Source organism: Streptomyces viridifaciens, assembly GCF_001888885.2.
Taxonomy (GTDB): domain Bacteria; phylum Actinomycetota; class Actinomycetes; order Streptomycetales; family Streptomycetaceae; genus Kitasatospora; species Kitasatospora aureofaciens.
The window spans coordinates 7516854-7574524 of the sequence record NZ_CP090841.1; the positions used below are offsets into that span (position 1 = coordinate 7516854).

General features: G+C 72.5%; 40 protein-coding genes (1 of these 40 only partly in view). 22 read left to right on the forward strand and 18 right to left on the reverse strand.

Annotation, left to right across the window (positions count from 1 at the left end; translation table 11 throughout):
* From BOQ63_RS40850 to BOQ63_RS40865, 4 genes are all read left to right on the forward strand, one after another.
* On the forward strand, nt 1-2713 hold the 3' portion of the coding sequence (locus BOQ63_RS40850) for a glycoside hydrolase family 3 protein (RefSeq protein ID WP_072655996.1). Its footprint begins 146 nt before the window's first position; the window shows 2713 of its 2859 coding nt (coding positions 147-2859); its start codon lies beyond the left edge, outside the window; it ends in the stop codon at nt 2711-2713.
* Between the two features lie 145 nt (nt 2714-2858).
* A complete protein-coding gene (locus BOQ63_RS40855; RefSeq protein WP_072655997.1) occupies nt 2859-3842 on the forward strand; it encodes an acetylxylan esterase in 984 nt (327 codons plus the stop codon).
* Nucleotides 3843-3969: 127 nt separating this feature from the next.
* Nucleotides 3970-6252, forward strand: a complete 2283-nt coding sequence (gene yicI / locus BOQ63_RS40860; RefSeq protein ID WP_030279282.1) for an alpha-xylosidase — start codon at nt 3970-3972, stop codon at nt 6250-6252.
* Nucleotides 6253-6365: 113 nt separating this feature from the next.
* Nucleotides 6366-8348, forward strand: coding sequence for a glycoside hydrolase family 31 protein (locus BOQ63_RS40865; RefSeq protein WP_072655998.1), 1983 nt, complete (start codon nt 6366-6368; stop codon nt 8346-8348).
* A gap of 78 nt (nt 8349-8426) precedes the next feature.
* Here BOQ63_RS40865 and BOQ63_RS40870 read toward each other — a convergent pair whose 3' ends face one another.
* A complete protein-coding gene (locus BOQ63_RS40870; RefSeq protein ID WP_030550371.1) occupies nt 8427-11279 on the reverse strand; it encodes a glycoside hydrolase family 2 TIM barrel-domain containing protein in 2853 nt (950 codons plus the stop codon).
* A 217-nt stretch (nt 11280-11496) separates the two neighbouring features.
* Nucleotides 11497-12669: a xylose isomerase gene (gene xylA, locus BOQ63_RS40875; protein WP_072655999.1), complete on the reverse strand. Its 1173-nt coding sequence runs from the start codon at nt 12667-12669 to the stop codon at nt 11497-11499.
* A gap of 98 nt (nt 12670-12767) precedes the next feature.
* Here xylA and xylB point away from each other — a divergent pair, with 98 nt between their 5' ends.
* Together xylB and BOQ63_RS40885 are read left to right on the forward strand one after the other, a co-directional pair.
* Entirely contained in the window at nt 12768-14198 is a 1431-nt protein-coding gene (gene xylB / locus BOQ63_RS40880; RefSeq protein ID WP_030279290.1) for a xylulokinase, read from the forward strand.
* Between the two features lie 75 nt (nt 14199-14273).
* Entirely contained in the window at nt 14274-15431 is a 1158-nt protein-coding gene (locus BOQ63_RS40885) for an ROK family protein (RefSeq protein ID WP_078656283.1), read from the forward strand.
* Here the strand turns inward: BOQ63_RS40885 and BOQ63_RS40890 are convergent, their stop codons facing one another.
* The 7 genes from BOQ63_RS40890 to BOQ63_RS40920 form a co-directional block, all read right to left on the reverse strand.
* Nucleotides 15432-17465 carry an alpha-amylase family protein gene (locus BOQ63_RS40890; RefSeq protein ID WP_079183980.1) on the reverse strand — a complete coding sequence of 678 codons (2034 nt, stop codon included), beginning with the start codon at nt 17463-17465 and terminating at the stop codon, nt 15432-15434.
* A 388-nt stretch (nt 17466-17853) separates the two neighbouring features.
* Nucleotides 17854-20265 (reverse strand): SpoIIE family protein phosphatase, encoded by a 2412-nt coding sequence (locus BOQ63_RS40895; protein ID WP_030279295.1) that lies wholly within the window; start codon nt 20263-20265, stop codon nt 17854-17856.
* A 167-nt stretch (nt 20266-20432) separates the two neighbouring features.
* Nucleotides 20433-21353: an NADP-dependent oxidoreductase gene (locus BOQ63_RS40900; RefSeq protein WP_030279297.1), complete on the reverse strand. Its 921-nt coding sequence runs from the start codon at nt 21351-21353 to the stop codon at nt 20433-20435.
* Nucleotides 21354-21618: 265 nt separating this feature from the next.
* The gene (locus BOQ63_RS40905) at nt 21619-23040 is read right to left on the reverse strand and encodes a non-reducing end alpha-L-arabinofuranosidase family hydrolase (RefSeq protein ID WP_046385776.1); all 1422 of its coding nucleotides are present in this window, start codon (nt 23038-23040) and stop codon (nt 21619-21621) included.
* 96 nt (nt 23041-23136) lie between these two features.
* On the reverse strand, nt 23137-24294 hold the full coding sequence (locus tag BOQ63_RS40910; protein ID WP_072656004.1) for a glycoside hydrolase family 11 protein: 1158 nt from the start codon (nt 24292-24294) through the stop codon (nt 23137-23139).
* Nucleotides 24295-24731: 437 nt separating this feature from the next.
* On the reverse strand, nt 24732-25736 hold the full coding sequence (locus BOQ63_RS40915; protein WP_454131658.1) for a LacI family DNA-binding transcriptional regulator: 1005 nt from the start codon (nt 25734-25736) through the stop codon (nt 24732-24734).
* Between the two features lie 121 nt (nt 25737-25857).
* Nucleotides 25858-27321, reverse strand: coding sequence for a glycoside hydrolase family 1 protein (locus BOQ63_RS40920; RefSeq protein ID WP_072656006.1), 1464 nt, complete (start codon nt 27319-27321; stop codon nt 25858-25860).
* A 213-nt stretch (nt 27322-27534) separates the two neighbouring features.
* On the opposite strand from BOQ63_RS40920, the gene BOQ63_RS40925 reads away from it, so the two are divergent.
* Nucleotides 27535-28758: an RNA-guided endonuclease InsQ/TnpB family protein gene (locus BOQ63_RS40925; protein WP_072656007.1), complete on the forward strand. Its 1224-nt coding sequence runs from the start codon at nt 27535-27537 to the stop codon at nt 28756-28758.
* A 48-nt stretch (nt 28759-28806) separates the two neighbouring features.
* Here the strand turns inward: BOQ63_RS40925 and BOQ63_RS40930 are convergent, their stop codons facing one another.
* The 3 genes from BOQ63_RS40930 to BOQ63_RS40940 all read right to left on the reverse strand — a co-directional run bounded on the left by BOQ63_RS40930 (nt 28807) and on the right by BOQ63_RS40940 (nt 32099).
* A complete protein-coding gene (locus tag BOQ63_RS40930) occupies nt 28807-29667 on the reverse strand; it encodes a carbohydrate ABC transporter permease (protein ID WP_072656008.1) in 861 nt (286 codons plus the stop codon).
* 5 nt (nt 29668-29672) lie between these two features.
* Complete coding sequence (locus BOQ63_RS40935; RefSeq protein ID WP_072656009.1) at nt 29673-30656, reverse strand: carbohydrate ABC transporter permease; 984 nt, start codon at nt 30654-30656, stop codon at nt 29673-29675.
* 84 nt (nt 30657-30740) lie between these two features.
* Nucleotides 30741-32099 (reverse strand): ABC transporter substrate-binding protein, encoded by a 1359-nt coding sequence (locus tag BOQ63_RS40940; protein WP_078867067.1) that lies wholly within the window; start codon nt 32097-32099, stop codon nt 30741-30743.
* Between the two features lie 281 nt (nt 32100-32380).
* Between BOQ63_RS40940 and BOQ63_RS40945 the strand changes: the two genes are divergently transcribed.
* Nucleotides 32381-33415 (forward strand): LacI family DNA-binding transcriptional regulator, encoded by a 1035-nt coding sequence (locus BOQ63_RS40945; protein WP_030550395.1) that lies wholly within the window; start codon nt 32381-32383, stop codon nt 33413-33415.
* 19 nt (nt 33416-33434) lie between these two features.
* On the opposite strand, the gene BOQ63_RS40950 is transcribed toward BOQ63_RS40945, so the two are convergent.
* Nucleotides 33435-34949, reverse strand: a complete 1515-nt coding sequence (locus BOQ63_RS40950; RefSeq protein WP_079183981.1) for a cellulase family glycosylhydrolase — start codon at nt 34947-34949, stop codon at nt 33435-33437.
* Nucleotides 34950-35005: 56 nt separating this feature from the next.
* Nucleotides 35006-37027: a glycoside hydrolase family 6 protein gene (locus tag BOQ63_RS40955; protein WP_079183982.1), complete on the reverse strand. Its 2022-nt coding sequence runs from the start codon at nt 37025-37027 to the stop codon at nt 35006-35008.
* Between the two features lie 475 nt (nt 37028-37502).
* Here BOQ63_RS40955 and BOQ63_RS40960 point away from each other — a divergent pair, with 475 nt between their 5' ends.
* Nucleotides 37503-38975 (forward strand): endo-1,4-beta-xylanase, encoded by a 1473-nt coding sequence (locus BOQ63_RS40960; RefSeq protein WP_072656010.1) that lies wholly within the window; start codon nt 37503-37505, stop codon nt 38973-38975.
* A 153-nt stretch (nt 38976-39128) separates the two neighbouring features.
* Here the strand turns inward: BOQ63_RS40960 and BOQ63_RS40965 are convergent, their stop codons facing one another.
* Nucleotides 39129-40160, reverse strand: a complete 1032-nt coding sequence (locus BOQ63_RS40965; protein WP_234355213.1) for a LacI family DNA-binding transcriptional regulator — start codon at nt 40158-40160, stop codon at nt 39129-39131.
* A gap of 208 nt (nt 40161-40368) precedes the next feature.
* Here BOQ63_RS40965 and BOQ63_RS40970 point away from each other — a divergent pair, with 208 nt between their 5' ends.
* From BOQ63_RS40970 to BOQ63_RS40985, 4 genes are all read left to right on the forward strand, one after another.
* Nucleotides 40369-41661: an ABC transporter substrate-binding protein gene (locus BOQ63_RS40970; protein ID WP_072656011.1), complete on the forward strand. Its 1293-nt coding sequence runs from the start codon at nt 40369-40371 to the stop codon at nt 41659-41661.
* A complete protein-coding gene (locus BOQ63_RS40975) occupies nt 41658-42554 on the forward strand; it encodes a carbohydrate ABC transporter permease (protein WP_030550402.1) in 897 nt (298 codons plus the stop codon). The genes BOQ63_RS40970 and BOQ63_RS40975 overlap by 4 nt, the downstream gene beginning before the upstream one ends.
* A complete protein-coding gene (locus BOQ63_RS40980; protein WP_072656012.1) occupies nt 42554-43372 on the forward strand; it encodes a carbohydrate ABC transporter permease in 819 nt (272 codons plus the stop codon). The genes BOQ63_RS40975 and BOQ63_RS40980 overlap by 1 nt, the downstream gene beginning before the upstream one ends.
* A gap of 86 nt (nt 43373-43458) precedes the next feature.
* Nucleotides 43459-45762: a beta-xylosidase/alpha-l-arabinosidase gene (locus BOQ63_RS40985; protein ID WP_094742852.1), complete on the forward strand. Its 2304-nt coding sequence runs from the start codon at nt 43459-43461 to the stop codon at nt 45760-45762.
* Nucleotides 45763-45791: 29 nt separating this feature from the next.
* Here BOQ63_RS40985 and BOQ63_RS40990 read toward each other — a convergent pair whose 3' ends face one another.
* Nucleotides 45792-46757, reverse strand: a complete 966-nt coding sequence (locus BOQ63_RS40990; protein ID WP_107488606.1) for an extracellular catalytic domain type 1 short-chain-length polyhydroxyalkanoate depolymerase — start codon at nt 46755-46757, stop codon at nt 45792-45794.
* 211 nt (nt 46758-46968) lie between these two features.
* Here BOQ63_RS40990 and BOQ63_RS40995 point away from each other — a divergent pair, with 211 nt between their 5' ends.
* From BOQ63_RS40995 to BOQ63_RS41005, 3 genes are all read left to right on the forward strand, one after another.
* Entirely contained in the window at nt 46969-47520 is a 552-nt protein-coding gene (locus tag BOQ63_RS40995) for a hypothetical protein (RefSeq protein WP_030279338.1), read from the forward strand.
* Between the two features lie 316 nt (nt 47521-47836).
* Entirely contained in the window at nt 47837-48598 is a 762-nt protein-coding gene (locus BOQ63_RS41000; RefSeq protein ID WP_046385610.1) for a FadR/GntR family transcriptional regulator, read from the forward strand.
* A gap of 143 nt (nt 48599-48741) precedes the next feature.
* Nucleotides 48742-48870 (forward strand): hypothetical protein, encoded by a 129-nt coding sequence (locus BOQ63_RS41005; RefSeq protein WP_318277480.1) that lies wholly within the window; start codon nt 48742-48744, stop codon nt 48868-48870.
* 76 nt (nt 48871-48946) lie between these two features.
* On the opposite strand, the gene BOQ63_RS41010 is transcribed toward BOQ63_RS41005, so the two are convergent.
* The gene (locus tag BOQ63_RS41010; RefSeq protein ID WP_072656015.1) at nt 48947-51085 is read right to left on the reverse strand and encodes an alpha-galactosidase; all 2139 of its coding nucleotides are present in this window, start codon (nt 51083-51085) and stop codon (nt 48947-48949) included.
* A gap of 262 nt (nt 51086-51347) precedes the next feature.
* On the opposite strand from BOQ63_RS41010, the gene BOQ63_RS41015 reads away from it, so the two are divergent.
* Both BOQ63_RS41015 and BOQ63_RS41020 read left to right on the forward strand, forming a co-directional pair.
* Nucleotides 51348-51749, forward strand: coding sequence for a nuclear transport factor 2 family protein (locus BOQ63_RS41015; RefSeq protein ID WP_030279344.1), 402 nt, complete (start codon nt 51348-51350; stop codon nt 51747-51749).
* Nucleotides 51746-52540, forward strand: a complete 795-nt coding sequence (locus BOQ63_RS41020) for an SGNH/GDSL hydrolase family protein (protein WP_072656016.1) — start codon at nt 51746-51748, stop codon at nt 52538-52540. The genes BOQ63_RS41015 and BOQ63_RS41020 overlap by 4 nt, the downstream gene beginning before the upstream one ends.
* Before the next feature lie 19 nt (nt 52541-52559).
* Here the strand turns inward: BOQ63_RS41020 and BOQ63_RS41025 are convergent, their stop codons facing one another.
* On the reverse strand, nt 52560-53141 hold the full coding sequence (locus tag BOQ63_RS41025) for a PadR family transcriptional regulator (RefSeq protein ID WP_072656017.1): 582 nt from the start codon (nt 53139-53141) through the stop codon (nt 52560-52562).
* A 264-nt stretch (nt 53142-53405) separates the two neighbouring features.
* On the opposite strand from BOQ63_RS41025, the gene BOQ63_RS41030 reads away from it, so the two are divergent.
* The 4 genes from BOQ63_RS41030 to BOQ63_RS41045 all read left to right on the forward strand — a co-directional run bounded on the left by BOQ63_RS41030 (nt 53406) and on the right by BOQ63_RS41045 (nt 57446).
* On the forward strand, nt 53406-54470 hold the full coding sequence (locus BOQ63_RS41030) for an ABC transporter ATP-binding protein (RefSeq protein ID WP_046385608.1): 1065 nt from the start codon (nt 53406-53408) through the stop codon (nt 54468-54470).
* Between the two features lie 64 nt (nt 54471-54534).
* Complete coding sequence (locus BOQ63_RS41035) at nt 54535-55737, forward strand: ABC transporter substrate-binding protein (protein WP_072656018.1); 1203 nt, start codon at nt 54535-54537, stop codon at nt 55735-55737.
* Nucleotides 55737-56621 carry an ABC transporter permease gene (locus tag BOQ63_RS41040; protein ID WP_030279355.1) on the forward strand — a complete coding sequence of 295 codons (885 nt, stop codon included), beginning with the start codon at nt 55737-55739 and terminating at the stop codon, nt 56619-56621. The genes BOQ63_RS41035 and BOQ63_RS41040 overlap by 1 nt, the downstream gene beginning before the upstream one ends.
* 12 nt (nt 56622-56633) lie before the next feature.
* Entirely contained in the window at nt 56634-57446 is an 813-nt protein-coding gene (locus tag BOQ63_RS41045) for an ABC transporter permease (protein WP_030279358.1), read from the forward strand.
* Nucleotides 57447-57671 lie beyond the last annotated feature (225 nt).

Sequence of the window (57671 nt, forward strand, 5' to 3'; positions counted from 1 at the left end):
GCGCCTGGGCGTAGCCCCGTTCCGCACCGGTAGCGAGGGCCTGCACGGCGTCTCCTGGCTCGGCGTGGCGACGGTCTTCCCGCAGGCCGTCGGCCTCGGCGCCAGCTGGGACGAGGAGCTGGTGCGCGGCGTCGCCGGGGCGGTCTCGACCGAGCTGCGGGCCTTCCACCACCACCGCCCACCGGCGGTCGGCACCCGCGAGGAGCGCGGACCCAACTCCCTCCAGGCCTGGGCCCCCGTGCTCAACCTGCTGCGCGACCCGCGCTGGGGACGCAACGAGGAGGGCTACTCCGAGGACCCGGTGCACACCGCGCGGGTCGGCGAGGCGTTCTGCCGCGGCCTCTCCGGCGACCACCCGACCTACCTGCGGGCCGCCCCGGTGCTCAAGCACTTCCTCGCCTACAACAACGAGGACGACCGCTGCACCACCTCCTCCGGACTGCGCCCGCGTGTCCTCCAGGAGTACGACCTCGCCGCCTTCCGCCCCGTCGTCGCCTCCGGCGCCGCGACCGGCGCGATGGCCGCGTACAACCTGGTCAACGGCCGCCCCTGCCACGTGAGTCCGCTGATCGAGACGGAGCTGCGCCGCTGGGCGAAGCCGACCGGCCACGAGCTGTTCGTGGTCAGCGACGCCGAGGCCCCCTCCAACCTGGTCGACCCGGAGCACTACTTCGACGACCACGCCGAGTCCCACGCCGCCGCGCTCAAGGCCGGCATCGACAACTTCACCGACCACGGCGAGGACAGCGGGACCCCGATCGGCCGACTGCGCGAGGCGCTGGAACGCGGCCTGATCGACGAGGCCGACGTGGACCGCGCCGTCCGCCGCCAGCTCGAAGTGCGTTTGCGCCTCGGCGAGTTCGACCCCGAGCTGGACCCGTACGCGGGCATCGGCCCCGAGGTCGTCGACAGCCCCGAGCACCGCGCCCTGGCCCGGAGGGCCGCGGCAGAGTCGACCGTCCTGCTCAAGAACGACGGCCTGCTGCCGCTCGACCCGGTCCGCGCGCGCCGGATCGCCGTGATCGGCCCGCTCGCCGACACCCTCTTCGAGGACTGGTACAGCGGCACCCTGCCCTACCGGGTGGGCATCGCCACCGGGCTGGCCGAGGCCCTCGGCGCCCACGGCGGCGAGGTCGTCACGGTGGAGGGCTCCAACCGCATCACCCTGCGCTCGCGCACCACCGGCGAACTGCTGGGCAAGTCCGCCTTCGACGTGACCGACTGGGGCGGCGGCGCCTCCACCCTGCGCGAAGTCGACACCGGCCGCTACCTCGCCCTCCAGGACGACGACGCCCTTGCCGCGGGCCAGGACGTCATCAAGAGCTGGTTCGTCAAGGAGACCTTCCGGATCGAACCCGACGGCCCCGACACCGTGCTGCTCCGCTCGGTGTTCACCGGTCGCTACGCCGCCGTGGATCCGAGCGACGGCCGGGTGGCGGTCACCGCCGAGAGCGCGGAGGACGCCGAACGCTGGCAGCGCGAGCTGGTCCGCGACGGCGCAGCCGAGGCCCGGGCGGCCGCCGCGACGGCGGACGTCGCGGTCGTCGTCCTCGGCAACCACCCGCTGATCAACGGCCGCGAGACCGAGGACCGCGCCGACATCGACCTGCCCGAGGGGCAGGAGGAGCTGCTGCGCGCCGTCGCGACCGTCCGCCCGGACACCGCCCTGGTCGTGATGAGCAGCTACCCGTACGCCCTCGACTGGGCCGACGAGCACCTGCCCGCCGTGGTGTGGACCTCCCACGGCGGTCAGGAAACGGGGAACGCGCTGGCCGACGTCCTGCTCGGCGGGGCCGAGCCCGCCGGCCGCCTGCCGCAGACCTGGTACCGGGGCGACGACCCGCTGCCCGCCCCGCTCGACTACGACATCATCAAGGCCGGCTGGACCTACCAGTACCACCGTTCCGCCCCGCTCTACTCCTTCGGCCACGGGCTGAGCTACACCGACTTCACGTACCGCGACCTGAGCCTGTCGCAGCCGTCGATCGCCCAGGACGGCTCGGTCCGGGCCACCGTGACCCTGGAGAACAGCGGGACGCGGTCCGGCAGCGAGGTGGTACAGGTCTACGTCCGTGCCCTGGAGGCCCGCTACGAAGCGCCCCGGCTGCGCCTGGCGGACTTCCGCAAGGTCCGGCTGGATCCGGGTGAGAGCCGCGAGCTGACCTTCGTACTGCCGGCCGAGCAGCTCGCCCACTGGTCCGTCGCCACCGGCGGCTTCACCGTCGAGCCCGGCGGCTACGAGGTGGTCGTCGCCCGTGGCGCCGACCACCCCGTGCTCACCGCGCCGCTCACCGTGACCGGGTCGCCCGCCGCGCCGCGAGCGGGCGTCGAACACCGGATCCCGGCCGTCGACTTCGACGACTACGAGGACGTCACCGTCGTCGACGCCACCCGCTCCGACGGCGATGCCGTCACGCCCGCCGATCCCGCACAGCCCGCGTCGCTCCTCTTCCGCGAGGTCGACCTCTGCGGTGCCCGCACCATCGAGGTCGAGACCGCCCGGGAGGGCGCCGGCACCGGTGGGGCGCGGCTGGAAGTCCGGTCGGGCGACCGGGTGCTGGCCGAGATCGACGTGCCCGTGACCGGCGACCGCTACGCCTGGACCAGCACCACCGCCGGGCTCGCCGTCCCGCTCGACGGCGTGCACGACCTGAGCCTGACCCTGCACGGCGACTTCCGGCTGGCCGCCTTCCGCTTCGGCACGGCCGACTGATGCCTGCCGCCCCACGCGTCCGCGCCCGCGTCCGCGCCCGCCTCCGTCCGAGCCCGCGGCCACCCACCGCCCGGAGGCGGCCCGCACGTCACTGCTCACGCCCCACCACCCCACCCCGAACCCGCGACACCCGGAGGAAGCCCCCGTGCCGCTCACCGACTTCGGAGCCGACGAACTCGGCGACTACCAGCCCGAATCGACCATCCCGCAGGACTTCGACGAGTTCTGGCAGCGCACCCTCGCCGAGGCCCGCTCGCACGGCGGGGCGGTCAAGGCCGAACGCGTCACCGCGCAGCACGGGCTGCGCACCGTCGAGGTCGACGACGTACGGTTTCCCGGCTGGAACGGCGAACCGGTGGCCGCCTGGCTGCTGCGTCCGCGCGGCGCGGCGGGCCCGCTGCCGGTCGTCGTCACCTACCTGGGCTACTCCGGCGGCCGGGGCCTGCCCACCGAGCACCTGTTCTGGTCCGCCGCCGGCTACGCCCAGCTCGTCGTGGACAGCCGGGGGCAGGGGCACGACACCCCGGACCCGGCCACGGGCGACGGTACCCAGTGGGTCGGGGGCTTCATGACCCGCGGCATCGACTCCCCGGAGACCTACTACTACCGCCGGCTGATGACCGACTGCGTGCGCGCCGTGGACGCCGTCGCGGAGTTCCCCGGTCTCGACACCGACCGGATCGTCGTCGCCGGGGTCAGCCAGGGCGGCGGACTGGCCCTCGCCGCCGCCGGGCTCAGCGGGGACCGGGTGGCCGCGGTGATGCCCGACGTCCCCTTCCTGTGCCACTACCGCGAGGGCGCGCAGACCGCCCTGGACGGGCCGTACCAGGAGCTCGTCAACTACCTGCGCTGGCACAGCCGGCACCGGGTGCGGCCGGCCTTCGCCACCCTCGACTACTTCGACGGCGTCAACTTCGCCCGGCGGGCCACCGCACCGGCCCTGTTCAGCGTCGGCCTGATGGACCCGGTCTGCCCGCCCCGGACGGTCTACGCGGCCTTCAACCACTACGCGGGCGAGGACCGCACCATGACCGTCTGGCCCTTCGCCGACCACGCCGGCGGCTGCGGCTCCAACCCGCCCGTCCAGCTGTCCTGGCTGCGCGGGCGCGGGCTGGCGCCGCAGCCGTGACCGAGTGCCCGCCCACCGAGACACCCCGCGTCGACCACGACACCCCGACCCGAACCCCCGAGGACAGTCACCACTGGTACCGGGGCCTGATCACCGCGCACCGTGCGCGGACGGAGGAATCCGCCAGATGAAGTTCACCGACGGCTACTGGCTGATGCGCCCGGGTGTCACCGCGCGCTACGCCACCGAGGTCGCCGACGTCCGCACCGGCGAGGACCGGATGACCCTGTACGCGCCCGTCAGACACGTGCGCGGCCGCGGTGACACGCTCAACAGCCCACTGCTGACCGTGGAGTGCTGGTCCCCGGCCGAGGGGGTGATCGGGGTGCGCGCCACCCACCACGCCGGCTCGGTGCGGCGCGGACCGGAGTTCGCACTGCCCGGAGCCGAGGCGGGCAGCGGAAAGGTGCGCCGGGACGGCGACGTGGTGGAACTGGCCTCGGGCGAGCTGACGCTGCGGGTGGACACCTCCGAGCCCTGGCAACTGGAGTTCACCGCCGGCGGGCGGGTGCTCACCACGGTGGGCGAGCGTGGCACCGGCTTCGTCACCGACGCCGACGGCCGTCACCACATGCTCGGACAGCTCGCCCTCGGCGTCGGCGAACTGGTCTACGGCCTGGGGGAGCGGTTCACCCCGTTCGTCCGCAACGGCCAGGTGGTGGACATCTGGCAGGCGGACGGCGGCACCAGCAGCGAGCAGGCGTACAAGAACGTCCCGTTCCACCTGACCAACCGGGGCTACGGCGTCTTCGTCAACCACCCCGGCAAGGTCAGCTACGAGATCGGCTCCGAAGCCGTCGGCCAGGTGCAGTTCAGCGTCGAGGACCAGTCGCTGGAGTACTTCGTCGTCCACGGCCCCACCCCCAAGCAGGTCCTGGAGCGCTACACCGCCCTCACCGGCCGCCCCGCGCTGCCCCCGGCCTGGGCCCTCGGCCTGTGGCTCACCACCTCCTTCACCACCGACTACGACGAGGCCACCGTCAACCGCTTCGTCGGCGGGATGGCCGAGCGCGGAATCCCGCTCAGCGTCTTCCACCTGGACTGCTTCTGGATGCGCGAGTACCAGTGGTGCGACTTCGTGTGGGACCCGGACACCTTCCCCGACCCGACCGGGATGCTGGCCCGGCTCAAGGAGCAGGGCCTGCGCATCTCCGCCTGGATCAACCCGTACATCGCGCAGAAGTCGGCGCTGTTCGACGAGGGCGTGCGGGAGGGCCACCTGGTGCGCCGCCCGGACGGCACCGTCTGGCAGTGGGACCTGTGGCAGCCCGGGATGGCCCTGGTGGACTTCACCAACCCGGCCGCCCGCACCTGGTACACCGACAAGCTGCGCGCCCTGCTGGACATCGGGGTGGACTGCTTCAAGACCGACTTCGGCGAGCGCATCCCCACCGACGTGGTCTGGCACGACGGCTCCGACCCGGAGCGGATGCACAACCACTACACCCAGTTGTACAACCGGACGGTGTTCGAACTGCTCCGGGAGGTGCGAGGGGAGGGGGAGGCGCTGCTGTTCGCCCGCTCCGCCACCGCGGGCGGCCAGCAGTACCCCGTGCACTGGGGCGGCGACTGCGAATCGCACTTCAACGCCATGGCGGAGTCGCTGCGCGGCGGCCTGTCCCTCGGTCTGTCCGGCTTCGGCTTCTGGAGCCACGACATCGGCGGCTTCGAGGGCACCCCGACACCCGCCGTCTTCAAGCGCTGGACCCAGTTCGGCCTGCTCTCCTCGCACAGCCGGCTGCACGGCAGCAAGTCCTACCGGGTCCCGTGGGAGTTCGGAGCGGAGGCCGTCGAGGTCACCCGGGAGTTCACCCTGCTCAAGCACCGCCTCGCGCCCTACCTCCAGCGCGCGGCCCAGCAGGCGCACGCCAGCGGCCTCCCGGTGATGCGCGCGATGGTGCTGGAATTCCCGGACGACCCGGCCGCCGCCGCACTCGACCGGCAGTACCTGCTCGGCGACGACCTGCTCGTCGCCCCGGTATTCACGGAGGACGGCACGGTCGAGTACTACGTGCCGGAGGGCGCCTGGACCAACTTCCTGACCGGCGCACAGGTCACCGGGCCGCGCTGGGTGCGCGAACAGCACGGCTTCCACACCCTGCCGCTGCTCGCCCGCCCCGACTCCGTCGTCCCGCTCGGTGCGGACGACCAGCGCCCGGTCTCCGCCTGGGCGGAGGGCGTCGAACTGCGCGTCCACGCGTTCGCCGACGGCGCCGAGCGCACCGTCGTGATCCCGCGCTCCGACGGGCCCGGCGAGACCGCCCGCTTCCACGTGCGCCGCACCGGCGACCGCCTCACGGTGGCCACCGACAGCCCGCACCCCTGGCAGCTGCGCATCGGCGGTCCGGACGGTGCCCTGCACGTCAGCCGGGCCGGCACCCCTGAGGCCGAGCTGCCCTACCCGGCCTGAGGCCGGCCCCGTGCGCGGGGCCCCGCACGTCGCCACATGGGCGTGCGGCGCCCCGCCCCCGCGGGCAACGGCCCACTCCCACCTGCCCGTTGAGACGAACAGAGGAAGGTCCCTTGTCCTACAGCATTCGCGCGGGCGCTCTGGAACGCCACACCGCCGCCGAGATCCTCCGCATCGAGCCCTGGGGACCGGACGCCGTCCGGGTGCGCGCCTCCTCCGGGACCATCGACCCCACCGCCCCCGGCGCGCTGGAGAACCCTGCGCCCTGCCCGCACGCCGAACCGTCAGTCTCGGACGACGGCCGCGCCCGCCTGGTCAACGGCCGCATCGCCGTCGAAGCCTCGGCGGACGGCCGGCTGAGGTTCCACCACGCCGCGTCGGGCCGCGAGCTCCTCGCCGAGCGGAGCCCGCACGCCCACCACGGCGCCGTTCGCGTCCACGCGGCGGACGGCCGGACGGAACAGTCCTTCCAGGCCTACGACGGGGAACGGCTGCACGGCCTGGGGCAGCACCTGCACGGACGCCTGGACCAGAAGGGCTGTGTGATCGACCTCGTCCAGGCCAACACCGTGGTGGCCGTCCCCTTCCTGCATTCCTCGCGCGGCTACGGGCTGCTGTGGAACAACCCCGCCACGGGCCGTGTCGAACTGGGCGCCGACGCCACCCGGTGGACGGCCGACGGCGGCGGGCGCATCGACTACTGGATCACCGCGGGCGACACCCCGGCCCAGATCCTGGACTCCTACACCCGGGCCACCGGCCGCCCGCCCCTCCTCCCCGAGTGGGCCTCCGGCTTCTGGCAGTCGAAGCTCCGCTACCGCACCCAGGACGAACTCCTCGCGGTGGCACGGGAGTACAAGAAGCGTGGACTGCCGCTGTCCGGCATCGTCTGCGACTTCTTCCACTGGCCGAGGATGGGCGACTGGCGTTTCGAGAAGAACGAGTGGCCCGATCCCGCCGCCATGACCAACGAGCTGTCGGACCTCGGGGTGAAGCTCGCCGTCTCGGTGTGGCCCACCGTCGAGCACGGCAGTGACGCGTACGACGGGATGCGCTCGGCCGGGCACCTGGTCCGGGACGCGGGCGGCGGTCTGCTGAGCTTCCCGTGGCCGTCCCGGTACAGCGGCGAGGCACGGATCCACCCGATGGCGTACTACGACGCCACCCATCCCGGAGCCCGCGCCGCGCTGTGGCAGCGGCTGAACGACAACTACCGCTCTGCGGGCGTGGCGTGCTTCTGGCTGGACGCCTGCGAGCCCGACGTGCCCCCGGGCATCGCCGAGCGCGCCGTCTACGCGGCCGGGCCCGCCGCCGAGGCCGCGAACCTCTACCCGCTGGAGCACATCCGCGGGGTGGCCGAGGGGCTGCGCGCGGCGGGCGAGGACCGGCCGCTGTCGCTGGTCCGCTCCGCGTGGGCGGGCAGCCAGCGGTACGGGGCCCTGCTGTGGTCCGGCGACATCCCCACCACCTTCGACTCCCTCGGGCGCCAGATCCGGGCCGGGCTGAACGTCGCGATGAGCGGCATCCCCTGGTGGAACACCGACATCGGCGGCTTCTTCGGCGGCGACCCGGACGACCCCGCGTACCGTGAACTGCTGATCCGGTGGTTCCAGTACGGCACCTTCAGCCCCGTCATGCGTCTGCACGGCGACCGGGAGCCCAACTTTCCCGCCTTCTCCGCCGACATGACCGGCGGGCCGAACGAGGTCTGGTCGTACGGGGAGCAGGCGTACCCGATCCTCCGCGACCACCTGCTGCTGCGCGAACGCCTGCGCCCGTACCTTCGGCGGCTGTCCGAGGACGCCCACCGCACCGGTGCCCCGCCGATGCGCCCGCTGTTCTTCGACTTCCCCGAGGACGAACGCGCGTGGGAGGTCGACGACCAGTTCCTACTCGGCCCCGATCTGCTGGTGGCACCCGTGTACGAGGCCGGCGCCCGGGCCCGCCGGGTGTACCTGCCGGCCGGTGCCCGCTGGCTCGAGCCGGTCACCGGACGCGCGCTGGAGGGGGGAAGCGCGCTCGACGCGGAGGCCCCGCTGGAACGCCTTCCGGTCTTCGTGCGGGAAGGGGCCGACGTCGCGGACCTGTTCGGCTGACTCCCCACACGGCCGGCGTGACCGGCGTGACCGGCCGGTCACGCCGGCCGCGCCGGGTGGTTCGCAGGGGGGCGCCGGTCAGCGGAGCTGCGAGAGGACGAAGGCGAACTCGGCTCCTTCGGCCCGCAGCTGGTACCGGGGCAGCGGGCCGGGCCCGCAGGAGGCGGTGCCGATGCCGTGCAGGGCGTGGTCCAGGTTCACCCACACGGCGTCACCGGGCGTGAGGTCGGTGAGGTGGGCGGCCGCGTCCAGTCGCTCGGTGGTCCAGCGGCGGGCGGTGAAGTAGAAGGCCGGGTCGCCCTCGATGCGCAGGCCGCCAATCTCGGCCCAGCGGACGTCGGCCCGTGCGCCGTTCTCCTGCGGGCGCACGTAGGGGGTCTGCAGTTCGTCGACCGTGGACTCGTAGCGGCCGAGCCTGGCGGCGGCCCTGGTGTCCGGGTACCCCTCGTGGGGGCCGGCACCGAACCAGCGCACCTCGTCCGCCGCGGCGAGCGCGAGCCGCACGCCGAGGCGGGGCAGCGGCACGGGCCATTCGCCGTCGGGCCGCACCGACACGGTCAGCCGCAGGCGGTCGCCGTCGCTGGTCCAGCGGTAGTCCGTGTCGAGGCCGAACTCCCGGGCGGCCGGGGCCACCCGGGTCCGCACGGTGAGCGTGTTCTCGCCGAGTTCCACCGCGTCCAGCCGGTGCCGCATGCGGTGCAGACCGGCGTTTCGCCACAGCGCGGCGGTTCGGGTGCCGGTCAGCCAGTCGGTGCCCTCGTCGTTGTCGGTGGGCGCCCGCCACACGTCCAGTCGCAGGCCGCTGACCTCGACGGTGCCGATGGACCCGAGCGCGCCGGTACGGGGGTCGAAGCGGGCCGGGCCGAGGGTGATCGCGCCGTCGCCCGAGACGGGGCCGACGGCCGGGCGGAGGACCGGCCGCGTCCGTTCGGTCACCGGGAACTGGCCCCACGCGACCTCGTGGCCCCTGGGAGCCCACGCGGTGTCGGCCGCCAGCACCGCCCGGACCGTCCACCGGGTCTCACCGTCCTCGGGGCCGGCGGGCCGCGGCGGCAGCTTCACCACCGCCGATTCGGCGGGCGCGAGCCGAGGCACGACCAGCGGGCCGGTCTCGACCGTCTCGCCGTCCACCTGGTACGACCACTCGAAGGCCAGTGCGGCGAGGTCGGCGAAGTCGTACCGGTTGGTGACCGTCACGGTGCCGTCGGCGCCGTCCCCGTGGATGCGGACGGGCTCGATGACCTTCTTGTACTCCAGCAGACCGGGGGACGGCCTGCGGTCCGGGAAGACCAGGCCGTCGCAGACGAAGTTGCCGTCGTGCAGTTCCTCGCCGAAGTCTCCGCCGTAGGCGTAGCCGAGTCCGGGGTGGGCGATGCCGTGGTCGATCCACTCCCAGACGAACCCGCCCTGCAGCCGGTCGTAGGTCTCGAACAGCCGCTGGTACTCGGCGAGTCCGCCGGGGCCGTTGCCCATGGCGTGGCCGTACTCGCAGAGGATGAACGGCAGCCGGCGGCGCTTGTGGGTGCCGCCGTCCAGTTCCCGGCCGATCCGCTCGACCTCGGCGTGTCCGGCGTACATCCGTGAGTACATGTCGGTGTCGCGGCTGTTCGGGTCGCCCTCGTAGTGCACGAGGCGGGAGGGGTCGCGGTGGTGGATCCACTCGGCCATCGCGGTGAGGCCCCGTCCGGTGCCGGCCTCGTTGCCCAGCGACCAGATGACGACCGAGGGGTGGTTCTTGTCGCGTTCGACCGTGCGGGCGGCGCGGTCGAGCAGGGCGGGGGTCCAGCGGTCGTCGTCGACGGGGTTGTCGCGCCAGTCCTGTTCGGTGAAGCCGTGGGTCTCCAGGTCGCACTCGTCGATGACCCACAGGCCGTACTCGTCGCACAGGTCTAGGAAGGCCGGGTGGGGCGGGTAGTGCGCGGTGCGGACGGCGTTGATGTTGTGCTGCTTCATCAGCAGGACGTCCCGGCGCATGGTCTCCGGGTCGAGGGCACGCCCCGTCCCGGGGTGCCACTCGTGGCGGTTGACGCCCTTGAAGAGCACCGCTGTGCCGTTGACCCTGATCAGCCCGTCGGCCAGCTCCACGGTGCGGAAGCCGATCCGTAGCGGGACGCGCTCGCCGGCGGTGACCAGCTCGCCGTCGTACAGCGTCGGCACCTCGGCGGACCACGGCCGCACCGGCACCGTGACGGTGGCTCCCGTCGCGACGTCGATGCCCAGGGCCGGCACGGACACCCGTCCGGCGGTGTCGGACTCGACGCGGAGGGTGCCCTGGCCCGTGCGGTGGTCGAAGGAGGCGTGCACGAAGAAGTCGCCCGCGCAGCCTTCCGGGCGGTGCCGCAGGGTGACGTCGCGGAAGATGCCGGGGAGCCACCACTGGTCCTGGTCCTCCAGGTAGGAGCCCGCCGACCACTGGTGGACGCGTACCGCGAGCACGTTGCCGCTCGGCTCGAGCAGGTGGCCGACGGCGAACTCGTGCGGCAGGCGGGAGCCCTTGAACTCGCCGAGCCGGGTGCCGTTGAGCCAGACGCGGGCGCAGGACTCGACACCGTCGAAGCGCAGCACCGCGCCGCCGTCGTCCGGCCAGTCCTCGGGCAGGTCGAAGCGGTACAGGTGGTCGCCGGTCGGGTTCTCCGTCGGCACGCGTGGCGGGTCGACCGGGAAGGGGTACAGGTGGTTGGTGTACGCGGGCCGGCCGAAGGCGCCGTCGCCCTGGAGGACCCAGTGCCCCGGGACGGTCACCTCCGCCCAGTCGGCAGCGTCGAATCCGGGCTCGGCGAAGGACTCGTCCCGGGCGTCGGCCGTCGGCGAGACCCGCAGGAGCCAACTGCCGTTCAGCGACAGGCTCGTGGCGCTCGACGAGGCGTACCAGGCGCGGGGCGTCATGGTTCCTCGGCCCGGGGAGTGGTCCTCGAAGTAGTCGTTCGTCATCCCTTTGGCGCTCCCTGTGTGATCAGTGGTGACAGGAGAGGTGGACGGTCGGGTCGCCATGGACTGCTTCACCTCCCGGCGGGCCGGAAAACCGAACCGGGGCGCAGCGGTGGTCCCTCGGTTCCCCGTCGGGCGGTCACGACGACCACCGTAGCTCCCGGCCGCCGTGGAGGCCGGGTCGTGCCGCCTGCACGACCCGGCCGGGCTCCGGCACCGGTCAGCGGGCGCCGAGGAGGTGTTCGAGGGCGAGCTGGTCCAGCTGCTCGAAGGCCATGCCGCGGCCGGCTGCGGCGTCCACGTCGAACTCCTCGAAGGCGGAGCGGTCCGCCAGCAGCCCGGCGACGCCGTCATCGGCCGTCGGGAGGGCGAGTTCGGGCAGCCGGGAGGCGGCGAGCGCGGCCCGGACCTCGGGGTCGGCCCGGAAGGCGCGGGAGCGCTCGGCGAGCAGCAGGTAGTTGCGCATGCAGCCGGCCGCCGAGGCCCAGACGCCGTCGGCGTCCTCGGTGCGCGGCGGCTTGAAGTCGAAGTGCCGCGGGCCGTCGTAGCCGGCCGACTCCAGCAGGTCGACCAGCCAGAAGGCCTGCCGCAGGTCGCCCGCGCCGAAGCGCAGGTCCTGGTCGTACTTGATGCCGGACTGGCCGTTGAGGTCGATGTGGAACAGCTTGTCGTGCCACAGGGCCTGCGCGATGCCGTGCGGGAAGTTGAGGCCGGCCATCTGCTCGTGGCCGACCTCCGGGTTGAGGCCGACCCGCTCGGGACGCTCCAACTCGTTGATGAACGCCAGGGCGTGGCCGACGGTGGGCAGCAGGATGTCGCCGCGCGGCTCGTTGGGCTTGGGCTCGATCGCGAAGCGCAGGTCGTAGCCCTGCTGCTCCACGTACTCGCCCAGCAGGTCGAAGGCCTCCTTGAGCCGGTCGAGCGCGGTCCGCACGTCCTTGGCCGCGCCGGACTCGGCGCCCTCGCGCCCGCCCCAGGCGACGTAGACCGAGGCGCCGAGTTCGACGGCCAGGTCGATGTTGCGGATGGTCTTGCGCAGCGCGTAGCGCCGTACGTCGCGGTCGTTGGCGGTGAAGGCGCCGTCCTTGAAGACCGGGTGGGTGAACAGGTTGGTGGTCGCCATCGGGACCTTCAGCCCGGCGGCGTCCAGCGCGGCGCGGAAGCGCTTGACGGTCTCCTCGCGGGTGGCGTCGCCCGCGCCGAAGGGGATCAGGTCGTCGTCGTGGAAGGTGACGCCGTAGGCGCCGAGTTCGCCCAGACGCTGAACGGTCTCGACCGGGTCGAGGGCGGGGCGGGTCGCGTCGCCGAAGGGGTCGCGCCCCTGCCAACCCACGGTCCACAGGCCGAAGGTGAACTTGTGCGCGGGGGTGGGGGCGAGCGGGTCGCTGGACATGGAGCGGCTCCGGATCAGTGCCAGGGGGTGTTTGTCAGGACTCTCAACAAATTAGTATGCCGGAACGTCGGAAGGAACCCCCCGCACCGGAGGAACGCATGGCTGAGCAGCGTGTCGTGATCGGCCTCGACAGCTCGACGCAGTCCACCAAGGCCCTCGCCGTCGACATCGACACCGGCACCGTTCTGGGCCAGGGCCGTGCCCCGCACACCGTCAGCACGGGCACCGGCCGCGAGAGCGATCCCGAGCAGTGGTGGCAGGCGCTCGGCGAGGCCGCGGCGGCGACGGGCTGGGCGGACCGTGCGGCCGCCGTCTCGGTCGCCGGCCAGCAACACGGCCTGGTCGCCCTCGACACGAGCGGGGCGCCGGTCCGCCCGGCGCTGCTCTGGAACGACGTCCGGTCCGCGCCCCAGGCCGCCGGGCTGTCGGCCGCGATCGGAGCGGCGGAGCTCGCCCGCCGCACCGGCAGCGTCCCCACCGCCGCCTTCACCGCCGCCAAGTGGGCCTGGCTGCGCGCCGTCGAGCCCGCCGCCGCCGAGCGGGCCGCCGCCGTCCGCCTCCCGCACGACTTCCTGACCGAGCGGCTGACCGGAGAGGCGGTCACCGACCGGGGTGACGCCTCGGGAACCGGCTGGTGGGGGCCGGACGGCTACGACCACGACCTCCTCGCCCACATCGGACTCGACCCGGGCCTGCTGCCCCGGGTCCTCGCGCCGGGCGAGCGGGCCGGCGTCGTCCGCCCGGGCACGCCGCTGCGAGCGGGCGTGCCGGTGGCGACCGGCACCGGCGACAACATGGCCGCGGCCCTCGGGCTCGGGCTGCTCCCCGGGCAGCCGGTACTCAGCCTCGGCACCTCCGGCACCGTCTACGCCGTGGGCCACGACAGGCCCGCCGACCCGACCGGCACCGTCGCGGGCTTCGCCGACGCCCTCGGCCGCTGGCTGCCGCTCGCCTGCACGCTCAACTGCACCCTCGCCGTCGACCGCTTCGCCGTTCTCCTCGGACGCGGCCGGGACGAGGTCGAGGAGGGCGGCACGGCCGTCGTCCTGCCCTACCTGGACGGCGAGCGCACACCGGACCTCCCGGGCGCCTCAGGCCTGGTCCACGGCCTGCGCCACGACACCACTCCGGGGCAACTGCTGCAGGCCGCCTACGACGGCGCCGCCCACGCCCTGCTCGCCGCCCTGGACGGTGTGCTGCGCGCGGGCGGCGCGGATCCGGCGGGCGACGAACCGCTGCTGCTGATCGGCGGCGGCGCCCGCGGGCTCGCCTGGCAGCGGACCGTGCTGCGGCTCTCCGGCCGGGCCGTCCAGGTGCCCGACGCGCAGGAACTGGTCGCGCTCGGCGCCGCCGCCCAGGCCGCCGCACTGCTCACCGGCGAGCCGGCCGACGCGGTGGCGCGCCGCTGGCGGACGGCCCACGGCCCGGTTCTGGAGCCGGTGGAGAAGGACGAGGCCGCGCTCACGAGGATCGGCGATACCCTGCGTCGGGCCGGGGCCTTGCAGGGAGCCCCGGCCGAGGACCGGTAGGAGGGGCGGCACGTGGCGGTGGTCGGCAGGGCGGCGAGCAGGAGCGCGGCGAACGGGCCCGCGTCGCTACAGGACATGCGGCGGCAGAACCTGGCGGTCGTCCTCGCCGCGGTGGCCGCGCACAGCCCGCTCTCCCGCGCGGACGTCTCCGGTCGGGTCGGTCTGACCAGGGCGGCGGTCTCCTCGCTCGTCGACGAGCTGATCGGCCGCGGAGCCGTGACCGAGGCGGCGGCCACCGCCAGCGGACGGGTCGGCAGACCCGGACGGGCACTGACGGTGAGCGGCGAAGGCCCGGCGGGCCTCGGCCTGGAGATCGGAGTCGGCCACCTCGGGGCGTGCGTCGCGGACCTGCGCGGCGAGCCGCGGCTGTGGCGCCGGGTGGAACGGGCCAACGCGGGCCGGCCCCCCGGGACGGTACTGGCGGAACTCGCCGCGCTGGCCGCCGAGGCCGAGGCCGAGGCCGCGGCCCTCGGCCTGCGCGTCGAGGGCCGGGTCCTGGCCGTGCCCGGCGTGGTGCCGAACGAACCCCGCGGACTGGTCGAGCGCGCGCCCAACCTCGGCTGGCACACCGTCGGGATCGCCGACCACTGGCCCGAGCCGGAGACCGCGCCCGAGCCGGAGAACGAGGCCAACCTCGGGGCGCTGGCCGAGTACTGGAACGCCGGAACCCCGGTGGAGACCTTCGTGCACGTCTCCGCCGGGGCCGGGATCGGCGCCGCCCTGGTCATCGACGGGCGACTGTTCCGGGGCGCCCGCGGCTTCGCCGGCGAACTCGGCCACGTCCCCGTGCACCCGGAGGGCCCCGAGTGCGCCTGCGGCGCCCGGGGCTGCCTGGAGCAGTACGCGGGCGAGGCGGCCGTGCTGCGCGAGGCCGGTCTCGCGCAGCACGGCCCGGGAGACCCGGTCGCCCTGCTGGCCGAGCGGGCAGCCGACGGACACGCGCCCACCCTGGCGGCCCTCGACCGGGCGGGCCGTGCCCTCGGTCTCGCCCTCACGTCCGCCGTCGACCTCATCGACCCGGACGGCCTCGTCCTCGGCGGCGCCTACGCCGAGCTCGCCGACTGGCTGCTGCCGTCCGTGTGCGCCGAGCTGGCCGCCCGGGTCACCGTGCGGCCCTGGGCCGCGGAGGCGCTGCGCCCCTCCGCGCTCGGGCGACGCGGGCCCCTGCTGGGCGCGGCGCTGACGACGATCCGCCGCATCATGGCGGACCCGACCCTGCTTCCCGCCGGGTGATCAGGAGCCCGTACCGGACGGCCCGTCCGGGAGGTCGTGCTCGACCACGACCATCGCGTGCCCGTCCGCTGCCGTGACCCGTACGTGGACGTACTCGCCGTCGTGCTCCCAGGGGAGTTCCCGCCCGGCGGGCTGGAGCCGCACCGAGTGCGGCACGGCGGCGACCCGGACGGCGACGGGCACGTCGACCAGCGGGAACGGGTCGTGCACCAGGTCCAGTTCCGGGGTCTCCCGGGACGGGACGAAGCTGGTCAGGTGCACCACGGTGCCGGTGCCGGTCCGCACGACGGTGGTCTCCAGGTGGACCGGCCCGCCCGCACGGACCAGCGGGTCCGGCAGGAGCCGGTCCAGCGCGGCGCCGAGCAGTCGGCGGTACGCCTCCAGACCGTGGTCGTGGAAGGCCTCCAGCAACGACACGGTCACCGCGGCCACCCCGTCGCCGACGGCGACCGCCACCTCCTCGGTCGGGTCGGCCGGGGGAGTGTAGGAGTGCCCGCAGAAGCGGTCCCAGGAGCGCGGGAAGTAGGGCGCGACGACCCGGGCCAGCACCTCGGCGCCGGGCAGCGCGCGGGCGGTCAGCCGGGAGCCGTGGCTGATCACCGGGAAGTCCTCCGGGACGCCGGGGACACCCCGGCAGGCGAGGAAGACCTCGCCGTCCGGGGCCGGGGCCAGACCCTCCACCGGCAGATTGGGTAGGACGGGCTCCGTGCCGTTCCTGAGCAGGGCGGCCCCGACCAGCAGCACGGCGCCACCGGCCCGGCGGTACGCGCCCAGGCGCTCGGCCAGGCCGTCGTCGACAGGGGTGGTTTCCGGCACCACCACGGCCCGGTAGGCGCCCAGGTCGGCCGTCGGCGGGAGGACGTCGAACTGGATCCGGAGCTGCTGCAGCGCCCGCACGGCGCCGATGTTGCTCGCGCCGGGATGGTCGCCCAGACCCGGGTCGACGACCACGGCGACCTCGCTGACGACCTCCCCGCCCTCGACGAACGGCTCGCAGGCCTCGATGTGCCCGTAGACCGAGCCGATCAGCTCGTACACCGCCGGAGCGGGCACGCCCCGCGGGTGCAGCACGTCGCCCACGCCGCTGGTCAGGCCGTGGCTCAGCATCCGGCTGTTCTCGTAGAGCAGCGCAGCGCGGGGCTTGAGCGCGGCGTTGTCGCCCCAGCTCTCGTGGAACCGCCCGGTGTGGCTGAGGGTCGGCATCCCCAGCGGGCGGACGAAGCGGGCCACGTACGGGAGGAAGGCGTAGCCCCAGCCGCCGGTGGGCAACCCCTCGATCTCGACGTGCCGCACGAACGGCCGCTCCTGCGGCAGCCGGGTCTTCGGGCGGCCGTTGAACCAGACTCCCTGGGCGGCGTCCGGCGGGAGGGCCTTCTCCACCATCGCCGAGTAGCGCGCCATGTAGCGCTGCGCCACCAGGTCCGCGTAGCGCGCCCGGTGGTCGGCGTCGGCCGGGTCCAGGCCCTCCCGGCGCATCCCGTCGACCGCCCAGCGGCTCAGGCTCGGCTGGCTCCAGCACATGTCGACGAAGATGCCGTCGACCGGGGCGAAGCGCCGCAGCACCTCGTCCAACTGGTCGGCGAAGTAGTCGGCGTAGGGGCTCGACATGTCGAGGATGTTCCAGCCCGCCTGGAAGGCCGAAGGCGTCCAGCGGGCGATCTTCAGGTTCTCGTCGTGTGCGACCCATTCGGGGTGCTCGCGGGCGGCGTACTCGTCGACCTGGAGCGACAGGTAGATCGGCGCGCGGATGCCGACCGAGTGCAGGGCCTGGACCTGCTCGGCGAGCAGGTCCAGGCCGGGGGCGAGACCCGGGTGGCGCTCGGGCCGGTCGGTCCCGTGGTAGAGGTGGCCGTGATGGCACTTGGCGAAGACGGTGACGCTGTCGACGTGGGCGTCCCGGAAGGTCCGCGCGAAGGACACCGGGTCGAAGTCCCGCCCCACGTCGGGGATTTCGGGACCGGTGTGGAAGTCCAGGTGCACCGTGCGCCGGGGGAAGCGGCTGGGGTTGAGAGCGCTCACAAAATCCTGGGTCATGGGATGGATTTATAGAAGTCCCGCGTCGGCGAGTCCAGGGGTTTCACGACGGTAACTTTGAAGTTGCTTGTCACAGAGGCAAATTCGACAGATCCCGATGCGCAGGGCTGCGAGGCGTCGATGGCACTCTTCTCCGACATGGGATCTCACGTGGGGTTGACGCCGTGTCACCGACCTGCGCTGTCACCCGGCGGTGCGGTCTCGAGGGGCGGCAGCGGTCGGGCCGGCGAACGGGCGGTCGTCGACCTCCAGCGAGCGGATGGACGCCCAGGTGCCGGAGTCCGGACCGGTGTGCGTTCCTCCCCGGGCCGGGTTCCGCCCGCCCACCCCGGGCCGGGGCAGGTGTCGTCGAAGCAGGTGGTGGGTGCACAGCGCGACGCGCAGGGGATTACGCCGGACCGAGGGTCTGGGCACACCAGATCGTCTTGCCCTTGGTGGTGTGGCGGGTGCCCCAGCCCTGGGTGAGCTGGGCGACCAGCATCAGGCCGCGTCCGCCCTCGTCGAAGGTGCGGGCCCGGCGCAGGTGCGGGGCGGTGTCGCTGCCGTCGGAGACCTCGCAGATCAGTGAGGCATCGCGGATCAGCCGCAGTCTGATGGGAGGTCGGCCGTACTTGATCGCGTTGGTGACCAGCTCGCTGACGACCAGTTCGGTGACGAACGCCGGCTCCTCCAGGCCCCAGAGCGCCAGTTGGTCGGCGGCCAGCTGCCGGGCGTGCGCCACCTGTGCGGAGTCGGGCTCGATGCCCCAGTCGGCGACGTGGTCGGGATCCAGCGCCCGGGTGCGGGCGAGGAGGAGGGCCGCGTCGTCGGTGCGGTGCTCCGGCAGCATGGCCTTCATCGCCGTGTCGCGGAGCGCCTCCAGCGAGGTGCCCGGTTCGCTCAGGATCCGGAGCAGGGCCGCGCGTCCCCGCTCGGCGTCGCGCTCGCGGCTCCGCACCAGCCCGTCGGTGTAGAGGGCGAGCAGGCTGCCTTCGGGCAGCTCGAACTCCGTCGCCTCGAAAGGCAGGCCGCCGATGCCCAGCGGGGGCCCCAGCTGCGCTTCGACCGGGACACCGGTGCCGTCCGGCGAGATGATCAGCGGCAGCGGATGGCCCGCGCTCGCCAGGGCACAGCGGCGGGAGACCGGGTCGTACACCGCGTACAGGCAGGTGGCGCCGGTCTCGCCGGTCGGTTCGAAACGGCCGTCGGGCCCGGAGTCGTCCGGGAGGTGGAGGACCAGGTCGTCCAGGTGAGTGAGCAGTTCGTCCGGCGGCAGGTCCACGTCGGCCAGGGTGCGCACCGCCGTGCGGAGCCGGCCCATGCCGGCGGAGGCGTGCACGCCGTGGCCGACGACGTCGCCGACGACCAGGGCGACCCGGGCGCCGGACAGCGGGATGAGGTCGAACCAGTCTCCGCCCACGCCCGCGCCAGCCCCGGCGGGCAGGTATCCGGACGCCACCTCGACCGCCCTGTGGCTCGGCAGCCGCTGCGGCAGCAGACTGCGCTGCAGGGTCAGCGCGGTCGTGTGCTCGCGCGTGTACCTGCGGGCGTTGTCGATGGCGACGGCGGCCTTGGCGGCCAGCTCCTCGGCGAGGATCAGGTCGTCGGCGGTGAAGGCCTCGGGCCGGTCCTTCCGGGCGAAGGCGACGACGCCCAGCACGGCGCCGCGCGCCAGCAGCGGCACGGTGATCCGGCCGGTCAGTCCCTGGGCGAGGATGGTCCGGTCGATCAGTGGGAGGCCCGGCGGCCAGTGGGCGGGGTCGGCGGCCAGGCCCGGGCCGAAGGCCCACCCGCCGCCCTGGTCGGCTTCGGCGGCGAGCTGGACCATGGACGTGCCGGCGGCCATGCAGCGGGCGGCGACGGAACCGGAGGCGTACCCGACCGGCGTCACCGGTCCGGAGGGCCCGTCGGGGTCCTCCTGCGTGCTGTGCCGGGCGGCGCGGCTGAGCGTGACGGTGCCATCGGTGGTGACCGCGGCGGCGGGCGGTTCCTCCCCGCGCAGGACCTCGTCGAAGAGGTCGACGGTGACGAGGTCGACGAAGCCCGGCACCGAGGCGGTCGCCAGGTCCCGGGCGGTGCTGACCACGTCGAGGGTCCGGCCGATGCCGCTGCCGACCTCGTTGAGGAGGAGCAGGCGTTGGCGGCCCCAGTACTCCGCACTCATGTCGAAAGCCCAGTTGGCGACCGCGCGTACCCTGCCCCCGGTGTCCCGGACGGGCCACATGCTGGTGGCCCAGGCGGTGGCAGAGGCGCTGCCGCGCGGCCGGAAGACCGTGATGAGGCGCGCGGGCTCGCCCGTCCTGGCCACCTCGGAGAGCTGGTTGGTGTACGCGGCGTCGTCCAGTTCGGGAAACAGCTCACGGTACTTGTCACCGAGCACCTGGGCCTCCGAGTGCGCCATCACCCGGCAGGCGGCGGCGTTCACCCACAGGAACCGCAGCTCGGGGTCGTACACCCCGAGGGCGAAGGGGCACTGTTCGAAGGCCCGGTCGGCGATCACCGGACGGCGGTCCCAGCGCTGGACTGTCAGCACCTGGCCCAGCGGCTGTCCGTCGCCGCCGTTCAGGGGGTGGGCCGTCACCGCGGCGTCCACCGCGGACCCGTCCCGGTGGCGCAGCGTGAGCGACGTGGTGCCGGGGCCGGCGTCCGCGGGGTAACCGGGCCGGGGATCGACCAGGAAGTCCGTCACGGGGCGCCCGACGGTCTCCTCCGCGCTCCAGCCCAGCAGCAGCCGCCCGCCCTCGCTCCAGCCGCTGACCACGCCGTCCGGTCCGACCACGACAGCGGCGGTGGGTGCGTCCTGCTCGCCAGTCGTCTCCACGCGCGCCTCCGTCCGGGCAGCGGTGCAAGCCGGAACGGATTCCGGCGGCCTTGCTCCACCCTAGGGCCTGTCTTCGAGCTCCCGCCTGCGGGCGGACGACGGGCGTTCGGAGACACGCCCCGGGTCCGGCTCCCGCCACGCGCGCCCCCGGCGGGGAGGGCACTCGGTCACGGCTCGACGACCAGCTTGCCGCGGGTGTGACCGGTCCGACTGGCGTCGAAGGCCTCGGCCGTCCGCTCCAGCGGGAAGGTCCGGGCGACCTCCACGGTCAGCGCGCCGCGGTCCACGACCGCCGCCAGTTCGGCCAGCGCGGCGCCGTCCGGGCGGACCCAGATCCAGTGGCCGCCGTGCTGGGACACCCCGGGATCGGCGACCGAGACGTGCCGTCCGCCCTCGGCGAGTACGGCCAGGGTCGTCTCCAGCTGGCCGCCGACGAAGTCCGCGACGGTCGACACGCCGCCGGGCGCCAGTGCGCGCACCCGCTCGGTCAGGCCGTCGCCGTACGTCACCGGCTCGGCGCCGAGGCCGCGGACGAACGCGTGGTTGCGCTCGGAGGCGGTGCCGATCACCCGGGCGCCGCGGTCGCGCCCGAGCTGCACCGCGAGACTGCCCACGCCGCCGGCGGCGCCGTGCACCAGGAGGACGTCGGAGGGGCCGACGTCGAGCCGGTCCAGGCTGCGCAACGCGGTGAGGCCAGCCAGCGGCAGTCCGGCCGCCTGGGCCCAGTCGAGCCCGGAGGGCTTGCGCGCCACCGCGGGCGCGGCGACCGCGACGTACTCGGCGAAGGTGCCGGCCTGCACCACGTCCTTGCGGGCGTACGCCATCACCTCGTCCCCCGGGGCGAACTCGGGAGTGTCCGGCCCGGTGCGGGTGACGACGCCGGCCACGTCCCAGCCGGGGATGACGGGGAACACCGTGTCCATCATGCCGTCCAGGCCACCCGCCATGACCTTCCAGTCGACCGGGTTGACGGAGGCGGCCCGGACCTGGATCAGCACCTGCCCGGGGCCGACCTTGGGATCGGGCACCTCGCCGTACTTCAGCCGGGAGTTGTCCTGGGCGTACGAGTCGTAGGTCACGGCGCGCATGAACTGACCTCCAGGGAAGCGGTGTTGCGGCCTCGCGCACCGCCACCGGGGGCGGGGCGCCATCGGCCACGCTATGCCGTGGGCCGGTGCCCGGCATCCCCGAACCGCCGGACGGGGCTGTCGAACACCGATTCCGGGCCAGGGCCCATCCCGGTCAGCAACGACTTGTCAGCGCTCACGGAATCCGGCCCGGCTCACCGGCTTCGGACGGAACCCCGGCCGCAACGGCGGCCGGGGTTCCTCGTGCCCCGTCGTGACGGGTGGGTCAGCGTCGCAGGGTGAGGAGGCCCGGACGCCAGGGGAGTTGGTCGTAGGGGCCGGTGGCGGCGGGGGACTTGCCCTGGTAGAGGAGCTGGAGGTTGCAGGGGTCGATGGTCATGGTCTGGTCGGGGTTGTTGCGGACGAGGTCGCCGTGGCTGATGTCGTCGGTCCAGGTGGCGCCGCTGTTGGCCTTGCCCGCGAAGGGGCTGCTCTCGCTGGCGGCCTGCGGGGTCCACTGGCCGTTGAGGCTGGTGGCGGTGAAGGAGCGGAAGTAGCGCTGCTCGTTCGCGCCGCGGGCCTCGACGATCATCAGGTACTGGTTCCGGTCCTTGACCTTGTAGACCTGCGGCGCCTCGAAGAGGTTCTTCACCGAGTCGCTCATGACCGTCGTGTACGAGGAGCCGAAGTTGCCGGGGAAGTTTCCGATGGGCATGCTCGCCCGGTAGATGCTGCCGTTGTCACCGGCGAAGAACAGGTACATGTTCTGGTCGTCACCGATCAGCGTCTGGTCGATCGGGGCCGCGCCCGGGATGCCGCCGGTGAACAGCGGCTGCGGCGCGGACCAGCCGTTGGGGTTGGTCGGGTCGCTCGAGGTGCGGTAGATGAACGGCCACTGGCCCCACTGGTACGCCAGCACCCAGATGTTCTTGGGCGCGAAGTAGAACAGGGTGGGCGCAACCGCGTTCTGGTTCATCCCGGTCTGCCCGGCCGAGGCCATGTCGGACCAGTTGGTGAAGGGGGCGAAGGCCATCGAGCCGTACGAGGACCCCGACACGTTCGACGCGTAGACCAGGTGCTTGCCGTTGTACACCACGTCGGTGAAGTCCTTCAGCGCAACCCAGCCGTTCGCCGGCTGCGCCAGCGCGCCGGTCGAGGACCACCGGTACGTCGAGGGAAGCGCGCACGAGCCGCCCGGCGGGGCCGAGGAGGACAGGCCGGTCCAGCTCTGGTTGCTGCCGCCGTTGCACTGCCAGATGTCCACCGCCGTGCCGTTGGCCGTACCGGCGCCCGCGACGTCCAGGCAGAGCCCGGACTCCACGCCGACCACCGTGCCGTCGGCGTTGACCCGCCACTGCTGGTTCGCGGCTCCGGTGCAGGTCCAGATCTGCACCCGGGTACCGGCGGCGGTGGCGTGGCCGGGAACGTCCAGGCACTTGTCGCCGTACACGGTCAGCTGGTTGTCGGGTGTCAACGTCCACTGCTGGTTGGCCCCGTTCCAGCAGTCGTAGACCTGGAGGGGAGCGCCGTCCGTCCGGCTCGCGTTCGCCACGTCGAGGCAGCGGCCGGAACCGGTGCCGCGAAGGGCGCCGCTGGTGGCCGCCTGCGCCGGGCCGGCGACCAGTACGGCCGCCAACGCCGCCACGGCCGCGACGACGGCGACGAGCATCTTGTGCGGTCGCCGGAGACAGGACCTTCGTTCACGCATGGGGAGACTCCTTCACGGCCGGGTGGGGCCGACAGACGAGTATGTGAGCGCTAACAAACGTTGGCGCAGAGGGCGCCGCCTGCCCCGGGGCCCGGCTCAACCGAGGTTCCAGTGCTGGTTGGCGCCGCCGTTGGAGTCCCAGACCTGGACGGGCGTGCCGTTGGCGGTCTGACCGCCCGGGAGTTCCAGGGCCCGGCCGGAGGCGACGTTGGTCAGGGTGTAGGAGCCGTCGTCGTTCCGGTCGGCCCGCCAGTGCTGGTTGGCGGCGCCGCTGGAGTCCCAGACCTGGAGCCTCGTCCCGTTGCCCGTACGGCCGCTCGGCTCGTCCAGCGCCCGGCCGGAGGCTACGTTGGTGAGCGTGTAGGAGCCGTCGTCGTTCCGGTCCGCCCGCCACTTCTGGTTGGCGGCACGGCCGTTGGCGTCCCACACCTGGAGCGGAGTGCCGTTGCCGTTCTGCCCCGCGGGCTCGTCGAGCACGCGACCGGCGGCAGCGTCCGTGAGCGTGTAGACGGCGCCGGGGGTGATGCCTCCGCCCGGCGTGCCGCCGCCGCTGCCCCCGCCAGGGGAACCGCCCACCGTGATGTCGGAGCTGCCGCTGCTCCGGTAGCCCTCGGTGGCCAGGATCTCGTAGTTCAGGATGCCGAGGTTCATGCCGTGCCCGGCCCACGCGTCGAAGTGGTTCCCGACGGTGATGGTCCCGCCGGTCCGCCTGTCCCGACGGACGCTCCAGTACTGGTTGAAGGTCCTGATCCCCTCGATGGAGGGGGCGTTGTAGCGGGTCGTCTCGTAGATGTCGTAGGTGCCGCCGTCACTGGTGACGGTGCCCTTGTACGTGCCGGTGGGCTTGTAGGAGCCGTAGTTGTCGACGACGTAGTACTCGACGAGCGGATCGGTGCTCCAGCCGTAGAGCGACAGGTAGGCGTTGCCGTTGGTGCTCCAGGTGCCCGAGTACGTCACCGGATTGCGGGACCCGGTGCTCCAGCCCTTGCCGGCGACGAAGTTGCCGGCGTTGGTCCAGGAGGTGCCGTAGTGACCGCCGCCGTTCAGCGACATCGAGACCGAGCCGGTGCCCTCGGTCCAGAACGAGAAGAAGTATCCGCCGTCGGTGCCGGTCCGGTTCGTGGTCACCGTGTCGGCGTCGGCGGTGCCGGGCAGGAGCAGGACGACCGCCAGGGCCGGCGCGAGAAGGGGCACCTTGCCGACGGACCGCCGGAGGCGGCCGACCTTGCGGCTCTCGGGGTGGGGAGATTTCACAGGGTGATCCGTTCTGCCGATGGGTGGGGGGCGGGGAGGGGCCCTGCGCCACCCGGTGACCGCCGAGGGAAGGGTGGGCCGGACGGCACCGCATGGCGGCGCAGGGAGTCGACGTGCCGTCACCGCCGCTCCGGCGAACGGCGAAAGGTGGCCGGCGGCACGCGCATGCGACCCGGATCCGGGGCCACGGCCGTGCACAGGTGTCGACGGCGACAGTGTTGGCCTGCCCCCGACAAGCTGTCAACTCTTGCGGCCGAGAGGGCGAAAGAGTCGGCGAGGGCGCCGCCCCGCCTCTTCCTCCAAAGGCAATGGTCAAGCCCCTGGTGGCCGAAGAGTCCGACGGGAACCTGCCGTTCCCGGCAGCGCGGCCAGTGAGTTGCGGGAGTCGGCGGCTCGAAAGTTTCGGACCGCATGCGAGTGACCGCTCCGCGGTGCGCTCAGCCCGATGCCCGGACGACCAGCCGTGTGGGGAGCACCACCGATTCGCCGCGCGCCGGGTTCCCCAGCAGCAACTCCATGGCGTGCGAGCCGAGTTCCTCCACCGGCTGGCGGACGGTGGTCAGGCCAGGTCGGCAGCGCGCCGCGACGGGGGCGTCGTCGAAGCCGATCAGCGCGACGTCCTCCGGCACCCGCAGGCCGCGCCGCCGCAGGGTCCGCAGGGCGCCCGCGGCCATCTGGTCGGAGGCGGCGAACACCGCGTTCACCTCGGGGCGCTGGTCCAGCAGCCGCTGCATCGCGTGCTCACCGGAGGCGCTGCTGAAGTCGCCGTAGGCCACGGCGGGCCGTACCGCCGCCACCGCGGCCATCACCTGGCGGTAGCCGGCCAGCCGGTCCGCGCCGGCGGCGGTGTCCGGCGGTCCGGCGATGGTGGCCACCGAGCGGCGCCCGGACGCGCACAGCCGCCGTACCGCGTCCCTGGCGCCGGCGAGGTTGTCCGCGTCCACGAACGCCACGGTGCCCGGCTCCGGCGGCCGGCCCAGCGACACCACGGGCACCCTGGCCGCGTGCAGCAGCCTGACGAGCGCGGTGTCCCCCCAGGGGCCGACCAGCAACACGCCGTCGACGTGACCACCGCACAGGTAGCGCACCAGCGGTGGCCGCCGGGAGCGTCTCGGCACCGTGAAGACGGCCAGCTCCCGCTCTGCGCCCGGCAGGGAGCGCCGCAGCCCGGACAGCAGCCGCACCGGGAAGGCGTCGGCGTGGTACTGCGCCGGATCGGCGAAGACCACGACGGCCACCACGCCGGTCTCCCGGGCACTGGCCGCCCGGAGGCGGACGTACGCCAACTCGCGGGCGGCCCGTTCCACCCGGGCCGCCACGTCGGTGGACACCGGGGCGGAACGATTCAGCACCCGGGAGGCGGTCGCGGTGGAGACACCGGCGCGCCGGGCGACCTCGGCCAGTGTCGGAGCGGGGTCGTTGCTGCGCAAGGGCTGGGGCATGGGGGCCGTCCTGGATCGATCCTCGACACGGGAACCGCACCCCGAACCCGTCCTGCGCCGGTCCACCCACCGGCTGCCAGCTTGGAGGGTTGAACGGTCTGCGTCAAGGGATCCGGCACCCTCACCCGGGCAGGTCAGGCAGCGTGTTCCGGCGGATCACCTCCGCGTACCAGCGGGCACTGTCCTTGGCGGTCCGGGTCTGGGTGGCGTAGTCCACGTGGTACAGACCGAACCGCTTTCCGTAGCCCCACGCCCACTCGAAGTTGTCCATCAGCGACCAGAGGAAGTAGCCCCGCACGTCCGCTCCGGCGGCGATCGCCCGCCGGACGGCGTCGAGGTGTCCGCGCAGGTAGTCGATGCGCTGAGGGTCGTGCACCGTGCCCTCCGGCGTCAGCCGGTCGTCGAAGGCGGCACCGTTCTCGGTGACCATCAGCGGCAGCCCGGGATGTTCGCGGTGGAGGCGCAGCAGCAGGTCGGTCAGGCCGGACGGGTCGATCGGCCAGCCCATGACGGTCCGCGGGCCGGGCGCGCGGTGGAAGAGCACGTCGGCACAGCCGGCGAAGGGGGACTGGGCACCGTCGCCGTGACCCGCCTCGCCCGCGGTCGCCAGGTTCGGGTCCTGCCCGTGCGGCAGGGCCGAAACCACCGTCGGAGTGTAGTAGTTGACGCCGAGCAGGTCGACCGGCCGGGCGATCGTGGCCGGGTCGCCGTCGTGGACCAGGGCCTGCCAGTCGACCAGGTGTTCCGTGTCGGCGAGCAGGTCGTCGGGGTAGGCGCCGTTCAGCATCGGTCCGGTGAAGACCCGGTTGCCCACCGCGTCGATCCGGCGGGCGGCCTCGCGGTCCGCCGCGGACGCGGTGAGCGGTCGCACCTCGTGCAGGTTGAGCGACACCGCGATCCGCGCGTCCCGGGGCAGCACCGTGCGCAGCGCCTCGACCGCGAGTCCGTGGCCGAGGTTGAGGTGGTGGGCCGCGCGCAGGGCGGCGGTCCAGTCGGTGCGGCCCGGGGCGTGCACCCCTGAGCCGTAACCGAGGAAGGCCGAGCACCAGGGTTCGTTGAGGGTGGTCCAGATGCCGACCCGGTCGCCGAGGGCATCGGCCACCAGCGCGGCGTAGTCCGCGAACCGCTCCGCGGTGCTGCGGGCGGGCCAGCCCCCGAGGTCCTCCAGGTCCTGTGGCAGGTCCCAGTGGTAGAGCGTCAGGGCGGGCTGGATGCCGTGCTCCAGCAGCTCGTCCACCAGGCGCCGGTAGAAGTCCAGGCCCGGTTCGACGGCCGGCCCCAGGCCGGTCGGCTGGACCCGGGGCCAGGACACCGAGAACCGGTAGGCGCCCAGGCCCAGTTCGCTCATCAGCCGGACGTCCTGCCGGTAGCGGCGGTAGTGCTCGGTGGCGCGGTCACCGGTGTCGCCACCGGCCGTCCGGCCCGGGGTGCGGCTGAAGGTGTCCCAGATCGAGGGGGTCCGGCCGCCGACGTCGACGGCTCCCTCGATCTGGTAGGCCGCCGTCGCGGCTCCCCAGAGAAAACCAGGGGGGAAGGCGGAGGGGGAGGCGTTGACCGGGGCCGACCCGGTCCGTGCGGAAGTCATCGCTGGCTTCTTCGTTTCTCGCGGGTTCATCAGGACTCCTTCGTGGATACCCCCGGCCTCAGCCGGGGGTGGGGGTACCTCCCGCTTGCGGGGGAGAAACGAAGCTCCCGCGTAGCGGGGCAGGGATAGCCGTTTCGCCGCCAGAGCGAACCGGTGTCTCGGTAGGTTGATCAGCCGCAGATGGTCACAAAGATTGGCGCTGGTGTGCGATCCATGACGACCACTCAGGTGAAGCGGGCCTTCAAGTTCCGCTTCTATCCGACCGATGCGCAGGCGGCTGAGCTGTCGCGCACGTTCGGGTGTGTGCGGCTCGTCTACAACATGGCGTTGCATGCCCGGTCCGAGGCGTGGACGATGCGGCAGGAGCGGGTGAACTACAACGCCACGTCCGCGATGCTGACGGCGTGGAAGAAGACCGAGGAGCTGGCGTTCCTCAATGAGGTCTCCTCCGTGCCGCTCCAGCAGACTCTCCGGCACCTGCAAGGGGCGTTCTCCAACTTCTGGCAGAAGCGGGCGAGGTACCCCCGGTTCAAGTCGAAGAAGAAGTCCCGCGACAGCGCCGAGTACACCACCAGCGCATTCCGGTACCGCGACGGTCAACTGACACTGGCGAAGATGGCGGAGCCGCTGCGTATCGTGTGGTCGCGTCTCCTGCCCGAAGGGCAGTCGCCGTCCACTGTGACCGTGTCCAGGGATGCGGCGGGGCGCTGGTTCGTCTCCATGCTGTGCGAGGACCCCGGCGTCAAACCCCTGCCCGCGCTTGGCGCGGCGGTGGGTATCGACGCCGGGATCACCAGTCTGGTGACGCTCTCCACCGGGGAGGAGATCACCAACCCCCGGTCCGAGCGCAAGGATCGGGAGCGTCTGGCCAAGGCCCAGCGGGAATTTGCCCGCAAGGCCAAGGGCTCGAAGAATCGCGAGAAGGCCCGCGCGAAGGTCGCCCGCGTCCACGCGAGGATCGCCGACCGGCGCAGGGACTTCCTGCACAAGCTCACCACCCGACTCGTCCACGAAAACCAATTGGTCGTGATCGAGGACCTGACCGTCCGCAACCTCCTCAAGAACAAGAAGCTCGCCCGAGCCATCTCGGACGCTTCCTGGACCGAGCTGCGGACCATGCTGGAGTACAAGTGCGCGTGGTACGGCCGCGACCTGGTGACCATCGACCGGTGGTTCCCCAGCTCCAAGCTGTGCTCGGCCTGCGGAACCATCCGCGACAAGATGCCCCTCAACGTCCGCGAGCGGGCGTGCGACTGCGGAGCAGTCCACGACCGCGACGTGAACGCGGCACGCAACATCCTGGCCGCCGGACTGGCGGTTGCAGCCTGTGGAGACGGTGTAAGACCTCAACGGAGCACTCCGGGCGGGCAGTCGTCGATGAAGCAGGAAGTCATCCCACCGCAGCGCACACGCGCAGCGGCTCAGCCGCGAGGCTGAGGGGAATCCCCTCCCTTCCAGGGAGGGGAGGAAGTCAACGACTGAAGATCAGTTCTTGACTGCGCCGGCGGTGATGCCTCCGACGACCTGCCTGCCCAGCAGGGCGAACACCAGCAGCAGCGGTGCGGTCCCGAGCAGCGCGCCGGTGAGGATGACGGCCTGGTCGGAGTCGTACGATCCGCCGCCGAGCCCGGCCAGCGCGACCTGCACGGTGGGATTGCTCTGGCTCAGTGCGATCAGCGGCCAGAAGAAGTCGTTCCAGGACTGGACGAAGACCAGCATGCCGAGGACGGCCATCCCGGGCCGGGCGATCGGCAGCACCACGCTCCACAGGATCCGCAGGCTGCTCGCGCCGTCCATCCGGGCGGCCTCGACCAGTTCGATCGGCAACGCCTCCGACAGGAACTGCCGCATGAAGAACACCCCGAACGCGGCCACCAGGTTGGGCAGGACCACCGACTGGAGCCGGTCGGTCCAGTGCAGCCGCGCCATGATCTGGTACAGCGGGATGACGCTCAGCTGGGCGGGCACCGTCATGGTCGCCACCACCAGGCTCAGCAGGGCGTTGCGGCCCCGGAAGGGCAGTTTGGCGAAGGCGAAGCCGGCCAGCGTCGCGAACAGCACGGTGCTGGCGGTCACGCAGCTCGCCACCACCACCGAGTTGAGCAGTGCCTGGCCCATGTGGACCTGGTTCCAGGCGATGTCGAGGTTGTGCCACAGGTTCCCGCCGGGCAGCAGCGGGGGCGGGGTCTGCGCGATCCGGCTGCCGGAGGTCGAGGCGCCGACCAGCGTCCAGTACAGGGGGAACAGGGAGAGGACGGCGACGAGGATCAGCACCGCGTACGTGAACGGTCCGGCTCCGGTGAGGCCGCGGGCTCCCGCGCGCCGTCGTCCCGGGTTGACGGCCATCGCTCTCAACCTCCGTTCCGGCTGCGGCGGATGCGGACCAGGGCGAGGTTGAGCGCGCCGATGGCCAGCAGGATCAGCAGCATCGCCCAGGCCACGGCGGCGGCCCGGCCGAGGTGGAAGGCGTACCAGCCCTGGTCGTACAGGTAGAGCCCGAGGGTCTGGTACTGGTGGGCCGAGCCGCCGCTGTGGCCGGTCGCTCCGCCGCCGAACAGCAGTGGCTCGCCGAAGAGCTGGGTGGCCCCGATGCCGGAGACCACGACGGTGAACAGGATGGTGGGCCGGATGGACGGCACCGTGACGTGCCGGAACTGCTGCCACCGGTTGGCGCCGTCGAGCGCCGCCGCCTCGTACAGGTCGTGCGGGACGGCCTGCATGGCGGCGAGGTAGATCAGGGCGTTGTAGCCCGTCCAGCGCCAGGTGACAATCGTGGAGACGGCGATCTGGGAGGTCCAGGTGCCGCCCTCCCAGTCGACGTGGCCCAGGCCGAGGTTGCCCAGCAGCCAGTTGACCATCCCGTAGTCACGTCCGAACAGCAGCGTGAACACCAGGGTCGCCGCCGCGATCGAGGTGGCGTACGGCGCGAGCATCGCGATCCGGAAGAAGCCGCGGCCGCGCAGGCGGTAGTTCAGCAGGTGCGCCAGACCGAGGGCCATCAGCAGCTGCGGCACGGTGGACAGCAGGCCGACGGTGACGGTGTTGCGCAGGGCGTTCCAGAACAGGTCGTCGTGGAGCAGCCGGGTGTAGTTGTCGAAGCCGCGCCACTGCATCTGGTCGGAGGTCTGCAGGTCGACGCTGTGCAGCGAGACCCAGCCGGTGTAGAGCAGCGGGAACAGTCCGAAGGCGAGGAAGCAGAGGAAGAACGGCGCGACGTACAGGTACGGCGAAGCCTTGAGGTCCCACCGGTAGAGCCGGGCGCGCCAGGGGCGCGGCGGCGGGGGAGCGGGGCGTGGCCTGCCGAGGGGAGTGGCCGGGACGGCCTCGTCGAGCATGGGTGAGGACCTCTCTGGAGGGGGCGCCGTCCCGGCCCGGCCGGGGCAGCGGGGCCGGGCGGGCGGACGGCGGGAGACCGGTCGTCAGTCGCTGACCTTGTCGTCGATCTCCTTGACCGCGTTGCCCCACGCCTTGGCGGGGTCGCTCTGGTGCTGCTCGATGCTGAGCAGGGCGCCGTTGGTGAGGGTGTCCTTGACCAGGCCGTCCCACTCGCCGATCACGGTCGGCTGGATGGACTGCGCGGTGGCGGCGTAGATCCGGCCGGTGGGCGTGTCGCCGAAGAAGTCGAGTTGGGCGTTCTGCACCTCCGGCCGGCTCAGCGCCTGGGTGTTGGACGGCAGGTTGCCGACCGTGGTGAAGACCTTGGCCTGCTGCGCGGGTGCGGTGAGCCAGGCGGCGAGCGCCTCGGCCTCCTTCTGGTGCTTGCCGGCCTTCGGTACGGTGAGGAAGGAGCCGCCCCAGTTCCCGGCGGCCGGCGCCGTGGCGATGTCCCACTTGCCCTTGTTGGCGCTCCCGGACTTGTCGGCGACGATGGCCGTCATCCAGGACGGGCAGGCGACGGTGGCGAACTTGGAGTTGGCGAACGCCTGGTACCACGGTGTGTCGAACTGCTTGAGACCGGCGCTGATCCCGGCCTGGACCGCGCCGGTCGCCAGGTTCCAGGCGTTCTTGACGCTGGGGCTGTTCTTGTAGTCCAGCTGGCCGCTGCCGTTGTCGTACTGGGTGGTGCTGGAGGACACCACGGCGTTGAACAGGCCGCCGGCGGAGTCGGTGAAGAAGGTGCCGGCAGGTGCCTTGGCCTGGTACTGCTTGCCCGTCTCGACGAACTTGGCCCAGTCGCCCTGCCAGAGCTTGGCCACCTCCTCGCGGTCGGTGGGCAGTCCGGCCTGCTGGAACAGGTCCTTGCGGTAGCAGATCGCCATCGGGCCGATGTCGGTGCCCAGGCCGATGGTGCGGCCGTCCGTCGTGCTGGCCTGCTGCGACTTCCAGGGCAGGAAGGCGCCCTTGTCCACCCCGTCCGCCTTGCCGAGGTCGACGAACTTGTTCGCCTGCTTCTTCACCACCTGGGCGATCCGGCCCACCTCGACCGCCTGGATGTCGTCCAGGCCGCTGCCGGAGGCGAGGTGGGTCTGCAGGGCGGGGTAGTAGTCGGTCTCCTGCTCGACGGTGTGTTCGACGATGGTGATGCCGGGGTGCTCCCGCATGTAGGCGTCGAACAGGCCGGCCTGCTTGTAGCCGAAGGTGCCGTAGTCGCCGACGGTCAGGGTGATCTTGGAGTCCGAGGCCGCGGCGCCGCCCGAGCCGGAGCCCGCGCTGCTGCACCCGGCGACCAGCAGGGCGCCCAGGGCGGCGGTCGCGGCGCTCAGCAGCGGCTTGGGGACCTTGCGCACGGGGAGGGGGGCGGTGGCTCTGCCGCCGTGGGTGGTACCGGGGTTCCGCATGGCCGGATCTCCTTGTCCAGGGTGGGGCACGGCTGCGCGGCGCCACCGGGGCGGCGCGCAGCCGTGCTCGGAACTGTGGGAGTGCGAGTACTTGCGAATGCGGGGGAACGTGAATGGGAAGACATATGGGAGCGCTCCCACCTCGATGTGGGAAGATTGCTTCGCCGCGCGAGGCGTGTCAAGGGCGGGCAACGGCTCCGTTACCGGACCGTGTCGTCCGGACGTCCGCGCCGCGGTCGTCGCCGTCCACCGTCCGTCCATCGCCCGCCGGGAGAACGATCATGAGTCGAGCCGCGCAGCAGCCGCCCGCTGCCCGTCCCACCCTGGAGGCGGTGGCCGCGCGGGCCGGAGTGGGCCGGGGCACCGTCTCCCGGGTCGTCAACGGCTCGTCCAAGGTGAGCGCCAAGGCCCGCGCGGCGGTGGAACAGGCCATCGCGGAACTCGGCTACGTCCCCAACCAGGCGGCTCGCTCCCTGGTCACCTCCCGCACCGACGCGGTGGCCCTGGTCATCCCGGAGAGCGTCGCGAAACTGAGCTCGGAGCCCTACTTCTCCGACATCATCACCGGAGTCTCCGCCGAACTCGCCGACTCCGACCTGCAGCTGCTGTTGGTGCTGGTCCGCGACGAGCACGAGCGGGAGCGGCTGAGCCGCTACCTCACCGCCCGCCGGGTGGACGGCGTCCTCCTGGTCTCGGTCCACCAGGACGATCCGCTCCCCGAGCTCCTGGAGCGACTGGAACTGCCCGCCGTGCTCGGCGGCCGCCGCTCGGAGCGGGAAACGCTGAGCTACGTCCACGCCGACAACGCGGGCGGCGCCCGTGCGGCCGTCCGGCACCTGCTGTCCCGGGGCAGGACGGCCATCGGGACCGTCACCGGGCCGCTCGACATCGAGGGCGCCGCGGCGCGCCTGGCCGGCTACCGGCAGGCGCTCGCCGAGGCCGCGGTGCCGGCGGACGAGGGGCTCGTGGCCCACGGGGACTTCACCGAGCGCGGCGGCCGCGAGGGCATGCGGGAACTGCTCGCCCGCCGGCCCGGTCTGGACGCGGTGTTCTGCGCCTCGGACCTGATGGCGGCGGGTGCGTTGCAGGCGCTGCGCGAGGCGGGCCGGCGGGTGCCGCAGGACGTCGCCGTGGTGGGTTTCGACGACTCCGTGGTGGCCCGGCACACCGAGCCGCCGCTCACCAGTGTCCGCCAACCGATCGAGGAGACGGGGCGGTTGATGGTCCGGTCGTTGCTCAAGGAGATCGCTCAGCCGGGCCGGTTCCGCCGGCAGACGGTCCTGCCGACGGAACTGGTGGTGCGGGAGTCCTCGTGACCGGAACGGCCCGGCGGCGTTACGTGCCGGCCAGGTGGGCGCGGTATCCGGCGCCGAAGGCCGTCGGGGTGCCGTCGTAGGAGCTGATCAGCGCCGGGCCGTTGCTGCAGTCCCAGGTGTTCCACGTCCAGGCGAGGTAGGACACACCGTGCTGGTCCAGCCAGGGCAGCAGGGCGTCCAGATAGCCGTGCGCGCAGTCGTTCTCGCCGAACTCACCGGCGATGACCGGCACTTGCGCGGCGAGCGGGGCGATCTGGCCGTCCCAGCAGGAAGTGGTGCTGCAGGCGTTGAAGTTGTACGAGTGCCAGGACGCGGCCAGGTTGTGCAGCGGGTCGGCGGGTTGGTGCGCGGCCCACTGGGTGAGGTCGTTGGCGTACTCCTGGCCGCCCAGCATCAGGACGTTGTCCGCGCCGGTCGAGCGCACCGCGTCGACCATCGCCTGCATCCCGGCGACCCGGTAGCCGATTCCGGGACAGCTGCCGCCGTCCCGCCAGCAGGTCCAGCCGCTGTCCTCGCTCCCGGTGGCGCGTGACGGGTACGGCTCGTTGAACAGGTCGAAGACCACCGCGTCGTCGCCCTTGAAGGTCTGTGCCACCGACGTCCAGAACGGGATGGCACCGGCTGCGTCCGGCATGGGCTTCTGGCAGGTGGCGTTGGCGTCCGGGCAGCCGGCGGACGGTCCGGTGTACACCCCGTCGGTCCAGTGCAGGTCCAGGACCGCCACGAGGCCGTTCCGTTCCAGCAGGTCGACGTAGCTGCGCACCGCACCGATGTAGGCCGCACCGGCGTAGGCGGGGTCGACGTTGGAATGGCCGAGCCAGCAGTCCTCGTTGAGCGGCACCCGGACGGAGTTGACGTGCCAGGACTTCATCGTGGTGACGGAGGCCTGGTCGGCCGGGCCGTCGAAGAATCCGTGGCCCTGGACGCACATGAACTCGGCCCCGGAGCGGTCGACCCCGTGCAGGGTGATCGGGGTGCCGTCGGCCTTCGCCAGCGTCCTGCCCGCGACGTGCACGGCCGGGGCGGACCCGTTCGGGGGCGGCGTGGTCGGCGGGGTGCTGGTCGGCGTGGGGGAGGGGCTCGGGGACGGGCTCGACCGTGGACCGCAGGGGGTGCCGTTGAGAGTGAAGGCGGTGGGGGCGGTGTTGGTGCCGTTGTAGGAGAAGTTGGCGCTGGTGGTGTAGGTGGCGCCGGGGTCGATGGTGGGGGCGTAGCCGGGGTTGGTGACGGTGACGGCCTGTCCGGACTGGCTCCAGGTGCCGTTCCAGCCGTTCTGGAGGGTCTGGTTGCCGGTGTAGGAGTAGCCGAGGGTCCAGCCGTTGATCGGGAGGGTGCCGGTGTCGGTGATGGTGAGGTTGGCGGTGAATCCGCTGCCCCAGTCGTTGACGGCGTACTTCACGTCGCAGGAGGTGCCGGAGGCGGGGGTCGGGGAGGACGTGGTCGCGGAGGCGGTGAGGGGGAGCACGGCCAGGGCGGTGCACGCGGCGGTGGCGGCCGCGAGGGCGGCCGTGCGGGGTGTGGCGGTACGGGGCATGCCGGGTCCTCGTGGGTGGGGGCCGGGGCCGCCGGTGCGGCCCCGGCCGGGGGCGGTCAGCTGGCGGTGCAGGTCAGCGTCGGAGCGGTGTTGCCGCCCGAGTAGCTCGCCTGGAAGCCGAAGCTGGTGGTGCCGTTGGGCGCCAGCGCGCCGTTGTAGGTCTGGCTGGCGGCCGTCACCGCGCTGCCGCTCTGGGCGGTGGTGGCGTTCCAGCTGTTGGTGACCTGCTGGTTGCCGCCCCACGTCCAGGTGACCGTCCAGGACTTGGTGGCCGTACTGCCGGTGTTGGTGACGGTGACACCGGCCGTGAAGCCGCTGCCCCAGTCGTTGCCGACCGCGTAGGCGGCGGAGCAGCCGCTGCTGCCACCGCCCCCGCCCGGCGCCGCCGTGGTGCCGGTCACCGCGGCCGAGGCGGCGGAGACGTTCCCGGCCGCGTCCTGGGCCGTGACGGTGTACTGGTAGGAGGTGGCGGGGGAGAGCCCGGAGTCGGTGTAGCCGGTGGTGGTCACGGTGGCGACCTTGGCCCCGTTCCGGTACACCGAGTAGCCGGTCACGCCTGCCGGGTCGGTGGAGGCCGTCCAGCTGAGCGACACGCTGCTGCTGGTGGTGCCGGTGACGGTCAGCCCGCTCGGCACGCTCGGGCCGGTGCTGCCGCCGGAGCCGCTGCCGAACGCGGGGTAGGCGTTCTGCACCAACTGCCGGAACTGGGCCGGGAACCACTGTCCGGCCGGGATGTTGCTGCCGGGGATGGCGTCCGTCGGGTAGGTGTTGCCGTTGCCGTCGCTCTGGGTGCCGTTCGGGTCGCAGTGCGGGTCGCCGTGGGGGTGGGAGGCGTCGGGGTAGTCGCCGTCCGACTCGCCCGGCGGCTTGACCCAGAGGAACGCGATGATCGGGCTGCCCGTACCGTACGGCAGGGACTGCGGACGTTCCCCGATGCCCGCGCCGTTGACGTTGCACCAGTCGCCGCGGAAGGGCTTCCGGTCGACCTTGTTGGCCGCGACGTACGCGTCCACCGTGGTGGGGCCGGAGTTGAGCGCGGTGGGCCGGGCGGAGCCGCCCCAGCCGTTGCGCGAGGTGTCGACCAGCATGCCGATGCTGCTCGGGAACCCGTTGGACACCAGGGTGGAGTACATCGCGGTGTCGTAGTGGTACTCGTCGAACGCGGGGTTGTACTGGTAGAAGTTCGCCGACTTGAGCGGCTGGCCGCCGACCGACAGGTCGGGGTCGGTGAGGTACGGCTCGGTGAGCGGCGTGGTGTTGGCGGTGTCGCTGACGAAGCCGTCGATGCTGGCGAACCCGGCCGTGGTGGCCTGGGCGACCTTGGCGTACTCCTTGCCCGCCGGGACCATGTTGTTGGACCAGCCGAGCCAGCCCGCGTGGCCGATGTCCAGGTAGTCGTACACGTTGGGGATCGCGTGCAGCTTGTTGAGCGCGTACTCGATGCCCGACTCGTAGTACGGGGTGGCGGTGGCACAGGTCGGCTTGGACTGGTTGGTCACGGCGTTGGGCAGCGAGTCCGGCTCGATGACGGCCGCGATCCGCAGGCCGGCGTACTTCGGGTTGGCCAGCACGGCCGCGATCGGGTCGATGTACTGCGCCTCGTAGGTGGCCAAACCGGCCGCGGTGGCGGGGAGCTCGCCGTTGGAGGCGATCGCGGCGCAGTCCCGGCCCGGCAGGTCGTAGATCACGACCTGGAAGACCACCGGCGTGCCGCCCTGCTGCTGCTGGCCGAGTGCGTGGTCGAGGTGGGCCTGGAGGCCGAGGTGGGTGGCGTCGCCGGCGATCGCGCCGATGCGGTCCATCCACACCGCGGTGGGGTTGGCGGCGACCTGGGTTTCGAGAGCGCCCAGGGTGCCGCCGTCGGCCGCGGCCTGGGCCTTGACCTCGGCCGCGAAGTCGGGGTTGAGGTAGCCGGTCGCGCCGGCGAACGGGTTGGTGAGGTGGACGGCGGCCGCGGCCGCCGGGGCGGGCGCGGCGTGTGCGGGGGCGGCGGCACCGATGCTCGGCAGCAGGCCGGTGGCGCCGAACAGCGTGGCGGCCGCTGCCGTGCGGAGCCGACGCAGGACGGGATGAGGCACGTCCGGGTCCTTTCCGATGGGTGGGGGGTTCCTGACGGGGTCGCGGAATCGGGTGGGAACGCGCCCACGAGGGGCATGGCGACCCCTGTCACATCAAGCCAGGGCCTGAGAAACGGCGTCAATAGTCGCGGGAGCGCTCCCAAAAGAGGCTGTAAGTTACATGCCGCCGCGCCGGGGAAGGCACCCGCCCAGAACGCCTGGACACCCGGCAACCTCCGAGTCGCCAGTGCCCCGAGTGTCGGCGGAGATTTCCGAAACATTGCCGAAACTTTCAACCACGTATTGACGAGTCTCGCACACTCCGAGTTACCTAGCCCGGGGCGCAACCCACCCGGGGCACCGTCTGCCGGACGGTCGCCGCAGCGCTCCCCCCTGTTCCCCGAACCGACGGCCCCACCGCCGTCATCGCTCGTGCGCCATGACCCGCCGTCAGCGCGGGTGTGCCCCTTCCCTGGAGCGACGCTGGAGGGCGACCATGCCTCTTCGAAGGACCCTGAACGGAATTCACCATGCCTGGACCGCCGCGGTGGTCCTGGCGCTGGTGCTCGCGACCGGTGCGCTGGCCGCGACGACCCCGGCCGCGGCGGCCGGCAGCACGTTGAAGGCGGCGGCAGAAGCGAACGGCCGGTACTTCGGCACCGCCCTGTCGGACGGTGACCTCGGTGTCGGCGGCGAAACCGCCGTCGTCGGGGCGCAGTTCGACGCGCTGACCCCGACCAACGAGATGAAGTGGGAGACCGTCGAGCCGGCCCCCGGCTCCTACGACTTCGGCCCGGGCGACCAGCTCGTGCAGTTCGCCCGGGCGCACGGCATGCGGGTGCGCGGTCACAATTTGGTGTGGCAGAACCAGCTCCCCGGTTGGATGTCGAACCTGCCGCTGAACCAGGTGCGCTCCGCCATGGAGGCGCACATCACCGCGGAGGCCGGCCACTACAAGGGGCAGGTCTACGCCTGGGACGTGATCAACGAGCCGTTCAACGGCGACGGCTCCCTCGTCCCGGACGCGTTCTACCGGGCGATGGGACCGGACTACCTCGCCGACGCGCTGCGCACCGCGCACGCCGCCGACCCGGGCGCGAAGCTCTACATCAACGACTACAACATCGAGGGCGTGAACGCGAAGAGCGATGCCCTCTACAGCCTCGCCCGGTCGCTGCTCGCCCAGGGCGTGCCGCTGGGCGGCATCGGGTTCGAGAGCCACTTCGTCGTCGGTCAGGTCCCCACTGACCTGCGGGCCAACCTGCAGCGGTTCGCGGACCTGGGCCTGGACGTGGCCGTCACCGAACTGGACGACCGGATCCAGCTGCCCGCCTCCGGAGGCGCCCTCCAGCAGCAGGCGGCCGACTACGCCGCCGTGGTGCGGGCCTGCCTGGCCGTCTCCCGCTGCGTGGGCGTGAGCCAGTGGGGCGTGGACGACGCGCACTCCTGGATCCCCGGCACCTTCCCCGGGTACGGCGCCGCCACCATGTACGACGACAACGACCGGCCCAAGCCGGCCTTCGCCGCGACGCTCTCCGCCCTCGGCGGTTCGAGCACCGGCGGCGGTGGCGGCACGACGGGCGAGCTGCGCGCGGCCGGTGCCGGCAAGTGCCTCGACGTGCCGAACGGTTCGACCACGGCCGGCACCCAGGTGCAGCTCTACAGCTGCTGGGGCGGCATCAACCAGATCTGGACGCACACCGCCGCCGACCAGCTGAGCGTCTACGGAGGTGCCGGCCGGATGTGCCTGGACGCCTCCGGGCAGGGCACGGTGCCCGGCACCAAGGTAGTCGTCTGGCCGTGCAACGGCCAGGCCAACCAGCAGTGGCACGTGAACGCCGACGGCACCGTCACGGGCGTCCAGTCCGGTCTGTGCCTGGACGTCTCCGGCGGCTCCACCGCCGACGGCGCCCCGGCACAGCTGTGGACCTGCAGTGGCCGGAGCAACCAGCAGTGGACCCTCGGCTGACCGAGCGGTGCGGTGCGGCCGGACGGCGCCGGGTTCCCCGGCCGTCCGGCCGCACCGCTTTCTGCGGTCCCCGGCCCGGCCGCCCGGCCGCCCGACGGCCCGGGCGGCTCGGCGGGTTCGACTGCCCGGACCGCCGGACGGCCCGGCCGCCCGTCAACCGCGCTCCACCTGGCCGGGCACGGCCGTTCGCGGCGGGGCGGTGCTGCTGCGCTGGACCAGACTGGTGGCCAGGTCCACCCGGAGCGTGCCGGGCCGCACCCCGCGGGCCAGGTCGATCACCAGACGGGTCGCCACCTCGGCCATCTCGGTCAGCGGCTGGCGCACGGTGGTCAGCGGCGGTCCGACCCAGCGGGCCAGCGGCAGGTCGTCGAATCCGACCACGCTGAGGTCCTCCGGAACGCGCAGCCCCAGCTCGCGGGCGGCCTCGTACAGGCCGAGCGCCTGGAGGTCGTTCCCGGCGAACACGGCGGTCGGCCGCTCCGGCAGGCCGAGCAGCTCCAGTCCGAGCAGGCGTCCGGACTCGTGGTGGAAGGAGCCCTCGCGGACCAGGTCCGCGTCGTACGGGATGCCCGCCATGTCGAGCGCCGCCCGGTAGCCGTCGGCCCGGGCGCGGCTGCACATCATCCGGGCGGGGCCGCCGATCAGGCCGATCCGGCGGTGTCCGAGGTCGAGCAGGTGCCGGGTGGCGGCGAGGCCGCCGTCCCAGTTGGTGGTCCCGACGGCGGGCACGTCCTGCCCGGGGTCGCCGGCCGGGTCCAGCACCACGAACGGGACGTCCCGGCGGGCCAGTTGCTCGCGCAGCGAGCGGTCCAGGTCGGACAGCACCAGGACCACACCGGTGGGGCGCCGCGCGAGCACCCCGTCCACCCAGGACTGGCCGGGGCCGTGCCGTTCGGCGGACTCGGAGAGCACGATGCTCAGCCCCTCCTCGCGGACGGCGTTCTCGACGCCCCGGATCACCTCCACCGCCCACGCGCTCTCCAGCTCGTGGAAGACCAGCTCCAGCAGCGGGCTGGCCCGGCGGTTGCCGCGCCGCCGCCGGTAGCCGTACCGCTGCAGCAGCTCCTCCACCCGCTCCCGGGTGGCCGGCGCGACGTCGGCGCGCCCGTTCAGGACTTTCGAAACAGTCGGCGCGGAGACTCCGGCCTCCTGCGCGATCTCGGCGAGCGTGGCCGCTCTGGTCACGGGTTCCTCCTGCACTGCCCCTGCTGGGCGAACTCCGTCGTGGATGGCTGTACGAGACGGCCGCGGGTGGCCGTACCGCACGGATGCTAGCCCCCCGGACGAGTCGCGGGCCGATCCCGTCGGGGCTCTTGACGGACGGTCACCACGGATCTAGGTTTCCCACAACATTCGGCAACTTGCTCGAAACATTCGAAACAGAGGGCAGGATATGCGATCGAAAGCCGCCGCGATCACCGCGGTCACCGCACTCGTCCTGGGGACGTCCGCCGCCTGCGGCCCGGGGGACTCCTCCTCCGGTGCCGGCGACGGCACGATCCACGTACTGGTCTACGGGGACGCCGCCAACAAGGTCGAGAAGCAGCTCGTCGACACCTTCAACAAGACCTCCAAGGTCAAGGCCGTGCTGGACACCATCCCCGGCGCGGACTACCAGCAGAAGCTCCAGACCGTGATCAACACGCCGCGGGCCCCCGACGTCTTCTTCAACTGGGGCGGCGGCTCCATCCAGCCGTTCGTCAAGGCGGGCCTGCTGCTGCCGCTGGACGACTTCATCGCCAAGGACCCGGGCCTGAAGGACAACTTCCTGCCCTCGGTCTTCAACTCGGCGGTGGTGGACGGCAAGCCGTACGGGGTGCCGATGCGCGGCACCCAGCCGGTGCTGCTGTTCCACAACAAGCAGGTGCTCGCGGACGCCGGGCTCACCCCGCCGAAGACCTGGGACGACCTGGTCGCCGCCACCAGGACCCTGAAGGCCAGGGGCGTCACCCCGATCGCGCTCGGCGGCGGCGACCAGTGGCCCACCCTGATGTGGTTGGAGTACCTCTACGACCGGATCGCCGGCCCGGGCCTGTTCCAACGGGCGCTCGGCGGCGACCGCGAGGCCTGGGCGAGCGAGGACAGCCGCAGGGCGCTGACCACCCTCAAGCAGTTGGTCGACGCCGGGGCCTTCGGCAGCAACTACGACTCCGTCAAGTTCACCGACGGCGGCTCCCCGGCCCTGGTCGCCAAGGGCAAGGCCGCCTTCGAGCTGATGGGCTCCTGGTACTACTCCACCCAGCAGGACGCCAACCCCGACTTCGCCAAGTCCGGCCTCGGCTACACCGGCTTCCCGGCCCTGAACGGCGGCAAGGGCGACCCGGCCGACGTCGTCGGCAACACCAACAACTTCTACTCCGTGCTCAAGAGGACCAAGCACCCGGAGGCCGCCGCGGCCTTCCTCGAACTGATGTACTCCGACGAGTTCGTGAAGGCCCAACTGGCCATCGGCAACCTCCCGACCACCACCAGCACCGTCAACTTCCTCGACCTCTCGGCCAGCCCCGGGTACTCCAAGGACCAGTACGAACTGGTCAAGGCCGCCCCCTCCTTCCAGCTCTCCTGGGACCAGGCGTACCCGCCGAGCGCCATGACCCCCATGCACACCGCCGTCCAGCAGTTCTTCGACGGCAGGCTCGACACCGACGGCTTCATCAAGGCCATGCAGGCCTTGCCGACCTCATGACGCGCGCCGCGCGTCCGGGCGCGGCGGCGACCCGCCCGGGCTTCGTCTGGGCGCTCCCCGCCGCGGTGTTCTTCCTGATGTTCGCGCTCACACCGCTACTGCTGGTCGTCGTGCTCTCCTTCACCAGCTGGGACGGCATCGGCGAACCGCGCTTCAACGGCCTGGACAACTGGACCGCCCTGCTCCACGACCCGGTGATGATCCAGTCCGTCTGGACCACCCTGCTGCTCACCGCCCTCGGCGTGGTGACCCAGACGCCGGTCAGCATCCTGCTCGGCGTCTGGGCCGCCGGACACCAGCGCAACCGGGCCGTCCTGTCGGCGGTCTACTTCGTGCCGCTGCTGCTCTCGGCCACCGCCGTCTCGGTGGTGTGGCGGGCCGTCCTCGACCCCAACTTCGGCGTGCCGGCCCAGCTCACCTGGCTGTTCGGCGACGGCAACCTGCTCGGCAGCAAGGGCGGCGCGATCGGCGTACTGACCTTCGTCGGCGTGTGGCAGTTCACCCCGCTGCACGCCCTGATCTACCAGGGCGGCGCCCGGGCCATCCCCCAGGTGCTCTACCAGGCCGCCGCCGTCGACGGCGCGGGCCGGGTACGGCAGTTCCTCCACGTCACCCTGCCGCAGCTGCGCAACACGATCATCACCTCGGTGATCCTCATGGTGGTCGGCGGTCTGACCACCTTCGACACGGTGCTGATCCTCACCCAGGGCGGACCCGGCACCGACACCACCGTCACCGCCTACTACATGTACCAAAAGGCCTTCAAGGGCTTCGACTTCGGTGTGGGCTCGGCCATCGCGCTGGTCCTCGTGGTGGTGGCCACCCTGATCTCGCTCGCGGTGGTCCGGCTCTCCGGCTACGACCGGATGCGCGGCACGGCGGAGGGCCTGTGATGCGACGACGCCCCAACGTCCTGGCCGGGTTCGGCTCCCTGGTGTGGCTGGTGCTGGTGGGCCTGCCGCTGTACGTCCTGCTGATCGCCACCTTCCGGACCCGCTCCGACTACTCCACCGGGGGCCCGCTGAAGCCGCCCGCCCGGTGGACCCTGCAGAACTACCTGACCGACCTGTCGAGCGGCTTCGGCCTGGACTTCCTCAACACCCTGACCGTCACCGCCGGCGTGGTCGCCATCGTGCTGCTGGTCGTCCCGCCACTCGCCTACGCCATCGTGCGCGCCCGCGGCCGGGCGACCGGCTGGGTGTTCCGGCTGTTCCTGCTCGGGCTGGCGATCCCGGCCCAGGCGGTGATCGTGCCGATGTTCTACGTCATCAGCCAGACCGGCCTGTACGACCACCTGATCGGCGTCATCCTCCCGACCGCGGCCTTCTGCCTGCCGGTCTGCACCCTGGTGCTGACCGGTGCGATGCGCGACATCGGCCCCGAGCTGTACGAGGCGATGGCGATGGACGGCGCGTCCCCGGCGCGGGTGTTCCGCCAGCTGGTGCTCCCGCTGTCCAGGGGCGGACTGTCCTCGATCACGGTCTTCGCCGCCCTCCAGGCCTGGAACGGCTTCCTCTTCCCGCTGATCCTCACCCAGTCCGACTCCACCAAGGTCATCACCCTCGGCCTGTACGACTTCCAGACCGAACACGGCGTGGACGTGCCCGGACTGCTCAGCGCCGTGGTGCTGTCCATGCTCCCCGTCCTCATCGTCTACCTGTTCGCCCGCCGCGCCCTGGTCCAGGGCCTGACGGGGGTCGGAGGAAAGTGAACGACCACTGGAACCCCGAGCCCGCACCCGCCTGGCGGGACACCTCGCTCGCCCCGGAGGCCAGGGCCGACGCCCTGATCGCCGCGATGACCCTGCGGGAGAAGACCGCCCAACTGGTCGGCGTCTGGGTCGGCGCCGACGCCGACGGCGAGGAAGTCGCCCCCCACCAGCACGAGATGGAGCCGCCACCCGACCTCGACACCCTCCTGCCCTTCGGACTGGGCCAGCTGACCCGGCCGTTCGGCACCGCCCCGGTCGACCCGGCGCTCGGCGCGCTCTCGCTGCTGCGCACCCAGCAGCGGATCGCCGCCGCCAACCGCTTCGGCATCCCGGCCCTCGCCCACGAGGAGTGCCTGGCCGGCTTCGCCGCCTGGGGCGCCACGGCGTACCCCGTACCGCTGTCCTGGGGCGCCACCTTCAATCCGGAGCTGGTCCGGACGATGGCCGCCGCCATCGGACGCGACCTGCGGTCCGTCGGCGTGCACCAGGGCCTCGCGCCGGTGCTCGACGTGGTCCGTGACGCCCGCTGGGGGCGGGTCGAGGAGACGATCGGCGAGGATCCGTACCTGGTCGGTACCGTCGCGACCGCCTACGTCCAGGGCCTGGAGTCGGCCGGGATCGTCGCCACGCTCAAGCACTTCGCCGGGTACTCTGCCTCCCGCGCCGGCCGCAACCTCGCCCCCGTCTCTATGGGCCCGCGCGAGCGCGCCGACGTGATCCTGCCACCCTTCGAGATGGCCGTGCGGGAAGGCCGCCCCCGCTCCGTCATGCACGCCTACACCGACACCGACGGCCTGCCCTCCGCCGCCGACCGGGACCTGCTCACCGGGCTGCTGCGGGACACCTGGGGCTTCACCGGCACGGTCGTCGCCGACTACTTCGGCATCGCCTTCCTCCACACCCTGCACGGTGTGGCGGAGGACCGGTCCGCCGCCGCCGCAATGGCCCTGGAGAGCGGGGTCGACGTCGAACTGCCCACCGTCGACACCTTCGGGCAGCCGTTGTTCGACGCGGTGGTCTCGGGCACCGTCCCGGAGCGGCTGATCGACCGGGCGCTGCGCCGCGTCCTCGTCCAGAAAGCCGAACTCGGGCTGCTGGACGCCGACTGGTCGCCCGTTCCGGCCGCCCTCGCCGACGCGGACCCGAGCGAACCGCGGGCGCTGCGCGGCCTGATCGACCTGGACCGGCCCGCCAACCGGGCGCTCGCCGCCGAACTCGCCCAGCAGGCCGTGGTACTGCTGCGCAACGACGGCCTGCTGCCGCTGCGCGAGCCCAGCCGGATCGCGCTGATCGGCCCGAACGCCGACGAACCCATGGCGGTCCTCGGCTGCTACTCCTTCCCCGTGCACGTCGGCAGCCGGCACCCGGACACCCCGCTCGGCATCGGACTCCCCACCCTGCGCGAGGCGCTGGCGGCCGAGTTCCCCGGCAGTGAGCTGTGTACGGTGCGCGGCGTGACGGTCGACGGCGAGGACGGCGGCGAGGACACCGCCGGCATCGCGGAAGCCGTGCGCGCCGCCGAGCGGGCCGACGTGGTGGTGCTCGCCCTCGGCGACCGGGCGGGGCTGTTCGGTCGCGGCACCAGCGGAGAGGGCTGCGACGTCGCCTCCCTCGAACTGCCCGGCAGACAAGGGGAGTTGCTGGAAGCGGTGCTGGACGCCGGGAAGCCGGTGGTGGTCGCCCTGCTGGCCGGGCGCCCCTACGCCCTCGGGCGGGCCGTCACCGAGGCGGCCGGGATCGTCCAGTGCTTCTTCCCCGGGGAAGCCGGGACAGAGGCGCTCGCCGGAGTGCTCAGCGGACGGGTCAACCCGTCCGGGCGGCTGCCCGTCTCCGTCCCCGCCCACCCGGGGGTCCAGCCCTCGACCTACCTGGCCGCGAGGCTGGCCCAGGCGGGCGGGGTCTCCAGCACCGACCCGACACCCGCCTACGGCTTCGGACACGGCCTTGGTTACAGCGAGTTCGCGTGGTCCGGCCTGGAGGTGCGGGAGGCCGAGACCGGTACCGACGGCGCGTTCCGCCTCGCCTTCGACCTCCGCAACACCGGCTCGCGGGCGGGCGCCGAGGTGGTGCAGCTGTACCTCCACGACCCGGTGGCCTCCGTCGTCCAGCCGGTTCAGCGGCTGATCGGCTACCGGCGGATCCCGCTGGCGGCCGGAGCCACCTGCCGGGTGGAGCTGACCGTCCCCGCCGACCTCGCCTCCTTCACCGGCCGCGACGGCCGGCGGATCGTCGAACCCGGCGCCCTGGAACTGCGGATCTCCGCTTCCAGCACCGACCCCCGCCTCACCGTGCCGCTGCGCCTCACCGGCCGGGCACGAGCACTCGACCACACCCGCCTTCTGCACCCGACCGTCACCGTCCACGACCTCCCACCGGCCGACACCCCGTAACGGAGGGAGCTCACGGCTCCGAAGCCTGTTCAGCCGCGGGCCCGGGCGGGTCCGCTGCCGTCCAGCCCCATGAAGTGAACGGCGTAGGCGGCCATCGGCGTGCCCTTGACCGGCAACTGGTGGCCGGCGCCGGTGATGCTGTACGTCTCGACCTGTGTGACGCCGGAGCGGTCGGCGAACCGGGCCCGGTTCCAGTCGGTGGCCGGGGTGTCAGTGGACGACGGGGTCTGGCGCACCCCGAGGACGTTCGTCCACTGTTTGGTCTCCTCGCCGAGGTCGCGGTGGTTCAGGATCGGGTCGGCGGTACCGTGCCACAACTGCACACGGGGGCGGGGCCCGGTGTAGCCGGGATCGGCACGGCGCACCAGGTCGCCCCACTGCTGCGCCGTCATGGAGACCTGGCCCCCGGCGCACGGACCGTTCCAACCGCGCACGGTGCCCGTGTGGAAGCAGTGGTAGGGCACGCCCATGAACGCGGAGCCCGCCTTGAACACGTCCGGGTAGTCGGCGAGCATGACGTTCGTCATCATCCCTCCCGACGACTCGCCGGTGACGTACACGGCGTCGGGGTTCCCGCCGTAGTGCTGCTCCGTGTACCTGATCATCGACATCAGCCCGACCGGGTCACTGCCGCCGTTGCGCGTCAGCGCCTGGTCGGACGAGACGTCCCAGCAACTGCCGCCGGGGCTGGTCGAAGGGTAGACGACGACGAACCCGTACCGGTCGGCCAGCGCTGCGAAGTCGGTGCTGGAGTACAGGTAGGGCCCGGAGCCCTGGCAGCCGTGCAGCGCCAGCAGGATCGGCGGACGCGCCCTGACGCCGTTCGGCACATACACGTACATCTGCAGGCCGGTCGGGTTGTCGCCGAAACCCGTGATCCGGGTCAACGAGGCGGCGCCGGCCTGAGGAGCGACGGACAGGCTCGCCCCGAACGCGGCGCCGATCGCCAGCAGCACGGCGAGCAGGCGGGACTTCAAGTACCGGAAAGGCAGCATGGGACCTCTTCTCGACGGGATGTCGACGCTGCATCAGTGACCGTTGGTTGTCCAGGAGCAGTCAAGGTCCCTTCGCCGCAATACCGGTGATACGGCCGATGGGGCCGGTCCCGCTGGTGAAAGTTTCACCGTGGCGGGCGGCGCGGCCGGTCGGGCCCCTTCCCCGCGACGGACGGCGGAAAGGGGTCAGGCGCACCAGAAGAGGAACGGCTTGCAGGCCGGCGTCGCTGTCGCCGTGGGAGTGGCCGGGCCGGGCGACGGCCGGGTGGGCGGCGGCGCCGTGGTGGGCTGCGTCGGCCGGGGAGCGGTCGGCTCGGTCGGGGCGGTGTGCGACGGAGTGGCGGTCGTCCTCGACGCGCTGGGCCGGGTGCTGCCGACCGACGGCTGTGTCGGAGGGCTCGCCGTACTCGGCGCGGCCGTCACGCTCGTGGGAACGCTCACCGGCCCCCGGGCGGACGGCGTGGCCGTCGACGTGGACGTCACCGTACCGCCCGAGGTGAGCGGGACCGCCTCGCCGTCGTCCTGGCCGAAGGCCGCCACCGCGGTGGCCAGTCCGACCGCCGTCAGACCGAGCGCCGCCAGGGCGAGCCGGGCGCTGCGCCGCCGGGTCGTTCGCCGCCGGGCCCTCCGGGGTTCGGGAGCCGCGGTGGGCGGGTCCGCGACCGGGGGTTCGGGCTCCTGCCGGGAAAGCGCCTCCTGCGGCCGTCCACAGCCCGGGCAGGAGAGCGCGCCGTTGAGATGCCGTTGGCAGAGCGTGCAGTAACTCATTCGATCTTCCGTAGATGCCCGCATACCGCGACGGGTGATCTGCGGAGCCTACGCAGAACTGCCCCGCTCGCGACACCGGCCCGGCGCGAGGCTTCTGCGGAGATCACGTGTGGTTCGCGTGCGCGCGACCGGGCGGTTCCTCGCATCGCCGGTTCCGGTCGCCTCCGCGCCGACAGATGGGACGGATCCGGCCCCGGGCACCCCGATGCGTCCGGGGCGATCGGACAACTACCTGGCCGGTTGGGCTCACTGGCGCGACAGGAAGGACTCGTTCCCTTTCAGGACATGGGACCACCTGCTACGTTGGCGCCGTGTCGCTGACTGACAGAGCAATCGCCCGAATCCGCCGGATGATCCGGGAGGGCGAGCTGCCCCCGGGAGCGAAGCTGCCCCCCGAACAGCAGCTCGCGGCCGACCTCGGGCTCTCCCGGAACCTGATGCGCGAGGCGGTCAAGGCGTTGGTCGTCGCCCGGGTCCTGGAGATCCGGCGCGGCGACGGCACCTACGTGACCAGCCTGGCGCCCGGCCTGCTGCTGGAAGGCCTCGGGGGCGCGGTCGAACTGCTCCAGGGGGACACCGTCCTGGAACTCACCGAGGTGCGCAGGCTGTTCGAGCCGGTCGCCACCGCGCTGGCCGCCACCCGCGTCACCGACGAGGACCTCGCCGAGGTGGAGCGGCACCTGTCGGCCATGCGGGACGCCCAGGACGACGTGGAACTGCTGCTCCGGCACGACGCGGCCTTCCACCACGCGGTGGCCCGCGCCACCCGCAACGAGACCCTGGCCACGCTGCTGGAGCACATCTCCGGACGCACCCTCAGCGCCCGGGCCTGGCGGGGACTGGCGGAAGCGGACGCGGCGGGGCGGACCGTCGCCGAGCACGAGGCGATCCACCAGGCCCTCGTCGCCCGCGACCCGAACCTCGCCCAGGCCGCCGCCCTGATGCACGTCAACACCACCGAACGCTGGTTGCGCGACCACCTCGCCGGGGGAGAGCCATCCCCGCCGGCCCGTGACCGCCCGTCCCCGGATCCGGACCGTCCCGGTGCCACCGGACCAGTCGTGCGCCACTGACCGAGGAGTGACCGCGGCTGAGAGCCGACGCGCACCACCACGTCCGGGAGTGGGGCCGGCGCCCGCGGAGCTGAGCGGAACTGCGCGCCGCCCGGGGCATCACGGTCGACCTCCACCTGCCCGAGCGCGCGGGTCCTCCCGTCGTGACCGATGACCAGGGCAACCTGCTCGTGGCGGCCACGGTTGCGGGCGACGCGCGGCGTCTGCGGCTGCGTCTGGCGGCGGGCAGTCGCCACCGGCTCACCTGTCCGGCGCCGGACATCGGCCACTGACCCGCCGCTAGTCACGGTTGACGGAGCGGCGGATCGGAGCGGGAACGGTGCGCGGCGCCGGCGCGGTGGGCGCGGATCACTCCGGCGCGGCGGCCGGCTGCGCCCGTGCTTCGATCACCAGCGCCCGGCCGGGGCGGTTGGCCAGGTACGGAGCGGCCAGGCCGACCTGGGCCAGGTACCGCCCGGTCAGGGCGGGTGCGGTCGTCCGCCGTGCCCAGGCGGGCCAGGTGTCCTCGGGGGAGGAGAGCTCGGGGCGCACGCGCAGGGTGTAGCGGGTCGCGGGCTCCAGGCCCGGCAGCCGTACGGGTGCCCCGTTCTCGGCGACGGAGGTGTCCAACTGGACGTAGGCGAAGACGGCGTGGGCCCGGTCCCGGGAGACGACGCCGTGGACCCAGGCGGCGGGGTCGGGGTGGTCGGTGCGGACGACGTCGCCGCCGTGGAGCAGCGGCCGCAGCTGCTTGTAGGCGCTGACCCAGGCGGTGAGCGCGGTCAGGTCGTCCTCCGACCAACCCGAGATGTCGGACTCGATGCCGGCATGGCCGAACAGCGCGGTGGCGCAGCGGAAGGCGAGTTCGGTGTCGCGGTGGCTGATGTGGGCGGGGGCGGAGCCGACGTGGGAGCCGATCAGTTCGTAGGGCAGCAGCAGGCCGGTCCAACGTTGGATGGCCTGGCGTTCGATCGGGTCGATGTTGTCCGATCCCCAGATCCGGTCGGTGCGGTCGAGGATGCCGAGGTCGGCGCGGGCGCCGCCGGAGGAGCAGGACTCGATCTCCAGCTCGGGGTGGCGGGTGCGCAGTTCGTCCAGGAGCCGGTAGACCGCCGTGGTCTGCGCGTGCACGCCGGGTCGGCCGTCGTGGACGGCGTCGGCGAGGTCGCGGTTGTGGTCCCACTTGAGGTAGTCGATGCCCACTTCCCCGATCAGGGTGCCGATCCGCTCAAGCAGGTGGGCGTAGGCGTCGGGGTGCGCGACGTCCAGGACGTGCTGGCTGCGCTGCTCGAACGGGAGGCGTTCGGGGTCGGCCAGGAGCCAGTCGGGGTGGGCGCGGGCCAGGTCGGAGTCGGGGTTGACCATCTCGGGCTCGAACCAGAGACCGAACTGCATGCCGAGCCCGTGGACGTGGTCGGCGAGCGGGCGGAGTCCGTCGGGCCACACCTCCTCGTCGACGTACCAGTCGCCGAGGCCGGCCCGGTCGTGGCGGCGGTGCCGGAACCAGCCGTCGTCCACGACGAACCGTTCCACCCCGACCGCGGCCGCGGTGCGTGCGAGGGCGTGCAACCGCTCGGGATCGTGGTCGAAGTAGACCGCCTCCCAGATGTTCAGGGTGACCGGTCGGGCGGTGGCCGGGTGCCGGGGCCGGGCCCGGAGCATCTCGTGGAAGCCGCGGCTGATTCCGTCCAGCCCCGTCCCGGAGGTCGCGAAGTACACCCACGGGGTCCGGTAGGACTCGCCGTCGGCCAGTCGGATCTCACCGGCGTCCAGGAGCTCGCCGCCACCGAGGACGGTCGTTCCGTCGGCCAGCCGCTCCGCGTACTGGACGTGGTTGCCGCTCCAGGCGGAGTGCACGCCCCAGACCTGGCCGTGCCGGAAACCGAAGCCCGCGGCGCCGGCGAGCAACAGTCCGGCGTCGAAGCCGGTGCGGCCCCGGCGGCTCTCCCGCGACCACACGCCCTGCCGCAGCGGGGCGCGCTGCGGGGAGCGTTCACGGGCCCAGCGGCCGGCGAAGTCCAGCAGTTCCACGGCGTGGGCGGGGACCGGTAGCACGCACGCCAGCCCGTCCAGGGTGTAGGTGCCCGCCGCCGTGTTGGTCAGGGCGTGGCGTAGCCGCACGACGCCCTGCTCCGTCATCTGCAGCTCGGTGTCCAGGGCGAGCCCCGCGCCACGGTCCAGGGCCCGCACGTGGACGGCGCCGCCGCAACCGTCCATGGCGCGCACGGCGACCGGTTCGGCGAGCTCGAAACGCGGGGGGCGGACCCGGCCGTCGCGGTGCCCGGTCAGGGCCGGACGCCCGAACCAGCCCTTCCCCTGGGAGGGCATCAGGCTTCCGGCCTGGTGGCGCGGGGTCCGGCCCATGGCATCGAGCACCTGTGCGGCGTCGTCGGCGCGGAGGCCGGGATCGACGCCCCAGTGCAGCACCCGGGGCAGGTCGGGTCCGGTGATGTCGAGCGCGAGGGCCGCGTCACCGGCCGACAGCACGACGAGGTTCGACTCGGTCATGTGGTCCTCGTTCAGGGGGTGATGCAGGTCAACGTGGCGGTCAACGAGCCTTCCCGGGCCCTGCCTTGCCGTGCCGGCCAGGGGGACGTCGCTTGGCATCCTATGCTTCTGTTAGCGCTAACAAGACGGTTCCACGGCCGCGTCCTCAAACAGCCGGACCCGGAGCCGTGGCCGCCGCTGTACGCACCCTCGACAGCACATGGCGCACGAGGCTAGGCTCCCGCGCAGGACGCTACTCAATTTGTTGACTATGGAGCCCGCCGTGCACCCCTTCCGCGCAGCCGTCGATGCCGGTGACCACGACGCCATCGAGGCCCTTCTGGCCGAGGACGTCGTCTTCACCAGCCCCGTCGCCTTCAAGCCGTACTCCGGCAAGGCCGTCACCGCCGCGATCCTGCGCGGTGCAGGTCGGGTCTTCGAGGACTTCCACTACGTCCGCGAGATCAACGGCGCCGACGGCCGCGACCACGCCTTCGTGTTCAAGGCCACCGTCGACGGCCGCGAGGTGCACGGCTGCGACTTCCTCCACTTCGACGAGGACGGCCTGATCGACGAGTTCACGGTGATGGTCCGCCCGCTCTCCGGCGCGCAGGCACTCGCCGCGGCGATGGGCGCGCAGTTCGAGCGGATCACCGCCGAGGCGCGGGGCGCGGCCGGAGCGTGAGCGCGACGACGGGCTACCGCCGCTACGTCGCGGTCGGCGACAGCCAGACCGAAGGCCTGGGCGACGGTGACGGGACGACCGGCTGGCGTGGCTGGGCGGACCGACTGGCCGAGACGATCTCCGAGCGGGAACCCGGCCTGCTCTACGCCAACCTCGCCGTCCGCGGCCGGCTCGCCGCCCAGGTGCGGGCCGAACAGCTCGCTCCCGCCCTCGCGTTGCGGCCGGACCTGGTCACCGTGGTCGCCGGGATGAACGACCTGATGCGGCCGGGGTTCGACGCGGGCGCGGTCGTGGCGGAACTGGACGCGATGTTCGCCGCCTTCACGGCCACCGGGGCGCGGGTGCTCACCTTCACCTTCCCCGACATCGGCCGGATCGCGCCGTTGGCCCGCGGACTGCGACCCCGGGTCCTGGACCTCAACGCACGCATCCGGGCCGCGGCCGACCACCGCGGCGTCGTGGTCGTCGACTTCTTCCCGCACCGGGTGACGACCGATCCGCGCATGTGGAGCGCGGACCGGCTGCACGCCAGCCCGCTCGGCCACGCCGGGATCGCCGCAGCGGCGGCCCACGCGCTCGCGCTGCCGGGCAGCGACGACGGGTGGGCGGAGCCGCTGCCGCCGCTCCCGGTGGCGGGGATCCGGCAGCGGGCCGCCGAGGAGGCCGCCTGGATCGGCACCTTCCTCGGACCGTGGCTGCTGCGCCGTCTGCGCGGCCGCTCCTCCGGCGACGGGCGGGTCGCGAAGCGCCCCGAACTGCGGCCCGTCGAGGCTTCCCGCCAGGTGCAGTGACCGGCCGGCCCGTCGACCGTCAGGCCGGCCCCTGTGCGGGGGCCGGCGTGGCGGCACGCCGCTCCAGGACCGCGAGCGCCCGCTCGTACCAGCGCCGGTTCTCGTGCTCGAACGACAGGCCGCGCATCAGCGTCAGATACGGCCCGATCCGTTCGGCCGTGGCGAGGTACTCGTCCTCGAAACGCCCGTCCAGCAGCCGCGCCCGCAGGCGCTCGTAGCGGTCGATCTTGGCCTGCGCCCACGTCAGTCGTTCCAGCAGCGCCGTACGCACGGCGTCCGGGTCGCCCGCGTCCACGGCCTGCACCTGGACGAGGAGTTCGTCCCGGATCGCGGACGGCCGTGGCGGCGTGGCCGTGAACGAGCGCAGCGCGGCGCGGCCCGCCCCGGTGAGCGAGAACAGCCGCTTGTTCGGCCGCCGCTCCTGTTCGACGACCCGAGCGCTGATCAGCCCCTCGGCCTCCATCCGGTCCAGCTCCCGGTAGAGCTGTTGCGGTGTGGCCATCCAGAAGTTCGCCACCGACGCGTCGAACGCCTTCGCCAGGTCGTAGCCGGACGCCTCGCCCTCCAACAGGGTCGACATGATCGCGTTGCGCAGTGCCATGCCGCCAGCCTAGCGAGCAGCGCTTTCCGTCGGCCAGTGATGCGGTTAATCAATAAGTTGCATAGGTGCCGGCACGGGCAGGCCACCTCGCGCCTCCCGCTGCGGCGGGAGCGGACCGGACCAGGACCTTCGCCCCGATAGCGGGCGAATCCCCGAGGTTTACCGATCTTTCAAGGAACGGATCTTCTCCTAGTGTTCCGAAAGATCCGACCGGGACGGCCGATCCGTCCGTCCCGCCGACACCGAGCAGAGGGGCCACCGGAGTTGAAGAGCGACGACAGCCCGCCCCACCCGGACCGGCCCGCCGGCGCCGTCCGGCTCGAAGGGCTGGCGAAGTCCTTCGACGGCCGGGTCCGTGCGGTCGACGGGGTGGACCTGGAGATCGGCGAGGGCGAGTTCTTCGCGATGCTCGGGCCGTCCGGTTCCGGGAAGACCACGGTGCTGCGCATGATCGCGGGCTTCGAGCGGCCGACGGCCGGCCGGGTGCTGCTGGGCGGAGTCGATGTCACCGCCCTCCCGCCGTTCGACCGCGACGTCAACACGGTGTTCCAGGACTACGCGCTGTTCCCGCACATGACCATCGAACAGAACGTCGGCTACGGCCTGATGGTCCGCCGGGTGCCGAAGGCGGAACGGGCGGAGCGGGTGCGTGCGGCGCTCGCCATGGTCCGCCTGGAGGGCTTCGAGCGGCGCCGGCCGGCCCAGCTCTCCGGCGGCCAGCGCCAGCGGGTGGCCCTGGCCCGGGCGCTGGTGAACCGGCCCAAGGTGCTGCTGCTGGACGAGCCGCTCGGCGCGCTCGACCTGAAGTTGCGGCACGAGATGCAGGCGGAGCTGAAGCGGATCCAGCGCGAGGTCGGGATCACCTTCGTGTTCGTCACCCACGACCAGGACGAGGCGCTGACGATGAGCGACCGGGTGGCGGTGTTCAACGCGGGGCGGATCGAGCAGGTCGGCTCGCCCGCCGAGGTGTACGAGCACCCGGCCACCGCCTTCGTCGCCGGTTTCGTCGGCACCTCCAACCTGCTGGACGGTGCGGCGGCCGAACAGGTCGTGGGCGAGACCGGGCTGTTCAGCGTCCGGCCGGAGAAGATCCGGATAGCGCACCCGGACGATCCCGCCGGGCCCGACGAACTGTCGGCCACCGGGCGGGTCGCCGAGGTCGTCTACGCGGGCGGCCACACCCGGTTCCTGGTGGACCTGGAGGCCGGCGGACGGCTGACCGCCGTCCGGCAGAACCTCGACGAGGGCTCGGCCGACGTCCTGCGCCACCGCGGCACGGACGTCGTGCTGGCCTGGCAGCGCAAGCACACCGTCCGCGTCGGCCCGTAGCCCCCGACAACCCTCACCCCCGAAGACCCGAAGACCCGAAGACCCGAAGATCGGAACACCTCGCATGCGCATCTCCCGGATCGCCCGCACCGCGGCCGCCGCCACCGCCGCCGCCCTGCTCGCCGCAGGGTGCGGCAGCGGCGGCACGGCCGGATCGACCAGCGGACACGGTGGCCTGAACCCGCCGAAACTGCCGATGCTCCAGTCCCTCGGCCCCGGCGAGGGCCAGGTGAACCTGGTCGCCTGGGCCGGCTACGCCGAGGACGGCTCGGACGACAAGTCCGTCGACTGGGTCCACCCCTTCGAGCAGCAGACCGGCTGCAAGGTCAACACGAAGATCGCCGGCACCTCGGACGAGATGGTCTCGCTGATGAAGACCGGCCAGTACGACGCCGTCTCGGCCTCCGGCGACGCGACCCTGCGGCTGATCGCGGCCGGCGACGTCGCCCCCGTCAACACCGCCCTGGTCCAGAACTACGCCGACGTCTTCGACGGCCTGAAGAACCAGCCGTGGAACTCGGTGAACGGCCAGATGTACGGCATCCCGCACGGCCGCGGCGCCAACCTGCTGATGTACCGCACCGACAAGGTCACTCCCGCCCCGGACTCCTGGAGCGTGGTCTTCGACGGCGCCTCGCCCTACAGCGGCCACGTCACCGCCTACGACTCCCCGATCTACATCGCCGATGCCGCGCTGTACCTGATGAGGACCAGGCCGGATCTGGGCATCAAGAACCCCTACGCCCTGGACCAGGACCAACTCAAGGCCGCCGTCGACCTGTTGAAGACCCAGCACAAGGCGATCGGCGAGTACTGGAGCGACTTCCAGAAGTCGGAGAACTCCTTCAAGACCGGTGACACCGTGGTCGGCACCACCTGGCAGGTGATCGCCAACATGGCGCAGACCGACCACGCGCCGGTCAAGGCGGTGCTGCCGAAGGAGGGCGCCACCGGCTGGTCGGACACCTGGATGGTGTCGGCGAAGGCCGCGCACCCCAACTGCGCCTACCAGTGGATGAACTGGATCGTCTCACCGACCGCCAACGCCCAGGTCGCCCAGTGGTTCGGCGAGGCCCCGGCCAACGCCAAGGCCTGCGACCGGACCACGGACAAGGACTTCTGCAACACCTTCCACGCCGCCGACGAGGCCTACTGGAAGGACGTCCACTACTGGACCACCCCGGTCAAGAGCTGCCTGGACGGCCGTACGGTGGCCTGCACCGACTACGCCGCCTGGACGGCGGCCTGGACCGAGATCAAGGGCTGATGGCCCCGCCCCCCACGGCCGCCCGGCCGCTGCGCCGGGCGGCCTCCGTCCTGCACCGGCGGGCCGGACTGCGGCTGGCGCTGCTGCTGTCGGCGCCGATGGCCTGGCTGGTGCTCGCCTACCTGGGCTCGCTCGCCGTCCTGCTGCTGTCCGCCTTCTGGGCCGTCGACGACTTCACCTACGACGTCGAACGGGTCTGGAACACGGCCAACTTCTCCACCGTCCTCACCGAGCCGGTCTACCGGGCGATCGCCCTGCGCACACTGGGCATCGCCGTCGCGGTCACCGTGATCGACGCCGTGGTGGCGTTCCCGATGGCCTTCTACATGGCCCGGGTGGCCCGGCCGCGCACCCGCAAGCTGCTGGTGGTCGCGGTGCTGACCCCGCTGTGGGCCAGCTACCTGGTGAAGGCCTACGCCTGGCGGGTCATCTTCAGTCAGGGCGGCGTACTCGACTGGCTGGTCGGCCCGTTGGGGCTCTCCAGCCCCGGGTACGGCACCACGGCGGTGATCGTGGTCCTCGCCTACCTGTGGCTGCCGTACATGATCCTGCCGGTCTACTCGGGGCTGGAGAACCTGCCGGCCAACCTGCTCGACGCCTCGGCCGACCTGGGCGCCTCCGCCGGACGGACCTTCCGCTCGGTGGTCCTCCCGCAGGTGCTGCCCTCGGTGTTCGCCGGGTCGGTGTTCACCTTCTCGCTCAGCCTGGGCGACTACGTCACCGTGCGGATCGTCGGCGGGAAGACCCAGGTGCTGGGCACCGCCATCGCCGACAACGTGACGCTCAACCTGCCGCTGGCCGCCGCACTGTCCTGCGTACCGGTGGTGCTGATCGTCGGCTACCTGCTCGCCGTGCGCCGCACCGGTGCCCTGGAATCCCTGTAGGGGGCGAACCTCGTGATCCTCTCCCGCCGCACCCGGATCGCGCTGCGCGCGGCCATGGTCGCGGGCCTCGCCGTGGTCTACCTGCCGCTGCTGCTGGTCCTGCTCAACTCGCTGAACCGGGACCGCTCCTTCGCCTGGCCGCCGGCCGGGCTCACCACCCAGTGGTGGGTACGGGCCTGGCAGTCCGAGGGCGCGCGCAGCGCCGTCCTCACCTCGCTGCAGGCCGGCGCGGGGGCCACCCTGGTGGCCCTGGTCCTGGGCACCATGACCGCTTTCGCCGTCCAGCGCCACCGGTTCTTCGGGCGGCAGACGGTGTCGTTCCTGGTGATCCTGCCGATCGCGCTGCCCGGCATCGTCACCGGCATCGCGCTGAACGCCGCGTTCCGGACCGTCCTCGGCCCCGCGGGCATCGGCTTCGGTCTGCTCACCGTGGTCATCGGCCACGCCACGTTCTGCATCGTGGTGGTCTTCAACAACGTCGTCGCCAGGCTGCGCCGGACGTTCCCCTCGGCCGAGGAGGCCTCGGCGGACCTCGGGGCCCACACCTTCCAGACCTTCCGGTACGTCACCTTCCCGGCCGTCCGGTCGGCGTTGCTGGCAGGCGGTCTGCTGGCCTTCGCACTGTCCTTCGACGAGATCGTGGTGACGACCTTCACGGCCGGCCCGGGCGTCCAGACCCTGCCGGTCTGGATCTATGCCAACCTGGCGCGGCCCAACCAGGCCCCGGTGGTCAACGTGGTGGCCGCGGTGCTGGTGCTGCTCTCCGTCGTCCCGGTGTACCTGGCCCAGCGGCTCTCCGCGGACAGCCCCGGCGGGCGGCTGTAGCGCAGGGCAGCGGCAGGCCCTGCGGAACGGGACCCGCTGCCACCCGGTCCCGTTCCGTCCGGTCCCGGTCCTCGGCGCCGCGCGCCCGACCCCGGGCCGCGCCCCCCGTCGGTGAGCCGCCGCCCGGCCTTCCGGAACTCTCTCCACGAGGCCCGCGCCAACGGCTCCGCGCCGCCCGGGTCGTGGTCGAACCGACCGTCCCCCACCCATGAGGAAATGTTGAAA

Bases quoted from the DNA above. Each gene is read 5' to 3' on its own strand.
- BOQ63_RS40990 (WP_107488606.1), bottom strand. From the start codon at position 46,757: ATGCTGCCTTTCCGGTACTTGAAGTCCCGCCTGCTCGCCGTGCTGCTG.
- BOQ63_RS40905 (WP_046385776.1), bottom strand. From the start codon at position 23,040: ATGCGTGAACGAAGGTCCTGTCTCCGGCGACCGCACAAGATGCTCGTC.
- BOQ63_RS41035 (WP_072656018.1), top strand. From the start codon at position 54,535: ATGCGCATCTCCCGGATCGCCCGCACCGCGGCCGCCGCCACCGCCGCC.
- BOQ63_RS41010 (WP_072656015.1), bottom strand. From the start codon at position 51,085: ATGACCGAGTCGAACCTCGTCGTGCTGTCGGCCGGTGACGCGGCCCTC.
- BOQ63_RS40870 (WP_030550371.1), bottom strand. From the start codon at position 11,279: ATGACGAACGACTACTTCGAGGACCACTCCCCGGGCCGAGGAACCATG.
- BOQ63_RS41025 (WP_072656017.1), bottom strand. From the start codon at position 53,141: ATGGCACTGCGCAACGCGATCATGTCGACCCTGTTGGAGGGCGAGGCG.
- BOQ63_RS41040 (WP_030279355.1), top strand. From the start codon at position 55,737: ATGGCCCCGCCCCCCACGGCCGCCCGGCCGCTGCGCCGGGCGGCCTCC.
- BOQ63_RS40980 (WP_072656012.1), top strand. From the start codon at position 42,554: ATGCGACGACGCCCCAACGTCCTGGCCGGGTTCGGCTCCCTGGTGTGG.
- yicI (WP_030279282.1), top strand. From the start codon at position 3,970: ATGAAGTTCACCGACGGCTACTGGCTGATGCGCCCGGGTGTCACCGCG.
- BOQ63_RS40915 (WP_454131658.1), bottom strand. From the start codon at position 25,736: ATGCCCCAGCCCTTGCGCAGCAACGACCCCGCTCCGACACTGGCCGAG.
- BOQ63_RS40970 (WP_072656011.1), top strand. From the start codon at position 40,369: ATGCGATCGAAAGCCGCCGCGATCACCGCGGTCACCGCACTCGTCCTG.
- BOQ63_RS40900 (WP_030279297.1), bottom strand. From the start codon at position 21,353: ATGCGCGCCGTGACCTACGACTCGTACGCCCAGGACAACTCCCGGCTG.
- BOQ63_RS40985 (WP_094742852.1), top strand. From the start codon at position 43,459: ATGACCCTGCGGGAGAAGACCGCCCAACTGGTCGGCGTCTGGGTCGGC.
- BOQ63_RS40945 (WP_030550395.1), top strand. From the start codon at position 32,381: ATGAGTCGAGCCGCGCAGCAGCCGCCCGCTGCCCGTCCCACCCTGGAG.
- BOQ63_RS40960 (WP_072656010.1), top strand. From the start codon at position 37,503: ATGCCTCTTCGAAGGACCCTGAACGGAATTCACCATGCCTGGACCGCC.
- BOQ63_RS40925 (WP_072656007.1), top strand. From the start codon at position 27,535: ATGACGACCACTCAGGTGAAGCGGGCCTTCAAGTTCCGCTTCTATCCG.
- BOQ63_RS40930 (WP_072656008.1), bottom strand. From the start codon at position 29,667: ATGGCCGTCAACCCGGGACGACGGCGCGCGGGAGCCCGCGGCCTCACC.
- BOQ63_RS40975 (WP_030550402.1), top strand. From the start codon at position 41,658: ATGACGCGCGCCGCGCGTCCGGGCGCGGCGGCGACCCGCCCGGGCTTC.
- xylA (WP_072655999.1), bottom strand. From the start codon at position 12,669: ATGTCCAGCGACCCGCTCGCCCCCACCCCCGCGCACAAGTTCACCTTC.
- BOQ63_RS40950 (WP_079183981.1), bottom strand. From the start codon at position 34,949: ATGCCCCGTACCGCCACACCCCGCACGGCCGCCCTCGCGGCCGCCACC.
- xylB (WP_030279290.1), top strand. From the start codon at position 12,768: ATGGCTGAGCAGCGTGTCGTGATCGGCCTCGACAGCTCGACGCAGTCC.
- BOQ63_RS40940 (WP_078867067.1), bottom strand. From the start codon at position 32,099: ATGCGGAACCCCGGTACCACCCACGGCGGCAGAGCCACCGCCCCCCTC.
- BOQ63_RS40920 (WP_072656006.1), bottom strand. From the start codon at position 27,321: ATGACTTCCGCACGGACCGGGTCGGCCCCGGTCAACGCCTCCCCCTCC.
- BOQ63_RS40885 (WP_078656283.1), top strand. From the start codon at position 14,274: ATGCGGCGGCAGAACCTGGCGGTCGTCCTCGCCGCGGTGGCCGCGCAC.
- BOQ63_RS40935 (WP_072656009.1), bottom strand. From the start codon at position 30,656: ATGCTCGACGAGGCCGTCCCGGCCACTCCCCTCGGCAGGCCACGCCCC.
- BOQ63_RS40890 (WP_079183980.1), bottom strand. From the start codon at position 17,465: ATGACCCAGGATTTTGTGAGCGCTCTCAACCCCAGCCGCTTCCCCCGG.